The sequence below is a fragment of the Paragemmobacter straminiformis genome, from assembly GCF_014243445.1.
In the GTDB taxonomy this organism is placed as follows: domain Bacteria; phylum Pseudomonadota; class Alphaproteobacteria; order Rhodobacterales; family Rhodobacteraceae; genus Paragemmobacter; species Paragemmobacter straminiformis.
Genome location: NZ_JACLQD010000001.1, coordinates 1183029 through 1237151 on the forward strand (window position 1 = coordinate 1183029; position 54123 = coordinate 1237151).

A 54123-nucleotide genomic window follows, 5' to 3' on the forward strand; every position below is an offset into this window, starting at 1 on the left:
GATAGGCATAGACGCCGACATGGTGAAAGACCGGTGTCGGATCTTCGTCGGCATAGGTCTTGCCGGTGAAGGGGATCACCTCTTTCGAGAAATAGAGGCCGCGCCCGCCTGCGCCGAAAACGGCGGTCGTGCCGCCCACGCGTCCGGCGCGGCGGTCGGCCAGAAGGGCTGCGAGCATCTTGCCCTCGCAGCGCAGCACGGGCGTTGCGATTACCGCCGCAGGATCGGCCCGCAGGCCCGCGACAAGATCCTCGACGAACCACGCGGGGGTCAGGGGGGCATCGCCTTGCAAGTTCACGACGATGTCGTAACCCGTCAGCTTTGCCGCCACTTCGGCGCAGCGTTCGGTTCCGTTCTGGCAATCGACCGACGTCATCACCACCTCGGCCCCGAAGGCTTCGGCGTGTTCGCGGATGCGATCGTCATCGGTGGCGACGACGACGCGGTCGACGCCGCGCACGGCCATCGCGGCCTCCCAGCTGCGGCGGATCAGGGTCTTTTCGCCGTCTGGCCCCCGAAGCGAGACCAGCGGCTTGCCCGGGTAGCGGGTGCTTGCGTAGCGGGCGGGGATGGCGATCAGAACGCTCATTTCAGGTCGACTCCGGGTGCGTGGGCGATGAAGAAGGGATTGTCCCACCCCGATTTGCCATAGGCGAGGGGCGTTCCGTCATCCATGCGCACCACAACGCCGCCCGCGCCGCGCAGCACGGCATCGCCGGCCGCCGTGTCCCATTCCATCGTGCGGCCAAGGCGGGGGTAGATGTCCGCCTCGCCCGTGGCGACCAGACAGAACTTGAGGCTCGACCCCGCGCTGCGGCTGTCCTTGACGGCGTAGCGGGCGATGTATTCCTCGGTCGCGGCGTCGCGGTGCGATTTCGACGCGACCACCATGAGTGCCGCGTTGTCGGGCCTTGCCACGCGGATTTCGCGCTGTGCGCCCGCCACCTCTTCGACCGTGACCCCGTCGGGACGGGTGTAGAACAAGCGGCCCTGTGCGGGGGCATAGACCACCCCGCGCAGCGGCACGCCCTTTTCGACATAGGCGATATTGACCGTGAAATCGCCGCGGCGCTGGACGAATTCCTTGGTTCCATCAAGCGGATCGACGATCAGGAAGGTCTCGGCCCGCAAGGCGTGGCTGTCGGCCTGCTCTTCGGTGATGAGGATCACATCGGGAAACGCCGCCCGCAGGCCTGCCGAAATCAGCGCATCGGCGGCTTCGTCGGCCTCGGTCACGGGCGACTGGTCGCCTTTGACCTTTACCGCGAAATCGGGGCCGTCATAGACCTCCATGATCTTTGCACCCGCATCGAGCGCCAGTTGGCGGATAACGGGAATCAACCGCTCGAAGTCCATTGCACACCCCATGCAGGCGCATCGGCCCGCCCTGATTGAAAACCTGACTTTTCCGCCTTATCATGCGCCCTGCGACCAAGGGCAAGCGGCCCTGCGCCAGTGTGAGGGTTCGGGTTTGAAATTCTACGCCGAAGTCAAACAGACCCATGCCCGCACCGCCTGGTCTATCCTTGAACTCGTCTTTCACGGCGCGGTCCACAATGTCCGCAAAAGCCACACCAGCGCGGTGATCGGGCTTTTGCTGAATCTTGTGCAGGCGGTGATGATGATCGCAGGCTTTTACCTGATGTTCGCCTTTACCGGCACACGGCATATCGCGATCCGTGGCGATTACATCCTGTATCTGATGTCCGGCATCTTCATGTACATGACGCATGTAAAGGCCATGCAGACGGTGATGAAGGCCGATGGCCCGACAAGCGCCATGATGAAGCACGGCCCGATGAACACGCTGATCGCCGTGGGTGCCGCGGCGCTGGGTGCGCTTTATCTGCAGATCCTTTCGGCCATCGTCGTGCTGTTCATCTACCATGCCGTCATCTCGCCCATCACCATCGACCAGCCGATACAGACGCTGGGCATGATGGTTCTGGCCTGGGCGACGGGTGTCGCCATCGGCATGATCTTTCGCGCGGCGACGCCGTGGCAGCCGCGGTTCTTCGGCATCGTGGCGACGATCTATGCCCGTCTGAACATGATCGCGTCGGGCAAGATGTTCGTGGCCAACGCCATGCCGACCGTGGTTCTGGGCTGGTTCGACTGGAACCCGCTGTTCCACATCATCGACCAGGGGCGCGGTTTCATCTTCCTGAATTACGCGCCGCGCTACAGCAATGTGGAATACCCGCTGTATTTCCTGCTGGCCTGCCTGACGATCGGCCTGATGGGCGAGTTCTACACGATGAAGCGCGTGTCGCTGTCGTGGTCGATGGGCAAGTGACCGGGCCTTTGCCCGGACCCGCGCGACCCCGTCTTTCGGATTGGCTGCAAATTCCCGCAAGCCTGACGCTTGCAGGCCCAACGCCCCCAACTTATATACCCCACGAAGCCGGAAGGGGCGGGCCGCTCCTGCCGGACAGACTTGGGATCGGGGCCGGACGCCTTCCTATAGGGTCCAGCCCCACAACATCGCCGAAAGAAGGGTAGCATATCATGGCCAAAGTCATCGGGATCGACCTCGGGACCACCAACAGCTGCATCGCCATCATGGACGGTTCGCAGCCCCGCATCATCGAAAACTCGGAAGGCGCGCGCACCACGCCCTCTATCGTCGCCTTCACCGAAGGCGAGCGTCTGGTCGGCCAGCCTGCGAAACGTCAGGCCGTCACCAACGCATCCAACACCATCTTCGCGGTCAAGCGCCTGATTGGTCGTCGTTTTGACGATCCGGTCATTCTGAAAGACCAGAAGAACATGCCGTATAAAATCGTCAACGGCGGCAATGGCGACGCTTGGGTCGAAGTGCGCGGCGAGAAGTATTCGCCCAGCCAGGTTTCGGCCTTCATCCTTCAGAAAATGAAGGAAACCGCCGAATCCTACCTTGGCGAGTCGGTGACGCAGGCCGTCATCACCGTTCCGGCCTATTTCAACGACGCCCAGCGTCAGGCGACCAAGGACGCGGGCAAGATCGCCGGTCTTGAAGTGCTGCGGATCATCAACGAACCGACCGCTGCGGCGCTGGCCTACGGCCTCGACAAGAAAGAGGCGCGCACGATCGCGGTCTATGACCTTGGCGGCGGCACCTTCGACATCACCATCCTCGAAATCGACGATGGCCTGTTCGAGGTTAAATCGACCAACGGCGACACCTTCCTTGGCGGTGAAGACTTTGACATGCGGATCGTCAGCTATCTGGCCGACGAGTTCAAGAAAGAGCATGGCGTCGATCTCACGCTCGACAAGATGGCGCTCCAGCGCCTGAAGGAAGCTGCCGAAAAGGCCAAGATCGAGCTGTCGTCCAGCCAGCAGACCGAAATCAACCAGCCGTTCATCAGCATGGACAAGAACACCGGCCAGCCGCTGCACCTTGTGGTCAAGCTGACCCGTGCCAAGCTGGAATCGCTGGTCGACGATCTGATCAAGAAATCGATGAAGCCCTGTCAGGCAGCGCTGAAGGATGCAGGCCTGACGATGGCCGACATCGACGAAGTGGTGCTTGTCGGCGGTATGACCCGTATGCCGCGCGTGATCGAGGAAGTGACCAAGTTCTTCGGCAAGGAACCCCACAAGGGCGTGAACCCTGACGAAGTCGTGGCTGCCGGTGCCGCCATTCAGGCCGGCGTGCTGCAAGGCGATGTGAAAGACGTCGTCCTGCTTGACGTTACCCCGCTGTCGCTGGGCATCGAAACCCTGGGCGGCGTGTTCACCCGCCTGATCGACCGCAACACCACGATCCCGACGAAGAAGAGCCAGGTGTTCTCGACGGCCGAAGACAACCAGAACGCCGTGACGATCCGCGTGTTCCAGGGGGAACGCGAGATGGCTGCCGACAACAAGATGCTCGGCCAGTTCAACCTCGAACAGATCCCGCCGGCCCCGCGCGGCATGCCGCAGATCGAAGTCACCTTCGACATCGACGCCAACGGCATCGTCTCGGTCAAGGCCAAGGACAAGGGCACGAACAAAGAGCAGGCGATCACGATCCAAGCCTCGGGCGGCCTGTCCGACGAGGATATCGAGAAGATGGTGAAGGACGCCGAGGCCAATGCCGAGGCCGACCGCGAGCGCCGCGAGCTTGTCGAAGCCAAGAACCAGGGCGAAAGCCTGCTGCATTCGACCAAGAAATCCTTGGCCGAGCATGGCGACAAGGTTGACCCCTCGACCGTCGAGGCGATCGAACTTGCGATGGGCGCGCTTGAAGAGACTCTCAAGACCGAGGACGCCGGCAAGATCAAGGGCGGCATCCAGAACCTGACCGAGGCCGCGATGCGGCTGGGCGAAGCCATCTACAAGGCCAGCCAGTCGGAAAGCGAAGGCAAAGACCCCGACGCGCCGCGCGATGTCGATGACGACATCGTCGATGCCGATTTCGAAGACCTTGGCGAAAACAAGCGGAAGTGACACCGCGTGAAACGGGAAAGGGGGCGGTTCGGCAACGAACCGCCCCCACCCGGTTCAGATAGGGGGTTTTGCAGTGGCAAAACGTGACTACTACGACATCCTCGGCGCCCCGCGCGGGGCCTCGGCCGAAGAATTGAAAAAAGCCTATCGCACCAAAGCGAAAGAGCTTCACCCGGACCGCAACTCTGACAACCCGAACGCCGAAGCCCAGTTCAAGGAAGTGAACGAGGCTTACGAGGTGCTGAAGGACGCCGACAAGAAAGCCGCCTATGACCGCTACGGTCACGCGGCCTTTGAGGGCGGAATGGGCGGCGGCGGGCGTGGCGGCTATCCGGGCGGCGCGGGCAACGGCGATTTCGCCTCGGCCTTTTCGGATGTGTTCGAGGACCTGTTCGGCGATTTCATGGGTGGCGGCCGTGGCGGCGGCGGCGGACGGTCGCGCGCGCAACGCGGATCGGACCTGCGCTACAACCTGCGCGTCAACCTTGAAGAGGCCTTCAAGGGCGTGCAGAAAACCATCAACGTCCCCACCTCTATCGCCTGCGACACATGTCGCGGCACCGGGGCCGAAGGCGGCGCCGAACCCGTCACCTGCCCGACCTGTTCGGGCATGGGCAAGGTTCGGGCGCAGCAGGGCTTTTTCACCGTCGAGCGCACCTGCCCGACCTGCAACGGCATGGGCCAGATCATCAAGAATCCGTGCCGTGCCTGCGGTGGCGCGGGGCGCACCGAAAAGGAACGCGCCCTTTCCGTCAACATCCCCGCGGGGGTGGAAACCGGCACCCGCATCCGTCTTGCGGGCGAGGGCGAGGCCGGTCTGCGCGGCGGTCCGGCGGGTGACCTTTACATCTTTATCGAGGTCAAGGATCACCCGATTTTCCAGCGCGACGGGGTGCATCTGTTCTGCCGCATCCCCGTGAGCATCGGCACCGCCGCCTTGGGGGGCGAGGTCGAGGTTCCCACCATCGACGGCGGCAAGTCGCGTGTGAAGGTTCCGGCCGGCAGCCAGACCGGCAAGCAGATGCGCCTGCGCGGCAAGGGCATGCCCGCCCTGCGTGGCGGCGGCACCGGCGACATGGTTCTTGAACTGGCGGTCGAGACCCCCGTCAACCTGACCGCGCGGCAGCGCGAATTGCTGGAAGAGTTCGAGCGGCTTTCGGAAGAGAACAACCCCGAGGGGCAGAGCTTCTTTTCCAAGGTCAAAGGGTTCTGGGACGGCATGAAAAGCTGAACCGAAAGGCCGCCCCCGGGGCGGCCTTTTCGTTCCGGGTTGCTGACCGACGCGCATCGGGCCGGTCTGGACCGGCTGGCCGGCTGGCGCGACAGGCACGGCGGGTGCGACAAAAGTCGCGGATATGCCATGCATGTCGTTTTTATCTGCCAAGGGTCGGGTTGACTTGCCCGTTCCCCCGCGGTTCGGGCAGATAGGGGCGAACATCCTTTGCGACCGGAGTCGTCCCCATGAAAACCCATGTCAAAGCCCTTGTCGTCGGCGGCGGTGCTGTCGGCAACGGTATCGCCTATCACCTTGCCAAGGCCGGCTGGGATACGATGCTGGTCGAGCGGGACGAGTTGACCTCGGGGTCCACATGGCATGCGGCGGGCTTGTTGCCGCTGTTCAACATGTCCTTCGCAACGACGCATATCCACAAATACTCGGTCGATTTCTACAAGGGGCTTGAGGCAGAGACGGGTCTGAACCCCGGCTTCTACGTGGTCGGCAACCTGCGCATGGCGCAGACGCAGGACCGTATGGACGAATACATGCTCTATTCCTCGGTCGCGGAAACCGCCGGGGTCTATCACGAATTCATGACGCCGAAGCAGATTGCCGAGCGGTGGCCGCTGGTGCGGACCGATGACCTGAAAGGCGCGCTGTTCCATCCGCAGGACGGCTACATCAACCCCGCCGACGTGACGCAGGCCATGGCCAAGGGCGCGCGGATGCTGGGGGCCACGATCGAGCGGCGGATTCAGGTGGATGCCTATCGCTGGACGGGCAGCGAGTGGATCGTTTCGGTCACGCGCATGGTGGAACAGGGTGGCAACCTTGTGCCGTCCGACGAGAAATACGAAATCCATGCCGAGCATGTCGTGACCGCGACCGGCAACCACGCCCAGCGCACGGCGCGTCTGCTGGGGATCAAGATCCCCGCGATTCCGGTCGAACACCAGTATATCGTGACCGAGCCGGACCCCGCGCTTGTCGAATGGCGCAAGACCAACCCGCAGCATCCCGTTCTGCGCGATGCCGACGCCAAGTGGTATGTGCGCGAAGAGCGCGGCGGCTGGATTCTGGGGCCCTATGAGAAGGGCGCGCCTGCGCGGTTCCTTTATGACGTGCCGCAGTCGTTCCGCGCGGACCTTTTCCCGCTCGACCTTGAACGGATCGAGGCGGAATACATGTCGATGATCCATCGACTGCCCTCGTCGGAAACCGTGGGTCTGAAGGACGATTTCAACGGCCCGATCTGCTATACGCCCGATGGCAACCCGCTGGTCGGCCCCGCGCCGGGTCTGCGCAACATGTGGCTGGCCGAGGGCTTCAGCTTCGGGATCACCGCGGCGGGCGGCACCGGCTATTACCTTGCCCAGATGATGGTCGAGGGCGAGGCCGAGATCGACATGGCCTCGCTTGACCCCAAGCGCTACGGCAACTGGATGACGACCGAATATGCCGCGCGCAAGAACGAGGAGTGCTACGACCACGTCTTCGTGCTGCACCACCCCGATGAAGAGCGCGAGGCCTGCCGCCCGCTGCGCACCGCCCCCGTCTATGACCGCCAGAAGGCGCTTGGCGCGCAGTTCGGGCAGGTGAACGGCTGGGAACGCCCGATCTATTACGGCCCCAAGGACGCGCCCGAGGATTTCGACCACAATTCCCGCAGTTTCCGCCGTGGCGGCTGGTGGCAATATGCGGTCGACGAGGCGAAAGCGATCCGCGAGACGGCAGGGCTGATCGACGCGACAGCCTTTACCAAGCATATCGTGCGCGGACCGGGGGCTACGGCCTTCCTCGACTGGTTCACCTGCAACGCATTGCCCAAGGTGGGGCGGATCAACCTGACCTATGCGCTGACGCCGCATGGCACGACGCGGACGGAATACACCATCGTCCGCAATGGCGAGAACGACTACTACCTTGTCTCGGCCGGTGCCTGGACGGCCTATGATGCCGATTACCTGAAGAAATGTGCAGAAGACTTCATGGGCAAGGGCGGTGGTTACATCGACATCCATGACGTGACCACGCAGTGGGGCGTCTTTGCGCTGGCGGGGCCGAACAGCCGCGCCATCCTGAAGGAACTGGTCAAGGACGCCGATCCCGACACGGTGCTGTCGAACAAGCGTTTCCCCTGGCTGTCGGCCCGCAAGATCGAGCTTGGCATGTGCCCCGTGAACGCGATCCGCGTGGCCTATACGGGCGAGCTTGGCTGGGAACTTCACCACCCGATCGAGATGCAGCGCTACCTGTGGGACCAGTTGATGGCCGCAGGGGCGAAGCATGGCATGAAGCTGGTCGGCGCACGGGCGCAGAACTGGCTGCGGCAAGAGAAATCCTACCGCGCCTTTGGCAACGAGTTGGGCCGCGATGCGACCCCGCTCGAGGCGGCGCTGGACCGTTTCGTCGACTTGTCCAAGGATTTTCAGGGCAAGGACGCGATGCTGAAAACCGGCATCCGCAGCAAATGCGTGACCGTGCTGATCGACGGCCCTGCCGATACCGATCCCTGGGGCAAGGAAGCGCTGGTCGTGAATGGCGAGAAGATCGGGCGTCTGACCAGTGGCGGCTATTCGGTGGCCTTCGGCAAGCAGATCGGCATGGGCTATGTGCGCCCCGATCTTGCGGAAGTGGGCACCAAGATGCAGGTCCGCATCAACCGCGAGCTTTGGGATGCCGTGGTGGTCGAGGACAGCCCCTTCGATCCGACGAACGCCCGTATCCGTGTGGATGGCTGACAGGGCGGAGCGGGGGCCAGCCCCCGCACCACGCCGAAGCAGCGGGGGGCCAGCCCCCCGCGCCCCCCGGGATATTTGAGGCAAGAGGAAAGGGCGCGGCTTCGGCTGCGCCCTTTGCTTTAGCGCGTGTTGGCGGCCAGCCACGCGCTCCATTGTGTCGTGCTGCCGTTGAAGGTGTTCAGGTCCACCTCGCCCGGCACGCCGGGGACGGCTCCGGTGCTGGAGTATTGCCAGAAGGTCCAGGGGCGGCCGCCGTAAAGCTCATCCGGGTGGGCGGCGACCGAGCGGAGCCAGAAGTCGTAATTTCCGACGCGCCAGAGCTGGGTGTCGCGGTAGAAATCGACGCTGGTGTAGATCACGGGGCGTTGGCCGTAGTGGGATTCGAGAGCTTGCAGGAAGATGCGGGCTTCGGAGCGGATGACGGCACCGGACCGGCGGAGGGTGCAGGTGGGGGAGAAGGGCGTCCATTCGAGGTCGAGGACGGGGGGGAGGCTGCCCGCCTCGCGCGGGACGTGGCGGATGAACCAGCGCGCCTGCTCGGACGCGGGGCGGCAGTGGTAGAAGAAATGGTAGGCGCCGTGGGCCACGCCCGCGCGGCGCGCCGCGCGCCAGTTGTCGCGGAAGGCAGGGTCGATGATGTCGCCGCCCTCGGTCGCCTTGAGCCATGCGAAGGTGACGCCATTGGCGCGGGCGGTGTGCCAGTCGATTTCCGGCTGGTGGCGCGAGGCGTCGATGCCGTGGACGGGGTGGTCGCGCGGGGTGCGGAAGCCGAAGTCATGCGGCGCGCTGTCGGCAAAGTTGAGGCGCGGGGCGGGCTGGCCGTAAGAGGCCGGGGCTTGCGCGGTTGGCGCGGGGCCACCCCCGCATGCGGCGAGGGCGAGGCCGATGGACAGGGCGAGGGCTGCACGGATCATGCCCGTATGGTGCATGATCGGAACGCCGCTGTCACCAACCGCGTCGCAAATCGCGGCGGGCTGTGGGCGGCAAGCCGCCTAGCCGAAGCGGGCCGGATCGAGCGCGGCGACAAGGTCGGGCGAAAGCTCGGGTGCGGTGCCCGCCAAAAGATCGGCTGCGAGTTTGCTGGCCGCAGGCGCGGATTGGAAGCCGTAGCCGCCCTGCCCCGCGATCCAGAAGAAGGACGGGTCACGCTTGTCGCGCCCGATCACCAGCACGCGGTCGGGTGAAAAGGTGCGCAATCCTGCCCAGTTTGAAATCAGGCGGGTGACGGGTTCGGTGACCATTTCCTCGTATCGGGCCAAGCCTTCGGCAAGAACCATGTCGTCGGCCCATGCATCATGCGGGTCCATCGGGTGTTCCTCGGCCGGGCTGACGATCAGCGCGCCTGCGTCGGGTTTGGCGTACCAGGTTTCGCCCGCGCCGAAGATCATGGGCCAGCGCGAGATGTCATGCCCGCCGGGGGCGGGGATGCGGGCCATCGAGCGGCGGTTGGGCTGGAAGCCCAAGGGCTGGATGCCCGCCATGCCGGCTACCACGTCGACCCATGCGCCTGCGGCGTTGACAAGGGTAATGCCCGTGAACTCTTGCCCCCCTGCGGTGACGGCCCAGCCGGTGGAGGTGCGGGTGATGGCCGTGACGGGGGCGCCGGTAACGATGCGGGCACCCTGCGAACGCGCCGTGCGCGCGAAGCCCTGGATGAGAAGGTCGGTGTCAATGTCCCACGCATGGTCGGCATAGGCGGCGAAGGCGACCTGATCGTTCAGGATCGGCACCATCGCGCGGGCCTCGTCGGGGGTAATCGGGTCCATGTGCATGGTTTCGACATCGTGGCGGAAGGCGTCGCCCTCGTCCGACTTGGTAATGATCATCAGGCCGCGGGGGGTAAGGATGTTGTCCTGCGCGCGGAAGTGGTCGCCCGAGGCGAGCGAGAGTTCCACCACAGCAGGCGCGCCGTAGCGCGGTTCATAGAGCGCGGCAGAGCGGCCCGAGGCGTGATGCGCGAGCGCGGATTCCGTTTCGAGCAGCGATACCTGACCGAGGGCCGAAAGACGGGCGGCTGCCGAAACTCCGGCAATGCCGCCGCCGATGATGATGAAGTCGTTTTCCATGCGGGCGACCATGCCAAAAGGCGCGGGCGCGGGCAAGCCAAGCACGGCGGGTTTTGATCAAATGGCGACATCGCGCCATGCGTGATGTGACAGCGGCGCCGTTCTGGCCCAAGCAGGCTATCGGCCATATGCGGGGCAAAAACGAAAAGGCCCGCCACGGGGGCGGGCCTTTGGTTTGCCTTTCGGCGGCGATCAGGACGGAATGTCGCCCGTGACGCCTTCGACGTAGAACATCATGCCGGCAAGGGTGCCGTCGTCGGCCACTTCGCCCTCTTTCAGCCAGGCCGAACCGTCCTGCTTGTTCAGCGGGCCAGTGAAGGGGTGGTAGGCACCCGAAGCGATGGAATCGCGCACTGCCTCGGCCTTGGCCTTGACGTCGGCGGGGACGGCATCGGTGATGTCGCCGATCTTCACTTCGCCGCCGCCGATACCGGCCCAGGTGTCTTTCTGCGCATAGGTGCCGTCGAGCAGGGCCTGAACGCGTTCGGTGTAATAGGGCGCCCAGTTGTCGATGATGGCCGAGACACGCGGGCTCGGCTTGTATTCGGCCATGTCAGACGCCTGACCGAAGCCGATGACGCCGGGGGTCTTGGCCGCTTCGGCCAAGGGCGCGGTCGAGTCGGTGTGCTGCAGGATCACGTCGACGTCCTGTTCGATCAGCGCCTTGGCGGCATCGGCCTCTTTCGCCGGATCGAACCAGGTGTAGGCCCAGACGACCGAGATGGTCACATCGGGGTTCACCTTCTTGGCGTGGATGTAGGACGAGTTGATGCCCTGGATCACTTCGGGGATCGGGAAGGAACCGATGTAGCCGATCTTGTTCGACTTGGTCATCAGGCCGGCAATCGTGCCCATGACGGCGCGGCCTTCGTAGAAGCGGGCGTTGTAGGTGGACACGTTCGGCGTGTCGCGCTTGTAGCCCGTGGCGTGTTCGAACTTGATGTCGGGGAACTTGGCGGCGACGGCATTGGTCGCATCCATGTAGCCGAACGAGGTGGTGAAGATGATGTTGCACCCCGACAGCGCCATCTGCGTCAGGACGCGTTCGGCATCGGCACCTTCGGGAACGTTTTCCTGAAACACCGTCTCGACCTTGTCGCCCAGCGCTTCCATCATGGCAAGCCGGCCCTGGTCGTGCTGGAAGGTCCAGCCGCCGTCACCGATCGGGCCGACATAGACGAAGCCGGCTTTGACCTTTTCGAGGCCTTGGGCGAAGGCGAGCTTGCCGCCCATCATGGTGGCGAAACCAAGCGCGGCGCCGCCTTTCAGGATCGATCTTCTTTGCATTCCATTTCCCCTCAGTTCGGGCGACATGCCCGTCGTTGATGCCCCTTAGCGCGAGGCGTGAAAATTCTGTCCCAGCGCGGCAGGCGCGTTAAGCGAGGCGCGCCCCTTGCCCGATGACATCACCACCAGAACCAGAATGGTTATCAGATAGGGGGCCATCGACAAGTAATGCGCAGGTATAGCCGCTCCGGCTGCCTGTAGATTTAGCTGAAGCACGGTGATTCCGCCGAAAAGATAGGCGCCGAGCAGCACGCGCCAAGGCTTCCAGCTTGCGAAAACCACGATGGCAAGGGCGATCCAGCCTGCGCCTGCTGTAATTCCGTCGGTCCATTGCGGTACGCGGATCAGGCTGACATAGGCGCCGCCGATGCCCGCCATCGCGCCGCCGAACATGATGGCCAGAATGCGGATGCGAATGACCTTGTAGCCCAGCGCGTGTGCGGCATCGTGGCTTTCGCCCACGGCGCGCAGAATCAACCCGACGCGGGTGTATTTCAGCACGGCCCAGACGGCGGCGATCGAGGCGACCGAGAAGTAGACGACCCAGTCATGGTCGAACAGGATGCGGCCCAGGACCGGAATGTCGGCCAACGGGCCAAGCGGAACGGTTCCGGTCAGGGGCGGTTTGACGCCGTTGTAACCCTGCCCGATCAGGGACGAGAGACCTTGGCCGAACAGCGTCAGCGCAAGACCTGTCGCGACCTGGTTGGACAGCATGAATTGCGTCAGAAAGCCGAAGACCAGCGACAGGGCCGCTGCACCGACCGCACCGCCAAGAAAACCGAGGTAGGGGTTTCCCGTGGCCACCGCAGTCACGAAACCGCAGATCGCGCCCATGATCATCATGCCCTCGACCCCGAGGTTGAGGACGCCTGCCTTTTCCACGACCAGCTCGCCGATCGCCGCAAGAATGATCGGCACCGAGGCCACCATGAGCGAGGCGATCAGGACGGCGGGATTGATATCGCCAAGCATCAGATGGCCTCCTTCTTGCTGCCGAAGCGGATGCGGAAGTTGGTCAGAAGATCGACGGCGAGAAGGAAGAACAGCAACATCCCCTGAAACGCCTGGATCGCGGCGGAGGGCAGGCCGAGAATGAAGCTGGCAAGCTCTCCGCCGATATAGGTCAGCGCCATGAGCAGCCCCGCAAGCAGGATGCCAAGCGGGTTCAGACGGCCAAGGAAAGCCACGATGATGGCGGTAAAGCCGTAGCCCGTGTTGAAGTCGATGCTGATCTGGCCTGCGGGGCCGGTCACCTCGAACAGGCCGGCCGCTCCGGCAAGGCCGCCGGAAATGCCCATGCAAAGGATCACGAGGCGTTCGGGCGACACACCCGCAAAGCGGGCGGCGCGGGGGGCCTGACCGGCAAGCTTGATCTGGAAGCCCAGGATGTGGCGTTGCAGCAGGACATAGGCGGCGATGACCACGCCGATGGCCGCGACAACCCCCCAATGCAGGCCGGTGCCCGCGATCAGTTCGGGGTTCGCCATCGACGGGATTTGCGACAGGTTCCGGCTGCCGGGAAAACCGCCGCCTTCGGGATTGCGCATCGGGCCAAGTGCCATCGCGGCAAGGATGTATTGCGCGACATAGACAAGCAGCAGCGAGACGAGGATTTCATTGGTGCGGAAGCGGGTTTTCAGGATTGCCGGGATCATCGCCCAAAGCCAGCCGCCGAAGATGCCGGCAAGGATCATCAGCGGGAAAATCCAGCGTGTCTCGACCGGATAGAGCGCAAGGCCCACCCCGGCGCCGAAGACCGCGCCCATGATGTATTGCCCCTCGGCCCCGATGTTCCAGATGCCCGCGCGGAAACCGAGCGACAGGCCCGTTGCGATCAGGATCAGCGGGCCCGCCTTGACGAGGAGTTGGGGGCGCGAATAGGCGGCATATTGCGGATCGAAGAGCGGGTCCCAGAAGATGGTGCGGATCGCCTCGACCGGGTTCTTTCCCAGCAGCGCGAACATGATGCCACCCGCGATCATGGTCAGGATCACGGCAAGGATCGGGGTCGCGGCCTGCCAGAAGCGGCTGGGCGAGGGGCGTTTTTCAAGCCTCAGCATATCGAACCCTCATTCTTCACATTTTCTGTCCGCATGTATCCCCGGGATGGGTGCGGGAAGGGCAGACAGCCCGTTCCGGCCTTTGGCGAAGAACCCTGATCAATGGGCATGGTGCGCCACCTCCATGCCATGCGCGCCGCCCATCATCAGGCCGATCTCGTCGATGGTCAGGCCCGCAACGGGGCGCGGCGGGGTCAGGCGGCCTTCGTTCAGGGCGGCAAAGTTGTCTGCGATTTCAAGCAGTTCATCAAGGTCTTGGCTGATCACCACCACCGCCGCCCCTTGGGCCGCACGGTCAAGGATGGCTTGACGGATCGCGGCGGCGGCAGCGGCATCGACACCCCAGGTCGGCTGGTTGATGACAATGACCGTGGGCGCCTGCGACAGTTCGCGCCCGACTACGAACTTTTGCAGATTGCCGCCGGACAGCGCGCGGGCAGCGACATGGGTTCCGGGGGTGCGGACATCGAAATCCTTGACGATGCCTTCGGCAAAGCTGCGGGTGGCGGGCCAGTCGATAAAGCCATTCTTCACCAGCCCTTGCCGTGTCGCGCCCGAGAGAAGCGCGTTTTCCACAAGGCTCATATCCGGTGCGGCGGCGTGGCCGAGGCGTTCTTCGGGTGCGGCGACCAGCCCCGCGCGGCGGCGGTCGTTGGGGCCAAGTGCCGAGACGTCCTTGCCGTCGATGGAAAGGGTTCCTGCCGCCGTGCGGAGTTCGCCGGAAAGGGCGAGGAGAAGCTCGTCCTGCCCGTTGCCCGCAACGCCCGCGATGCCGAGGACTTCGCCCTTGGCAACCGAAAACCCGATGTTCTTGAGCGAGGTTCCAAAGGGAATGGGCGATGCGACGGAAAGGCCCGACACCTGAAGCGCGGTTTCCCCCTTGGCCTTTGCGCCACGTTCCGGCGGCGTCAGCGTGGCGCCCACCATCAATTCGGCCATTTCCCGCGCCGAGCGGTCGCGCGGGGTGCAGGTGGCCACCACCTTGCCACGGCGCAGGATCGTCGCCTCGTCGCAGAGGGCGCGGATCTCTTCGAGTTTGTGACTGATATACAGGATCGCGGTGCCTTCGGCCGAGAGCTGGCGAAGGGTCTTGAACAGGATCTCGACCTCTTGCGGAGTGAGGACCGAGGTCGGTTCGTCCATGATCAGCAGTTTCGGATCTTGCAGCAGGCAGCGAATGATCTCGACCCGCTGCCGTTCGCCTGCCGAAAGGTCGCCCACCATGCGGTCGGGGTCGAGGGGGAGGCCGTATTCTTCCGACACCTTGCGAATGCGCCCCGCCAGATCGCGCAGCTTGGGCGGGTTTTCCATGCCGAGGGCGACGTTTTCGGCCACGCTCAGCGCCTCGAACAGCGAGAAGTGCTGGAACACCATCGCCACGCCGCTGGAACGGGCCTGCCGCGGTTCGTTCGGGGCATAGGCGGCACCCGACAGGCGCATGGAGCCAGAGTCGGGTTTGACCAGACCGTAGATCATCTTGACCAGGGTCGATTTGCCCGCGCCGTTTTCGCCCAGAAGGGCGTGAACCTCGCCCTCTTTGATCGAGAAGGACACGTCGCTGTTGGCGACCACGCCGGGATAGGCTTTGGTTACCCCCGAGACGGCAAGCAGTTCGGGTCTGGTGGTTTGCCCTGTCATCCCGCGTTCTCCTGTCGTGACGCGTTGGTCTTCCGGTCTAGAAAGTCTGCCGCGACGCCGATGGCAATGGCTTGGGGATGTTTTCCCAAGGCAGGGTTGCCGATCGGGCAATCGATGCGCGCGATATGGGCGGGCGCGTGCCCGAGGGCGGCCAGCCGCGACCGGAAGCGCGCCCATTTGGTTGCCGAACCGATAAGGCCGCAGCGGGCGAAGCCGTGGGCCAGCAGGCGGTGGCAGAGGTCGAGGTCCAGCGCATGCGAGAAGGTGAGGATGAGATGCTCGGCCTCTTGCGGCGCTTGCGCGACCAGTGCGGCGGCGTCGGGTTCGGCGCGGCGCGTGACGCCTGCGGGGACCGCCTCGGGGAAGCGGTCGGCGGCGACATCGACCCAGGTGATATGCAGATCGGGCAGCGGGGAAAGCGTGGCAACGAGCGCGCGGCCGACATGCCCCGCACCCCAGACCCAGAGGTGGCGTGCAGGACGGGAAAGCGGTTCGACGAACCAGCCTTGGGTCAGCGTCGGCGCGGGGACAATGCCTTGGGCGCGGGCGCGATCGAGGATGCGCTTGGCGGCAAGCGGCATGGCGCGGCCATCGGCGCTGCGGGCGATCAGGCCCGCAGCGGGGGTGGGAAGGTTGGACGCGTCATAGATTTCGGTCAGCACCGTTACGGCACCGCCGCAGCATTGGCCAAGGTTCGGGCCAAGCGCCGTGCGGTCAAGCCGGCTGCCGCCACGGGCCAAAAGGGCGCGGCCGCGCAGCGTCGCCTCGTGTTCCAGCGCGCCGCCGCCGATGGTGCCGGACTGCCCGCCCTGCCAGACGAGCATCGCCGCCCCCGTTTCGCGCGGAGACGACCCGTCATGCGCGGCGATGACCACGCGGGCCACGCTGCCGTGGCGGTGGACAGCTTCGGCAAGCGCGGCAAGATCAAACATGGCCGCGCACCCTTTGCACCGCCGCAAGCACCCGTTCGGCCGTGGCTGGGGCGTCGAGGGCGGGGTAGGCCGACCCGTCACCGCAGGCGGCAATGGCATCGGACAGCGCGTAAAGCACCGAAATGCCAAGCATGAAGGGCGGCTCTCCCACGGCCTTGGACCGGCCCACGGTCTCTTCGCGGTTGCCCTTGCCCCAGAGCGAGACGTTGAAGATGCGCGGGCGGTCGGAACAGGCGGGAATCTTGTAGGTGCTGGGGGCGTGGGTGGACAGCCGCCCCTTGGCATCCCAGACCAGTTCCTCGGTCGTGAGCCAGCCTGCGCCCTGGACGTAAGCCCCCTCGATCTGCCCGATGTCGAGCGCGGGGTTCAGGCTGCTGCCCGTGTCATGCAGCAGATCGGCGCGGAGGATGCGGTTTTCGCCTGTCAGGGTGTCGATCACCACCTCGGTCACGGCGGCGCCATAGGCGAAATACAGGAAGGGGCGGCCTTGGCCCTTGATCCGGTCCCACGTGATCTTGGGCGTGGCGTAAAAGCCGGTCGAGGACAGCGACACCCGCGCCTGATAGGCCCATGCGGCGACGCGGGCGAAATCGTATTCCTCGCCCGCGACGCGGACCATGCCGTCCTTGAACCTGACGGACGCGGGTTTGACCTGATGCTTTTCGGCGATGAATGCGGCCATGCGGTCGCGGATCGTCACCGCCGCCGCCTGCGCCGCCATGCCGTTGAGGTCCGACCCGCTGGAGGCTGCGGTGGCCGAGGTGTTCGGCACCTTGGCCGTATCGGTCGCGGTGATCCTGACCGCGCCCGCATCGAGGCCGAAGACCGCCGCCGTCACCTGCGCGACCTTCTGGAACAGGCCCTGCCCCATCTCGGTCCCGCCGTGATTCAGGGCGATGGAGCCGTCCTGATAGACATGGACCAAGGCCCCCGCCTGATTGAGGTGGGTAAGGGTGAAGGAAATCCCGAATTTCACCGGCGTCAGCGCGATGCCGCGCTTCAGGATCGGGTTCGCGGCGTTCCATTCCGCAATCGCGGCGCGGCGGGCTTGGTAGTCGGAGGTCCGCTCCAACTCCGCCACCAGTTCATGCCCGATGAAATCCTCGACCGGCATCTGGTAGGGCGTGGTCTGCACCGCGCCATCGGGCGGCAGGGCGTGCGAGCCGACGGAGGCGGCGCGGCCCCGCGAGGTGAGGTCGGCCCCGGCTTCCACATTCACCTTTGCCGAAATACTCTCGGGGGGTGCGGGGGGCAGACGGCCCCCCGCCTTGTCCGCCATCGCGCGGTAGAAGTTGACGCGCCGCACGTCGAGCGGATCGCACTTCAGCGCATGGGCGATGTGGTCCATCACCCGTTCGATCCCGATCATGCCTTGCGGGCCGCCGAAGCCGCGAAAGGCGGTGGCGCTGGTGGTGTTCGTGCGCAAGCGGTGGCTTTCGATGCGCACGGCGGGCAGGACATAGGCGTTGTCGGCGTGCAACATGGCACGGTCGGCCACGGGCAGCGACAGGTCCATCGACCAGCCGCAGCGGAATAGATGGGTGAATTCCACCCCCGCGAGCTTGCCCGCATCGTCGAAGCCCGCGCGATAGAGGATGCGCAGGTCATGGCGCTTGCCCGTCACGACCATGTCGTCGTCACGGTCATAGCGCATCTTACAGGGCCGCCCCGTGGCGCGGGCGGCGACGGCGCAGGCGATGGCGAGCCAGTTGCCCTGGCTTTCCTTGCCCCCGAAGCCGCCGCCCATGCGCCGGACCTCGACGCGCACGGCGCTCATCGGCAGGTGGAGGGCGTGGGCGACCTTGTGCTGGATTTCGGTCGGGTGCTGGGTCGAGGAGTGGACGACCATATCCCCGCCATCTTGCGGCAGGCAGGCCGCGACCTGACCTTCAAGGTAGAAATGTTCCTGACCGCCAACCTCGAACGACCCTTCGACGCGGTGCGCGGCGCCCGCGATGGCATGCGCGGCATCGCCCTTGGTCCAGATGACGGGTCCGTTCTCGAAGCGGCTGCCCACGGCGAGGGCGTCGTCGATGGTCAGCAGGGCGGGAAGGGGTTTGTAGGTGATCTTGCCCAGTCGCGCGGCCTTGCGCGCGGCAAGGTGCGAGGTGGCGATCACAAGAAAGACGGGTTGGCCGACGAAATGCACCTTGCCCGTGGCGAGAAGCGGTTCGTCGCCAAGCGAGGGCGAGCAATCGGGAACCTCGTCGAAATCCTCGGCCGACATGACCGCGACCACGCCGGGGGCGGCGCGGACGGCGGAAAGGTCGATGGCGGCGATTTCGGCATGCGCCTCGGTCGATAGGCCAAAGGCGAGGTGCAGCGCATCGGCGGGAAGTGGCAGGTCGTCGACATAGCGGGCCTGACCCGTCACATGCAGGGGGGCGGCATCGTGGGGAAGGGATTTTCCGATGCTCATGCCTGAACCCCCAGCACGGAAACGGGCATGCCGTTCAGGTCGTGAAGATAGCGCAGCACCATGTTCTGCGCGGTGGTCAGACGATAGGCGGCGCTGGCGCGCATGTCGGAAAGCGGGGTGAAATCCTGCGCCATCGCGGCGGCGGCGGCGCGGGCGGTCGCTTCGGTGAAGGGCTGGCCCAGCAGGGCCGCTTCGGCATGGGCGGCGCGTTTCGGGATGCCCGCCATGCCGCCAAAGGCGATGCGGGCCTCGGTCACCTTGCCGTCCGTCACGGTCAGGTTGAAGCAGCCGCAGACAGCCGAAATGTCCTGATCGAAGCGTTTGGACAGTTTGTAGCAGCGCAGCGCGGGGGCGGAATCGGGGATCGAGAGACCGGCCACGAATTCGCCCGCCTGCCTGTCCTGCTTGCGGTAGTCGAGGAAGAAGGACTCGAGCGGGATCGACCGCATCTCGTCGCCGCGCCGCAGGTGGAGTTTCGCGCCCAGCGCGATGAGTGCGGGAGGGCCGTCGCCGATGGGCGAGCCGTTGGCGATGTTGCCGCCGATGGTCGCGGCATTGCGGATCTGCTCGGACGCATAGCGGCGCAGAAGCTCGGCAAAGCTGGGGTGATGCGGTTCGAGGAAAGCACGCAAGGCGGCGATGGTGACGCCCGCGCCGATGTGGAACATGCCGCCCTGCCGTTCGATCTGTTGCAGGTCGGTGACGCCGTTGAGGAAGGCCACGGGGGCAAGGTCGCGCAAGTGTTTCGTGACCCAGAGACCGACATCGGTCGCCCCCGCGATCAGGGTTGCGCCGGTGTTTTCCAGATACCAGTCTGCAAGGTCGTCGCTGTTCGTCGGGCGGAAGAAGGGGGGGCTGTCTGCCCCCCTCGCCGCCGATGGCGGCTCACCCCCCGAGGATGTTTGAGCGAGTATGAAAGCGCGATCCGTCTGCATCCAGTCCGGCACGGGCGCGGTTTCGGCGGCCTTGGCGGCGCGGATGATCGGGGCGTAGCCGGTGCAGCGGCAGAGGTTTCCGGCAAGCGTGTCGTCATGGTCGGTCTGGCCGTTGAGGTGGGCAGTCGCCATCGAGACGACGAACCCCGGCGTGCAGAAACCGCATTGCGCGCCGTGGTGGTCGACCATTGCCTGCTGGACGGGGTGAAGCCTGCCATCGGGGGCCGAGATGCCTTCGACGGTGCACACGGCCTTGCCGTGGAGTTGCGGCAGGAACAGGATGCAGCCGTTCAAGACGCGGCTTCCGCCCGCGTCCGTGACCATGACGGTGCAGGCGCCGCAGTCGCCTTCGTTGCAGCCTTCCTTTGTGCCTTTCAGGCCACGCTCCTCGCGCAGCCAGTCGAGCAAAGTCCTTGTCGGCGCGATACCCGACAGCTGGACCGGCGTTCCGTTGAGGAGAAACGCGATCTCGGACATGTTTCAACCCGCCGCCTTCTCCCCGTTCGAGGCGTCATGCGTGGCCGCCCGATGCGGCGTAAAGCGGGCCACGCGCCCCATGCCCGTTTTCGGGCTGTTGTTATCCTAACAGTGAAGCAAGCCCACCCGCCACATGGCAAGACATTCCTTTCGGCTTTTCTTGGAAGCAGTTTCGTCCAATGCCGAAAGAAGGGGCGGGGTTTCCTGTTCGTTGCCGCGCCTGTAGGCTGGCCGGCATGACGAACCCTTTGCGATTCATCCATCTGCGCGTGCATACGGAACACTCCCTTCTCGAGGGGGCTGTTCCGGTCAAGAAACTGGTCAAGCTGGTGGCAGGGGCGGGGATGCCTGCGGTCGCCGTGACCGATACGAACAACATGTTCGCCGCGCTGGAGTTTTCGGTCACCGCCAAGGATGCGGGCGTGCAGCCGATCGTCGGCTGCCAGGTTTCGGTCGCCCATGACCCGGCCGCGGCTGGCGAAAAGCTGCGCCTGCCCGCGCCAGTCGTTCTGCTGGCGCAGAACGAGGCGGGCTACATGAACCTGATGAAGCTGAACTCGTGCCTGTATATCGACAAGGGCGGGCAGCTCAATCAGGTCACGGTCGACGAGTTGGCGCGCCATTCCGAGGGGTTGATCTGCCTGACAGGCGGGTCCGATGGTCCTGTGGGGCGGTTCCTGCAAGCAGGGCAGGAGGCCAAGGCGCAGGCCCTGATGGAGCGTTTGGCGGCGATTTACGGCGACCGGCTTTATGTCGAGTTGCAGCGCCATCCGGGTGAAGGCGGTGCCTTGTCGGTTGCCGAAGCCGCGACCGAGCGCGGGTTCATCGAAATGGCCTATGCGATGCGTTTGCCGCTGGTCGCCACCAACGACGTCTACTTCCCGAAATCCGAGATGTTCGAGGCGCATGACGCGCTGATCTGCATTGCCGAAAAAGCCTATGTCGACCAGAGCCAGCCGCGCCGCCGCCTGACGCCGCAGCATTACCTCAAATCCGAGGCCGAGATGTGCGCGCTGTTCGCGGACCTGCCCGAGGCTTTGGAAAACACGGTCGAGATTGCGAGGCGCTGCGCCTTTGCCGCCTACAAGCGCAAGCCGATCTTGCCGAAATTCGCGGATGACGAGGTGCAGGAACTGCGCCGTCAGGCGAACGAGGGGTTGCAGGCGCGGCTTGCCGTCATTCCCCATGCGGCGTCGCCCGAGGAATATCAGGCGCGGCTCGATTTCGAGCTGGGGATCATCGAGAAGATGGGCTTCCCCGGTTACTTCCTGATCGTGTCGGATTTCATCAAATGGGCCAAGGACCACGGGATTCCGGTCGGACCGGGGCGGGGGTCGGGGGCGGGGTCGCTGGTTGCCTATGCCCTTACGATCACAGACCTTGACCCGCTGCGCTATGCGCTGCTGTTCGAACGCTTCCTGAACCCCGAGCGGGTGTCGATGCCCGACTTCGACATCGACTTCTGCATGGATCGCCGCGAGGAGGTGATCCAGTATGTGCAGGAGCGCTATGGCCGCGACAAGGTGGGGCAGATCATCACCTTCGGGGCGCTGTTGTCCAAGGCGGCGGTGCGCGATGTGGGGCGGGTGTTGCAGATGCCCTTCGGGCAGGTGGACCGCCTGTCCAAGATGATCCCGCTGGAAGGGGTGAAGCCCGTTTCCATCACCAAGGCGCTTGCCGACGAACCGCGCCTGCGCGAGGCGGCGAAGGAAGAGGTTGTCGGGCGGCTGCTGACCTATGCCGAGCAGATCGAGGGGCTTTACCGCAACGCCTCGACCCACGCGGCGGGGGTGGTGATCGGGGACAGGCCGCTGGACGAGCTGGTGCCGCTGTATCAGGACCCCGCGTCGGACATGCCCGCGACGCAGTTCAACATGAAATGGGTCGAAGCGGCGGGCTTGGTGAAGTTCGACTTTCTGGGGCTGAAAACCCTGACCGTCATCCAGAACGCGCTGGACCTTTTGGCGCTGCGGGGCGTGACGCTCGACATCAGCCTGATCCCGCTTGACGACAAGCCGACCTACGAGCTTTACGCCGCCGCCAAGACGGTCGCGGTGTTCCAGGTGGAATCCAGCGGCATGATGGATGCGCTGCGGCGCATGAAGCCCACCTGCATCGAGGATATCGTGGCGCTTGTGGCGCTATACCGTCCCGGCCCGATGGAGAACATTCCGGTCTATTGCGAGGTCAAGAATGGCCAGCGCGACCTTGAATCGATCCACCCCACGATCGACCATATCCTTGCCGAAACGCAGGGCATCATCGTCTATCAGGAACAGGTGATGCAGATCGCGCAGGTCATGGGGGGCTACAGCCTTGGCGGGGCCGACCTGCTGCGCCGCGCGATGGGCAAGAAGATCGCCGAGGAAATGGCCAAGGAGCGGCCCAAGTTCATCGACGGGGCCAAGGCGACGCACGGGATCGACGCCAAGAAGGCGGGCGAGGTGTTCGACCTGCTCGAGAAATTCGCCAACTACGGCTTCAACAAATCGCATGCCGCCGCCTATGCGGTGGTGTCCTACCAGACCGCCTATCTGAAGGCGAATTACCCCGTCGAGTTCATGGCCGCCGTCATGAACTGCGATATCCATCTGACCGACAAGCTTGCCGTCTACAAGCGCGAGGTGGACAAGCTGGGGATCAAGACGGTCGCCCCTTGTGTCAACCGGTCGCTGGCGACCTTTACCGTCGTTGACGGGCAGGTCGTCTATGCGCTTGGCGCGCTCAAGAACGTGGGTGTCGAGGCGATGCGGCTGATCGTCGAGGCCAGAAAGTCGGACGGCGGCGGGGAAAAGCCCTTTGCCACGCTGTTCGATTTCGCGCGACGGGTCGATCTGAAGCGCGTGGGCAAGCGCCCGCTGGAAATGCTGGCGCGGGCGGGGGCGTTCGATACGCTCGACCCGAATCGCGCGCGGGTGTTCGAGGCGCTTGACGGTCTGGTCACCTATTCCGCCGCGATCCACGAGGCAAAGGCCTCAAATCAGGTCTCGCTTTTCGGCGAGGCGGGGACGGACATTCCCGAACCGCGCCTTGCAGGGCGGGACGACTGGCTTCCCGTGGAACGGCTGGCACAGGAACATCAGGCCATCGGGTTCTACCTGTCGGGCCATCCGCTGGATGACTATATGGCTCCGCTGAAACGGCGCGGGGTGCTGACGCTGACGGAATTGACCGCAAAGGCCGAACGCGGGCCGCTTGTGGGCAAGCTGGCGGGGTCGGTGTCGAGCCGTCAGGAACGGAAGTCGGCCAAGGGCAACCGCTTCGCCTTTGTCCAATTGTCGGACCCGACGGGCCTGTATGAGGTGACGGTCTTTTCCGACACGCTGGAAGCCGCGCGTGACAATCTGGAGCCGGGCAAGAACGTGGTTCTGACGGTGGAAGCGAACCTCGAGGGGGACACGCTCAAACTGCTGTGCCGCGCCGCGCAGCCGATTGACCAGGTGGCCGCAGAGGGAGGGGCCTCGGCCCTGCGCATCCATTTGAACAAGGCCGAAGCGGCCGCCTCGGTCGCGGCGCTGTTTGCCAAGGTCGAAGGTCGCAACCGTGCGCAGATCACGATTTGCGTGCCCGACGAGACGGGGCGCGAGATCGACCTGACGCTGCCGCAGCCCTATCCCGTCACGCCGCAGATCAAGGGTGCGATCAAGGCGATGGCAGGCGTGGTGCTGGTCGAGGAAGTCTAGACACAAGAAGGGGCGATGCGCGGCAACCCTCCGCGCCCGTCTGCCGTTTTGCGCGCCTGTTCCGCGTTCAGAACAGGGCTTCGGCGATGGCCTTCAACTCTTGCCAAAGGTTCGACCCGATCAGGAAACCCCGCGCATTCGGACCGATGCGCAGGATGTCGAGCAGGACAAAGACAGCCAGCAAAACTCCGACCATCAATACAATCATCCCGAACATGCGGGACATGAACATCATCGTCCGCATCGCAACTCCCCCAAGTGGACGCTAAGACAGATGTTAACACAATTCAGGGTGTTTTGATACCGCGATCAGAACAACCAGCGCATGCCAAGCTTGGCCATCGTCACCGACAGGATGATGCGGGCGATGTGATGGAGCGTGACGAAGACAAGGCTCATTTGCAGGGAGAGCGCGATCAGGCTCATCTCGGCAAGCCCCCCCGGAGCGAAAGACAGGAACACCGCAGGGGCCGGTTCATCGACGATGGGCGAAAGGGTAAGGGCAAAGGCGAATGCGATCAGCAAGGCCGCGACAGCGTTGATCGCGGCAAGGCCGAAGGCGCGGGCCAGCATACGGCGATCAACCCCCGCGAAACGCGCGCCAAGTCCGCAGCCGATGACGATCTGGGTCACCCCGACCAACCATGCCGGCGGCACGCCGTGGACGATGCCCGCGGCATGGGCCGTCGCTGAAAACAGGATCGGTCCGGTCATGATGGCCGCAGGAAGATGCAGCGCGCGGGCCGTGGCAAAGCCCAGCACACCTGCCGCAAGCAGGATCGCCACCTCGGCAAGCGAAAGGGGCAGGGCCGCCGCTGGCAGGCTGATGCCGCTGGCCGATCCGACCATGCCGCCGGTCAGGACGGTAAAGATGAGCGGAACGAAGATGATGGTCAGGATAAGCCGCAGGAATTGCAGCACCGTCATCAAACGCACGTCGCCCCCCGCCTCTTCGCCAAGCTGCACGGTTTCGATCAGGCCGCCGGGGACCGCACCGAAGAAGCTTTCGACCCTTGGCAAACCGCCGCGCCGATAGATCGCGTAGCCCACGGCATGGCTGAGCGGCAGGAAAAGAAACAGCGCCAGCAGGCTGGGCCACCAGTCGGCGATGCCCGCCAGAACAGCGGGTGTAAAGGCCCCGCCGATGGAAACGCCGATCACCGGAACAAAGGCCAGACGCAGACGCATCGGCAAAAGGATGGATTTGCCGAAGGGACGCCAACCCGACGCCGCCGCCACTCCGGTGGTGACAAGCGACCCCAGAAGCAAGGCGATGGGCAGATGCAGAAGTTTTGCCGCCAAACCGCCCGCCGCCCCCAGTGCAAGGGTCAGGCCAAGGGCGACGGGGTCGATCCGGGTAAAAGGGTTCTTCATCTGCTTCGTTCGGAAAACGTCACCTGCCCCGTGCAACCCGCGCGACCTGCGCGCCGATCGGGCAAAGGGTTGGCAGCGGCCTGTTTCACCCTTGCTTAAATACTCATGTCGCAACTTTGGAAAGGCAGCGTGACAGGTGGCACCAGCCGCCAAGCCCACTGTCTATCAATGCGGCGGGCTACCAATGCGGCGGGGGCGCGTTGGCGGCGGGGGCTTCGCCCGCCATCTGCTCGCGCTCGGCCTCGCGTTCGCACAAAAGGTGGACAAGGCGGGTAAGGCGGTCGATCTCGCGCTGCTGGGCGGTGACGACATCCGAAAGGTCATCGACAGCGCGGATCAGGTGCGAGAGGCGTTCCTCCATCGTGTCGTGACGGTCCATGCTGGCCCCTTTTTCCTTTGGCTGCGGTGCTTGCCGCGTCCTGCCCCTTCCGATACACGGGCGGCGAGAAAAAGCGAAGGTCCGACCGATGGCACAGGACAAATCCTCTGAGTCCAAGACACGCCGCCCCCGCGCCGAAACCCCGAAAGGGTTCCGCGACTATTTCGGTGCCGAAGTCACCGAGCGCAAGGCGATGCTCGACAAGGTGGCCGAGGTGTACCATCGCTACGGCTTCGACCCCCTCGAGACGAGCGCGGTCGAGACGGTCGAGGCATTGGGCAAGTTCCTGCCCGATGTGGACCGCCCGAACGAAGGGGTTTTCGCATGGCAGGACGAGGACGCCGATTGGCTGGCGCTGCGCTATGACCTGACCGCCCCCTTGGCCCGCGTTGCGGCGCAGTATCGCAACGACCTGCCCTCACCCTATCGGCGCTATGCGATGGGTCCGGTGTGGCGGAACGAAAAGCCCGGTCCGGGGCGGTTCCGGCAGTTCTACCAGTGCGATGCCGATACGGTCGGCGCGCCAAGCGTGGCGGCCGATGCCGAGATTTGCGCCATGCTGTCGGATGCCTTGGAAACCGTGGGGATCCCGCGCGGCGACTATGTGGTGCGGGTGAACAACCGCAAGGTCCTGAACGGGGTAATGGAAGTGGCGGGGGTGCTTGACCCGTCCGATCCCACGCGGTTCGAGGCCGAGCGCGGCATCGTGCTGCGCGCCATCGACAAGATCGACCGTCTGGGCGAGGGCGGGGTGCGCGCGCTTCTTGGCGAAGGCCGCCGCGACGAGTCGGGCGATTTCACCAAGGGCGCGGGGCTGGGGGCCGAGCAGGCCGAGGTCGTCATGGCCTTCATGGCCGCGCGGCGTGACACGGGGGCGGCAACCGTGGCCGCGCTGCGCGGGCTGGTGGGCGCATCGGTCATCGGCGGCGAGGGCGTGGCCGAGCTTGAGACGATTGCCGAATTGCTGGACCGTCAGGGTTACGGGTCGGACCGCATCGTGATCGACCCCGGTGTCGTGCGCGGGCTTGGCTATTACACGGGGCCGGTGTTCGAGGCCGAGCTGACCTTTGAAATCCTTGATGAAAAGGGGCGCAAGCGGCAATTCGGGTCGGTTTCGGGCGGCGGGCGGTATGATGACCTCGTGAAGCGGTTCACGGGGCAGTCGGTGCCTGCGACGGGGGTATCCATCGGGGTGGACCGTCTGCTTGCGGCCTTGCGGGCCAAGGGGCGCGCGGGCGGCGAAGGCGCGGGGCCGGTGGTGGTGACGGTGATGGACCGTGACCGCATGGCCGATTACATGGGCATGGTCGCCGATCTGCGCAATGCCGGATTGCGGGCCGAAGTCTACCTTGGCAACCCGAAGAACTTTGGCAACCAGCTCAAATACGCCGACAAGCGGGGGTCGCCCGTGGCTGTCATTCAGGGCGGGAACGAGGCTGAAAAGGGTGTCGTCATCCTGAAAGACCTGATCCTTGGCGCGAAGATCGCCGAGAATGCCACGCTTGAGGAATGGAAGGACCGCCCCGCGCAGGTCGAGGTGCCGCGCAGCGAACTGGTCGCGGCGGTGCGGAAGATGCTGGGGCAATGACGACCAAGGCCGACATCCGCGCCGAGGCCGAGGCGCTCTTCGCGGCCTTTCGGGCGGCGGGGGCGGTGCCGGTCGAGGCCGATATCCTGCTGCCCGCCGAGACGCTGCTGGATCTGTATGGCGAGGATATCCGCGCCCGCGCCTATGTGACGAACGACCCGCTTCGCGGGGAAATGGTGCTGCGGCCCGATTTCACCGTGCCGGTGGTGCAGGCGCATATGGCGCACGGGGCGGACCCCGCGCGCTATTGCTATCTGGGCGAGGTGTTCCGCAAGCAGGACCATCGCGGCCCAAGGGCCAATGAATACATGCAGGTGGGGTTCGAACTCTTCGACCGCACAGCGCCCGAAGCGGCGGATGCCGAGGTGTTCGCGCTGTTCGCGGGGCTGCTTGCGCCGCTTGGCTTGCGGGCGGCGACGGGGGATATCGGGATCCTGATGGCCGCCGTGCGCGGGCTTTCGACGAGCGAACGGCGCAAAGCGGCGCTGTTGCGGCATGTCTGGCGGCCAAGGCGGTTCCGGCAATTACTGGACCGTTTCTCGGGCCGCGCACCTGTGCCGGACGCGCGGGCGAAACTGCTGGAGCGGCTGGCATCGGACTCGCCCGAGGCGCTGATCGAAGCGGCGGGAAGTTTTGTCGGCCTGCGTTCGCCCGAAGAGATCGCGGCGCGGGCTGCGGCGCTGATCGAGGATGCGGCGACCCCCGCCCTTGCAGCCCCCGAGGCGGCGCTGCTTTACGACCTGCTCTCGCTGCAGGCGCCTGCGCGGGCGGCGCTGGCGCATCTGCGGGGAATAACCCCGATGCTGCCCGCCATCGCCCCTGCGGTGGACCGTTTCGCAGCACGGCTCGACGCGCTTCACGCGCGGGGGATCGACACCGCCACCCTGCCCTTCGAGGCAAGCCACGGGCGCACCAGCCTCGAATATTACGACGGCTTCGTGTTCAGCTTCCACGCCTCCGATCCGGCGCTGCCTCCGGTAGCTTCGGGCGGGCGCTATGACGCGCTGACGGGGGTGCTGGGGCAAGGGCAATCCATCCCCGCCGTTGGCGGCGTGATCCGGCCCGGCCTTGTCGCCCGCCTGAAAGGGGGTGCCCAATGATCAAGATCGGTGTCCCGTCCAAGGGGCGGCTGATGGAAAAGACCTTTGACTGGTTCGGCGCACGCGGCTTGACCATGCGCCGCACCGGCAACGAGCGCGAGTATTCCGGCACGGTCGACGGGCATGACGGGGTGGAACTGGTGCTTCTGTCGGCGGGCGAGGTTCCGCGTGAACTGGCAGCGGGGCGCATCCATCTTGGCGTCACGGGCACCGACCTTGTGCGCGAGAAACTGGCCGACTGGCCCGAGATCGTGGCCGAGGTCGCGCCCTTGGGTTTTGGCCATGCCGATCTGATCATCGCCGTGCCGAACGCATGGGTGGATGTGGACACGCTTGACGACCTCGACGCCGCTGCGGCTGCGTTTCGTGCCGAACATGGCTTCCGGCTGCGGATTGCCACCAAATACCACCGTCTGGTGCGCGATTTCCTGACCGCGAACGGGGTGGCGGATTATCAGCTTGTGGACAGTCAGGGTGCCACCGAAGGCACGGTCAAGAACCTGACCGCCGAGGCGATTGCCGACATTACGTCAAGCGGCGAGACACTGCGGGCGAACCACCTGAAAATCCTGTCGGATGCGCTGATCCTGAAATCGGAAGCGATGCTGTTCCGGTCGAAACTCGCGGACGATCCGGCGCTTCCGGCATTGCTGAAAAAGCTCGGATTCTGATCGCTTTCATAGGCGCACAAATATCGCACGGGGTAGTCCGTCGGATTCGCCATCGGTTCGGGAAACCGATGGACCGGGGGTTGTGAAACCCCCGCTGCTGCCCGATCAGCCGCGCTTGCGGCTGACCATCGCCACCCCGAACCCCGCAAGCGCCATGCCCGCCCATGCCAGCGGGGGCATCGCCTCGCCCAGAATGGGCCATGCGAAAAGGGCCGAAAAGGCGGGGACAAGGTAGAAGAGCGCCGAGACGCGGCTCACCTCGCCCGCGCGGATCATGGCGAGGAGGAGCGACATGGCGAGGATGGAGTTGGCGAGGACGAGGTAGGCTAGGGCAAAGGCGAATTCGGCGTTCCATGTCACGTGCATATCCTCGGTCGCCCATGCCACGGGCAGGCAGAAGGCCGCGCCCACGGCATATTGGATCATGTTCGAGGTGACAGGGTGGTGGGTGACGCCGAAGCGTTTCTCGTAAAGCGTACCGCCGGTGATGCCGAAAAGGGCGAGGATGGTGCAGAGAAGTCCGAAGGTGCTTTCCGCCTGAACCGAGGAGCGTGCAAGGATCACCACGACAGCCCCCGCAAGGCCGAGCGCGAGGCCGAGCCATGCAAGGCGGTTGACGGTTTCCCCGACGAAGCGCGGCGCGACGAGGGCGACAAGGATCGGTTGCAGGCAAACGATGATCGCCACCCCGCCCGCCGAAACGCCGGACTTGAAGGCGATGTAGCACAGGCCAAAGTAGACGACCTGTATCAGGAAGCCGACGAGGCCCACATCAAACCACGCGCGGGCGGTTTTGGGCAGCGGCGGCCGCAGGATCAGGGCAAAGGGCGCAAGAACCGCCAAGACGCAAACATAGCGCAACGCCAGCAGCGTGATCGGTGCCGAATGCTGCAAGCCGAGTTTGGCGATGCCGAAACCCGCGGACCACAGGATCAGAAAGACGGAGGGCGCGGCGACAAGCCAGAGGGGGCGTTTGGACATGGGGCGAGATTGGCCCATAGGGCGCTGAGGTGGTTGTGCATTTGCGACCTTGGGGCCGCGCCCGACGATTTTTCTGCGAAAAATCAGGGCGGGCGTGGGGCGGATTTTTCGCAAGAAAAATCGTAGCCCACCAGCGCAGCCCGATTTAGGCCGACACCTGCGCACGGGCAGCAGAGGTTGGTTGTGCGATTGCGACAGTTCGCGACCATGCCGGCGCGTTTTCAACGTGAAGGAGTGCGTAGGTCGGTCTCTGGCGGGTCGGTGATGACTTTTACCGACTTGCCCAAGGCATCTTGCAAGGCCACAAGCAATCTTGCGTGGTCAGACTGTGCGTCAGCGACGATGGCGACGACTTCGGGAGCCTGGGAGGGCTCGGTGAACAGAGTAATGGCGGTTTCGCCGCCAAAGCCATACAGCACCAGTTCAAGGAAGTCGTCGTCTCCGACCCTGCCAAAAAGCTCGGCCTTGGTGCCTTCGGGAAGGCGGTTCAACAGACGGTATTTCAGGCGGGTGAAGCTGGAACGGAAATGTCCGATCTGCGTGCCACGCCCGCTCGGCCAAAGGTCGCGCGGCTGTTCGTCGGAGATCGCCAGTTTCGGTTTGCGTAGACGTTTCGCGGCGAGAGGCCTGCGCTTTGCCGAAGCTTGCACGACAAAATGTGCTACGGGTTTCGGCATCACAACACCTCAACAGGAATGAATACTGTCCCTTGCTGCCCGGGAAGATCCCGCACGCCTTCGCCCCCTTCGCACCAGATCGCGCCGCGTCCGGCGGGAAAGTTGCGTTCGCGGCTGGGCGGGATGTCGGTCACGAAGCTATAGCCTGTCGCGCCTTGTGGAAGCGGGCCGAGATAGGCCTTTACCGCGGGTTCCGCATTTCCCTGATTCATGCGTGGCGACCTTCCCCAAAGCTGGCCGGTGCGGAGGACCTCAGCCTTTTCCTGCGCCCCGACAAGGCGATGATAGACGGGGCGATGCGAGACAGGGCTGGGATCGGTCGGCGGCACAGGAACACTCGGAACACAACGGGACCGAGGTTACGCGACTGCGGCCGAAAGTCAAAGACTGGCTCAGCGCAGCCCGATATCGGCCAATGCCTGCGCGAGCGAGGGGGGAAGCGTCTCTTCCCGCGCGCGGCCCTTGGGCAGGTCGCGCGGGCTTTCGGCGGGGTCGAGGTAGCGCCAGCCCTGAAAGGGGCGGCGGGTGGCGGGTTCGGTGCGGATGACTTCGGCGTCTAGAACAAGCGCGCAGCGCAGGATGCCGTCGCTGCCTTCGACCCGTTCCAGCGCGAGGATACGTTGGCGGGCAAGGATCACGCCCTTGATAACCCAGTAGAGCGACCCGCCGCCCGTCACCTCGGACTCGCGCTTGGGCCACATGCGGGTGACGTGGATGGCGCGGCCCTTGGGCCAGAGATGGGCATGGCTTTTCTGCCAGTCGGTCAGGTCTTCGACCGAATCCGAACCGACGCATAGCTTCAGGATGTTGACGAATTCGGCCATGATCTTCCCCGTTCAGGGCGTTCATCCTAGACCGTTGGTTAACGGCGGCAAGGCCATCTGTCGGCATTAACGGGCTTTGACCTTCGCCGCCTGTGGGCCTATCTTGTGTCCTTCGCCGTGACTCCCCCAATACAAGGACTTTTCCATGTCTCGATTCGCTGCCCCCATTGCCGAGCAAATCTGGGATATGAAGTATCGGCTCAAGGCGGCGGATGGCACGGCGATCGACGGTTCGGTCGAGGATACCTGGCGCCGCATCGCGCGGTCCTTGGCCGAGGTCGAGAAGAACCCCGCCGAATGGGAAGAGAAATTCTACGGCGCGCTTGAGGGATTCAAATACCTGCCTGCGGGCCGCATCACGGCGGGTGCCGGCACGGGGCGGGCGGTCACGCTGTTCAACTGCTTTGTCATGGGCACCGTGCCCGACAACATGGGCGGCATCTTCGACGGGCTGAAGGAAGCCGCGCTGACCATGCAGCAGGGCGGCGGGATCGGATACGACTTTTCCACCATCCGCCCGCGCGGGGCCGAGGTGAAGGGGGTTGCGGCCGATGCATCCGGCCCGCTGTCCTTTATGGATGTCTGGGATGCGATGTGCCGCACCATCATGTCGGCCGGATCGCGGCGCGGCGCGATGATGGCGACGATGCGCTGCGACCACCCCGATATCGAAGCCTTCATCGAAGCGAAGAAAGACCCCGCCCGCCTGCGGATGTTCAACCTTTCGGTGCTGGTCACCGACCCGTTCATGGCGGCGGTCAAGGCCGATGGCCCGTGGGAGCTGGTCTTTGACGGCAAGGTCTACAAGACGGTTCAGGCGCTCGATCTGTGGAACAAGATCATGCGCAACACCTTTGATTTCGCGGAACCGGGGGTGATTTTCATCGACCGCATCAACGCGATGAACAACCTTGCCTATTGCGAGACGATTGCCGCGACGAACCCCTGCGGTGAGCAGCCCTTGCCGCCCTATGGGGCTTGCCTGCTGGGTTCCATCAACATGGCGACGCTGGTGGCCGATGCCTTCACGCCGAAAGCGCGGGTCGATCTGGCAGCGCTGGATGGTCTGGTGCGGCTGGCCGTGCGGATGATGGACAACGTGGTCGATGCAAGCCGCTTCCCGCTGCCCCAGCAAGAGGCCGAAGCCCGCAACAAGCGCCGCATCGGCCTTGGCGTGACGGGGCTTGCCGACGCGCTGCTGATGGTCGGCCTGCGCTATGGCTCGGCCGAGGCGGCAGAGGCTACGGAAGCGTGGATGAAGGCGATTGCGCGGGCCTCATACCTCGCATCCGTCGATCTGGCCAAGGAGAAGGGTGCCTTCCCGCTGTTCGATGCCGAGAAGTATCTCGCCTCGGGTTCGCTGCGGCATATGGATCAGGATGTGAAGGATGCGATTGCCAAGCATGGCATCCGCAACGCGCTGCTGACCTCGATCGCGCCGACGGGGACGATCAGCCTTTATGCGGGCAACGTATCGTCGGGGATCGAACCCGTGTTCGCCTATGCCTATACGCGCAAGGTGTTGCAGAAAGACGGGTCGCGGACCGAGGAAGAGGTCGTCGATTACGCCGTGCGGCTGTGGCGGGAAAAGAACGGTGACGGGCCGCTGCCCGATTACTTCGTGAACGCCCAGACCCTGCCCCCGCTTGACCACGTGCGGATGCAGGCGGCGGCGCAGAAATGGATCGACAGTTCGATTTCCAAGACGATCAACTGCCCCGAGGATATCAGCTTTGACGATTTCAAAGAGGTCTATATGGCCGCTTGGGACCAAGGCTGCAAAGGCTGCACCACCTATCGGCCCAATGATGTGACGGGCTCGGTCCTGTCGGTGTCCGAGGCATCGGACAAGACCCCGTCGGAAGCGCCCGCGCAGGTGAAGCAAGCGGCCGAAGGGGGCGAGGTGGTTTACCTGTCGGAACCTCTCGACCGTCCGGCGGCGCTGGAAGGGGCGACCTACAAGCTGAAATGGCCGGGGTCGGAACACGCGCTTTACATCACGGTGAATGACGTGGTGATCGCGGGCCACCGGCGGCCGTTCGAGGTGTTCATCAATTCGAAGAACATGGAGCATTTCGCCTGGACCGTGGCGCTGACGCGGATGATTTCGGCGGTGTTCCGGCGCGGGGGGGATATCTCGTTCGTGGTGGAAGAGCTGAAAGCCGTGTTCGACCCGCGCGGCGGGGCGTGGATGGAGGGGCGTTACATCCCCTCGATCCTTGCGGCCATCGGCGGGGTGATCGAACGCCACCTGATCGCGATCGGCTTTATCGCGGGCGAGGGGCTGGGGCTGAAATCGGACCCGCAGGCCGAAGTGGTCGCCATCGGCGCGCCCAAGGGCAAGTCCTGTTCAAGCTGCGGCAGCTACGAGATGCGCATGGTCGAGGGCTGCATGACCTGTGCATCCTGCGGCTATTCGAAATGCGGGTAAGGCGGGCGAAGGGCGCCCGCCTTCAGCCGTGACGCACCAGCACCAGCGCATCGGCCACGCGGTCCAGTTCGGCAAGGCAAACCAGCTCTGTTTCGGGGTCGAGTGCTGCGAGGCTTTCGTCAAGCGCCACGACGGGGGCGTTCTGCAAAAGCGCGCGGGCAAGGAACATGCGGCTTCTTTCGCCTTGGCTTAGCTGCCAGCCGGTTTCTCCGAGTTGGGTGAACAGACCCGCAGGCATACGGTCGACAAGATCGCCAAGCCCAAGCTGGCGCGCGATGTTTTCGGCAGCCTCGAGATCGGCGGGCTTGGGTGGCCAGCGGCGCGAGAGCAGCAGGTTGAAGGCGAAAGAGCCGTCGAGCACGTGGTTGTCGTGGAACTGCGGCACCATCGCGACAGCGCGCGCGGCATGGCGCGGCGCCACCGGACCGGCGGCGGACAGGACATGGCCGCCACCTGTGGTATCGCCCTTGGCCAGCAGGCGCAGCAAGCTTGACTTGCCCGAGCCGGACGGGCCGGTCAGCCAAAGCCGCGCCTTTGGCGGCACGGGAAAGCGGAACGACAGGTGCAAGCCGCGCTCGGGCCGCACCAAGGGCAAGTCCTGCACGGCAAGACGCGGCGTTCCTGACTTTGGCAGGGGCGGAAAGCGCGCCTCGGGGGCGGCAGGGCGGGCACGCCACAGCGGCGCCATCTGGACAAGCCCGACACGAACGGCGGCATAGGCTGCCCATGTTCCGGACAGGCTGACCAAAGCGCGCGCCGAAAGCAGGATGCCACCCAAAGTGATCGCCATGTCAGCCCGCTGCGGGACGGCACCGGCCCCCGCCGCCACCAGCGCCAAGGCCGCGACGGCAAGAATGCTCCAGCCGTTCGGCAGGACCGCAAAGGCGCCAAGGCTGGCGTGATCCATCTTTTTTCCCGCTTCGGCATAGGCGGACAGCCCCGTCGCCTCGCTCGACAGGATCTCTTCGGGAGTGCCGAGAATGGACAGGCTGCGGTGGCCGATCATCCAGCTGACCATGCGGGTGGTCAATCGGCGGCTGGCCTGCATCCAGAGGGCGAAGCGATCGACGAAATGGCGAAAGAGCATCGCTTGCGCCACCAGTACCGCGCCAAGCAGCGGCACCAGACCGAAGGCGAGCGGGCCTTGCGCCAGAACCCAGACCGCCCAACCCAGTGCCGCAAGCGCCAAAGGTGCCGATGTGGCAAGCGCGGACAATGCCGTTTCGATCCCCTGCGCTTCCATGCCGCGCGACAACAGTCCTTCGGGGCCTTCGGCGCGCAATTCCATGTCGGGCAGGCACAGCGCGCCGGCCAAGAGCCGCCGCCGCACAAGCCCAGCGATCCGGCGTGACAAGGCATCGGTCGTCAGGCTTTGCGAAAGCTGCAAGACCGGAGCCAAGGCCAGAAGCAAGACCAGCCACGCCCCAGCCGGCGCTTGACCGGAAAGAGCCGCCGCCCCCAGCAAACCCCAAAGAAAGACTTCGGCCCCTTGTGCCGCAAAGGCCAAGGCCAGCGAGGCGAGGGCATAGCGCAAAAGCCCCTCGTGCCGGATGGCCCGACGCGTTGCGTGGGGCGCAGGACGCAGGCGCCAAAGGCCCGACACTTGCGCACCGGCCGCGTCTGCGGCGCAAAGCGCCTCGGCCAAGGCGGCCCCGCCGCCAACCAGCGCCGCGACCCGCCTGCCTTGGCGCAGAAGCGACGGGTGGGGTGGCGGGACCATCGCCTTGGCCAGTCTGTCCACCCCGATCCGATGGCGCGCGCCATCGGGTGCCAGAACCCGTCCGCGCCCGACCAGAAGCAGAAACCCGTCACCCGACGGATGCCAGACCAGCGCGGGAGCAGCAGCTTCAAGCGCGGCGGCCAGATCGGCCCGCAGCACGGGGCGCCGGTCAAGCCTGATGTCGAGCCGGTCGCAAGCCCATGCTGTCCAGCTTGACAGATCGGCTTCGTCATCGGCCGGCGTATCGGTGCTGACGGCGGCGTCGCTGCGACCGGCAAGCAGGGCCAAGGCGCGGCCCAGTGCGGCGCGCGGCCACCACGCAAGCGCATCGGCCGGATCAAACGCGGCGTGCAGCGCGGGATCAGGATGCAGGTTCGACACGAAAGTCCCCTATTGCCAAGGGCTGCCAGTCTTGTTCGAGACGGAGTGCAAGCTTGCGTTCCGCCGCCAGCAGCGAAGCGAAGGGGCCAGCCGCTTTTGCAAGCGCAGGGGGCGGGCCATCTTGGACAAGGCGGCCGTCACGCATCACAAGCACGCGCGAGAACCCCATCGCCTCGGTCGCGTCATGGGTCACCCAGATCAGGGTCTTGCCTGACCAATGCCCCTTTATGGTCGCCAGCAGCCCGCGGCGACGTTCGGCATCGAGGCCGCGCAGGGCCTCGTCGCAGAGGACGAGACCCGGATCGGTCTGGTTCGTCCCGCCCTGTCCAAATGCCCTTGCCAGCCGTAGCCTTTGCCCCTCGCCTGCGGAAAGCAGCGCGCCGCCCGCGCCGGTCGGGGTTTCAGGCGACAGGTCAAGACCGGCCTTTGCCAGCAGGTCGGGGCGTTGTGCGGCGTCAGAAAGCGTCGCCCCCCAAAGGCGCGACACGGGGTCGAGCCAGACCATCCGGCGCCGGAGTGCGGCGAGTTCGGCAAGTCCGATAGGCTCTCCGTTCACCTGCATGCTGCCTGACGCCAGATCGTGCCAACCCAGCAAAAGCCCGATCAGGCTGGATTTTCCCGAACCCGACGCCCCGACGATTGCCACATCTTCGCCTGCGGCGATGTTCAGCGAAAGATCGTGCAGGATCACATGCCCGCCCGCCGAGACCCTTGCCCCCTGCAAGGCAATGCCGAAGGACGCCGCCTGTGCGAACGATTTGCGCAACGGGGTAAAGGGGCGGTCCGGCGCGCGCAGGGGTTCTTCCAGCCGCGCCAGCATCGCCTGCTGTGCCGGAATGCCACGGAGCAGGGCCGAAAGGTCAAGAGCCGCCGAGGGAAGTTTCAGCAACCACCACAGGAACAGCAGATCCGTCGTGCGCGAAAGGGCCAATCCGGCCGTCAGCGCCAGTATCAGGGCCTGACCGATGGCCCCCGCCGTCGCGGCAAGGCGCATCCGGTCACGGGCCGACCGGTTCCAGTCGTCAAGCAATCCGTCCTGCCGCGCCACAAGCGCCGCCTGCGCGTGGTGCGCGATGACGGCAGCCTGTCCGCGCAGCGCGTCCATCAGAAGCGTGGCTTGCGCGGCCCCCAGACTGCGCAGGGTCATTTCCCGTTCGCGCAGCAGCGGGGCCGTCAGGGCAGGCCAGGCGATGGCAAGGGCGGCAAGTGCCAGTATGGCAAGGGCGTTCGCCGGAGCGAGCAGGATCAGACACAGGGTCAAGGCCAGCACTTCGGTCAAGGATTGCGCCAGATGCATCACCTGTCCCGGCAGCGTCCGCATGAGCGGAAGGCTACGGGCGCGCTCGGCCATATCGCCCAAGGGACGGCTGGCAAGCCAGCGGTCGGGCAGGCGCAACAGTTTGGACATGGTGGCCATGCGGTAATGCCGCTCGACCTGCCGGCCCAGCCGCATCAGGCCGACACCCAGCATCAGGCGCATTGCGAACAGCGCCACCAGAACGGTAAGCGTGACCCAAAGCGCCGTTTCAGGCCGGTCCGGCAGGATCGGCATGGACGGCTCAATCAGGTGGCGGAATGCAAGCGCCTCGAACAGGCTGCCAAGCACGGCAAGCACGGTTCCGGCAAGAAGCAGAAGCGGCAGACCTTTTCCGGTCGCGCGACAGGCTGCCACCAGCGAGGCGGGCTTAGCGGCAGGGCTTGCGAAACGGTGGCTTTCGGCAACCGTGCCGGGATCGGCGCGGCCGACCGACAGAAGCACCGCGCCCTGCAGCATCAGCCGTGGCTCCTCTCCCCGACGCAAGGTAGGGTCGGGCACCACGGGCCAGAAGCTGGCGGGCACGAGGCGGAAGATATCGTCCTCGGACTGGCGGGTTTCCTGCAACAGCGCCCGAACGATCCGCGCTTTGTCGCCAGCGGTCGGCAAACTTGCCGCAAGGGCAATGCAGGCTTCGAGGGAAGCCAGCGCGAACCAACCCGACTGTTCTGCGGCACGGTCCACCTCGTGGGGCGGCAGACCCAAAGACTGCGCCTTGGCGCGCAGGGCGGAAAGGTTCTCGTCTCCCTTGGCCCATGCGCACCAATCCGCCGCCGCGACGCGGTGGGTGTGGCAGAGCAGGCGCGCGCGAAATAGCGAAAGCCTTTGCCACGACCCGCCGCGCGCCGGATCCATGACCTGCACGAAGGGGCCGATCCGCCGCCAGACGACCACGAAATGCGGCGCGCCGTCCGGCAGTCTTACGACCACCAGCGCGGGCAAGTGATCGGCCAGCCGATCGGCGGGCACCATCCGCTGTTTCGCGGGCAGGCCGTGATCGGTCAGCACCTGTTCCATGATATCGATCGATGTGCCGTCCAGATCGGTCTGGCATGCCTCGCGCAGGCGGGACAGGTCGATGGGCCTGCCGGAACTGGCAAGCAGGCTGGCCACCGCCGCCGGACCGCAGTCCATCGCAGAGGTTTGAAGCACATCGACGGCAGTCAGGCGCATGGGTCAACTCGCTCGTGTCATCCAGAGCCTTTGCTTGCACGCCGTGCAAAGCCGGGGGCAAGCGCGCTTGCGGCCGCCCGCAGGACGTTTCGGGGTTTGCGGCGGCCAAGTGGGGGCGGTGGGGGAAATGCCCCGCCCCGGTGGGGCAGAAAAACGGTGAAACGGCGGTTTTGCCCCCAGTGGGTGCAGGGGACTAACCCTTGACCATCGAAACCGAATCACTTGCGAAAACAGGCCCGCTGCACAATGTCGATCCACCCCCATCTAGCCGCCGATACGGATGCCGAGGACATTGTCCACGTCACCTTGCCGCGGCGTGTGGTGCGGCAGGACCGGCAGGGTGTTCCCGTGATCTACTGGGGGGCCGAGGTCCTGCGCTTCGACGAGCCGGCGCTTGCGCCGCTGGCCGACGCGATCAGCGCGGGATTGCCCTTTTCGCCGATGCGGTCATGCCCGCTGGCCCCCGCCGACCGCCTTGCCGATGCGGTCGGGGCGCTGACGGGGCTGGGCATTCTGGGCGACCGTGCCGAAACCCCCGCACCGCGCAGCTTCACCGCGCCCGATCTTCCCGCAACGCTGCTGCATCTGGACTGGCGCGACCCTGCTGCCGTGGGCGGGGCGCTGCTGTCCTCTCCGATCGCGCCGGCGCATCTTGAACTTGTGGTTCCGGTGTTCCGCATCGCGCATCTGGCGACCGATGCCGATGGCCGTCAGGTCGGCGAGGCGAATGTCTTTCCGCGCGCCCTGCGCCGGAATGTCGAAACCGACTGGCAGACCTGCACCTATGCAGGCACCCGCCATCGTGATGACAAGCCGATGAACCTGACCGCGCTGAAGGCGATGCGCGCCCATTGGCCCGAGATGATGGCAACGCTGGCGGCCATACGCGACCGCTACATGACGCGGGCCGCGCTTGCGGGGCCGATGACGCTGGGACAGATCGAACGTCTGTGCATCGCCGTGCTTTCCCTGCCGACATGGCATTCCTTCAAGGATGCCCCCCTGCATCCGGTGCTGTCGTCGCTGTTCCGGGTGACCGATGGCCTTCGCATCGTCGTGCATCAGATGATGTTCGTGGGCGTGGCAGAACCGATGCTGCCGCCCGATGCGGTGATCTCGGCCGCAGAGCTGTTCGACTATGCCGAACGGTCGCTGTCCTTTCACTCGGACAGCGGGGTCTGCGCCGGACCCGAGCATTTCATCCGTGAATTCCTGTCGGTTCTGGTAGACGGCGCGGCACCCCGCTTCGGAGCCAATGGCACCATCGGTGCGGACGTGGCCGCCGCCATGACGGAACTTGATGTGGCGATGGACTACGGATTTACCGCTTTGGCTGCCCATGCCGCCTGTTTCGCGGTCTGGCCCGAGATGGCAGAAGCCTGGGCCGAGATCGTGGCGCTTGCCGAAGGCTGGCCATCCGGCCTTTCGAGCGGCGTCGATGCCTTCCGGCTTGAAGCGGCCGAAGCGGGGCGGCGGCTGATCCATGCCTCATACCTCGGGCAGGCCGACTGGCGCGAGATGCGCCGCAGGACCTATGCGGAAATCGAGGGTGCGGCCGTGGCGCTTTCGCGCCAACCCGCCCCCCGCCTCGCCGTGGCAGACCGCGTCGTGCCGACCACGGACGACCTGACACGCGCCCTTGCCGGATTGCCGGATGCCGCAAGGTTGCAAGCGGTGCTTGCCCGCTTTGCCGCAAGCGCGGGCGCACACCTGTCACGGGCGGCGGCGCTTCAGGCCAGGATCTCGGACATGTTCCAGCGCCCGCCTGCGGCCGGATTCACGTTGGCAGATATGACCCTGCACGCCCGGCTTGTGGACGACCCGCATCCGAGGCTGCAATTCCTGCCGGAAGTCCTTTTCCGCCTGTGCGGGCTGGAGCTGGACATCAAGACATTCCCTGCGGGCGATACCGCCTTTGCAGGGTCCGAAATCGACGTGTCGTCGATAAACCAGCGCGGGGATGAACCGCGTTACCAGTAAAAGGGAGACCACCATGAACGTCACCACCAACCTCCGTGCAGGCCGCCAGACCCAGAAGCAGGGCACCTCGACCGACAGCACCAGCACCTCGACCCCCGATCCGGTCGTTTACTACCCGCCGGTTACCCGCTGCCCGGGCGTCTGATCGCCCAGCAGTTCTGACCGGGGTCTTTTCCAGCGTGAAAAGGCCCCGGTTTACGTTTTGACGATTTGATCCAGCCATTTTGCCTTCACTTGTCCCGGCCGCGTCGAAATGGCTGTTCTCGCGCGCCACTCAGGATATGCTGAGGAAAGAAGATGTTCGCTGGCAGATCGGGACATGGTGCAGTACAGGCGGCCAGACAGGTGAGCGCGGTCGTCCTCATCGTCGAAGACGAGCCGATCCTCGGTCGCAACATGCGAACATTTCTGAATGCGCGCGGCTACCGCGCGGAACTGGCCGCAAGCCTCGGCGCGGCACGCGAGATGTGGGCCAATCTTCATCCGGACCTGATCTTTCTTGACCACAACCTGCCCGACGGGCTTGGCCTGTCGCTGATCCCCGAGGTCCGTGCGCTGGACCCCTGGACCAAGATCGTGATGCTGACCGCGCATGGCGGAGTCAATCTGGCGGTTTCGGCGATGAAGGCCGGAGCGGATGACTATCTGACCAAGCCTGCCAGCCTTGATGAAATCGGGCTGACGGCACAGCGGATGATGGATCAGGCCCGCAAGGAAGGCGCGGCGCGCTATATCAACCGGCTTGACCGCGAAGCCGCAGGGCTGGACCGTCTGGTCGGAACCTCGCCCGCGATGGGAGAATTGCGGCGGCGCATCCGCGCCCTGCACGCGGCCGAAGCCGCCGGTTCGCCGCCGCCGGTGCTGATTTTGGGCGACACCGGAACGGGCAAGGAACTGGTCGCGCGGGCCATCCACTATGGCGGTGCGCGTTCTGCCGAACCCTTCATCACCGTCAGTTGCGCCACGCTTTCGGACGCGATGGTGGACGACCAGCTTTTCGGCCACGAGCGGGGTGCCTTTCCGGGGGCCGAGGAGCGGCGGCTTGGACTGATCGAAGCCGCTCATGGCGGAACGCTGTTTCTGGACGAGGTCGCCGCTTTGGCTCCGGCCCATCAGGCGCGGTTGCTGAAAGCGCTCGAGGACGGGCGCATCCGGATGCTGGGTGCGGTCGAGGACCGGACCGTCGATGTCAGGGTGATTGCGGCCACGAACGCGCCGCTGCCCGAACTGGTGCGCGACGGGAAATTCCGCGCCGATCTTTATTATCGTCTGGCGCATGTGACGATCGAGGTGCCGGCACTGGCCAAGCGCGGGCAGGATGTCATCCAGATCGCCGAAACCATTCTGGCAGATCTGCAAACCCGTTTGGGTCGCCCCAAGCTGTGCCTGTCGAAGGATGCCGAAGCGGTGCTGTTGCGGCACCGCTGGCCCGGCAATGTGCGCGAGCTTCGCAACATGCTGGAACAGGCCGCCTTCCTTTCACCGCGCGATGCGATTTCGGCGGGCGACCTGCCGATACAGGGAATGGAGGTCGAGCCACCGTCCGATGACCCCGATGTGGAACCGGGACTTGAAGCGGTCGAACGCACGCTGATCATCACGGCCTTGCGGACGCACAAGGGCAATGTGACCAATGCCTCGGCCTCGCTTGGTATCTCGCGCGATACGCTGCGTTACAGGATGGAGAAATTCGGCCTGAAGCGCGATTTCTATACAGGGTAGGCGATGCAACGTCCCTTCAATCTGCGGCTTTGGGTCGTGACCGTCACGCTGGGGACGCTGCTTCTGGTGCATGCGGCGCTGGGTTTCGTGCTGACGCGCTATATCGGGCAGCAGATCATCTCGCGCGAGGGGGAGGAAACGCACGAATTCCTGAATTCGATCGTTCGCGCGGAAGGCACCGCCGATATCCTCATGACCCCTGCGGGCGAGGCCGCGCTGACCAGTTTCAGCCACCATTTGATGTCGACGCCGGGTTTTCTGCTGGCCAATATATACGGGTCCGACCGTGTCATCCGCTGGTCGACCGACCCCTCGCTTATCGGGACGATCCCGGAAGAGGCCGATGATCTGGACGAGGCACTGGCAGGCAAGGTCAGCACCTCGCTGAACGCCGAAATCGGAGATTCCAGTGCGGCCAAACAATCGGGTGAAGAGCGGGTCATCGAAGCCTATCTGCCCATAGAGAACGCATCGGGCGATGTCGTCGGGGTCGTGGAATACTACCGCGACGCCACCACGCTGCGCGTCATGCTCGACCATGTGGCCGAAATCGTCTGGCTTGGCGCGCTGGCGTCGAGCCTTGTCATCCTGATCGCGCTTTATGGTGCCGCCGCTCGGGCAACACGGCGCATCGCGGACCAGACCGCCGAATTGCAGCGGCTTTCGGTCATGGCATCGCTGGGACAGATGGCGGCCGCGGTCACCCATTCGCTGCGCAATCCGCTGGCTTCGATCAGGTCATCGGTCGATCTGTTGCAGATGTCGCATCCGGGCCTTGTCGACGAGGCCGTGGCCGATGTGAATTCCGAAGTGGACAGGATCGACAGACAGGTTCAGGACCTGCTGCAATTCGCCGGTTCAGGTGGTGGTCAGGCGGCGAATGTTCCGCTGTCCGGCCTTGTCCAGACGGCGGTGCAGCGCATCGTCGCGCGGGCCGAACGTGACGGCGTCCGGATAAGGACCGAAGAGATCGCGCCCGACCTGAATGTCCACGCAACGGGGCCTTTGGTCTTGCAGGTGATGGAGAACATCCTGACGAATGCGATCGAAGCGATGCCCGACGGCGGCGAGATCAGCATTTCGTCGTGGCTCGAGCGGGGATACGTGCGGCTGACGATCCGGGATCAGGGACCCGGCATTCCGAAGTCGCTGGTCGGCAAGTCTCCGACCCCGTTCCAGACGACGAAGCTGCGCGGATTGGGGCTTGGGCTTTCGATCTCGGACCAGTTGCTGTCGCGCTTTGGCGGCCGGCTGGAGCTTTCCAATGCCGAGGATGGAGGTGCTGCGGTCAGCCTCATCCTGCCGAATGCGCGACGGGGCTAACACCGTCGGATCGGGTGCCTTTGGCATCATGATCGGGGAAAGCCGGCGCGACCCTTACAGAAACCGCGCCCTGAACCGGGCGATTTCGCGCGGGGCCGGGCTGCGGCCCGTGTAGATTTCGACATAGCGCGGAATGCGTGACAGGCGCGTTTCAAGGGCTTCGTCGGCCTGCATCGAAATGTAGCCGATCTGCACAAGATAGATGGTGCGGGCGCGCGTATCGGCGTCGTCCTCGCTATGGCCCCAGCGGAGCAGCATGGTTGTCAGCGCGGACAATCGTTTGGCATCGGCCGAGGTGACGCGCGCAAGGATTGCAGGGTCTTTCAGGCCCCAGCCGCGCATCGCGAATTCCAGTTTCGCATCGAAGGTTTCGGGGCGGAGGAAACAGGCGATGACGTTCAGCATCGCCTCGGTTTCCGTTTCGGCATAGGCGGCGGCGGCGGCGCAAAGCGGCGTCGTCGTGCGGGCTTCCCACATGTCGGCAAGGGCCGAGAGCAATTCGCCGCGGCTTTTGAAGAACCAGTAGAAACTGGTCCGCGAGAGCTTCAGGCTTTCGGCCAAGGGCAGGATTTTGACCGCATCGATCCCCTCGCGGATAAGCGCGCCATAGGCTGCGTCAAGCCAGCCCTCGCGCGATCCGCGCCAACCTGTATCGGGGTCCGTGTCCTGTTTCATGACGCCAGAATATGGGGGAAGGGGGCTTGTCGCAAGGAAATGTTCAGATGTGTTGTCATACTTGACATAGGTGAACATTCTACGCGAGATTGGGCAAAACCGATCACCAGCCGAGGCGAAGCCATGTCCAACGATCCGCTGTTGCAGCCCTATCAGTTGAAGCACCTGACGCTTCGGAACCGGATCATGACGACAAGCCATGAACCCGCCTATCCCGAGGACGGGATGCCCAAGGACCGCTACAGGCTCTATCACCTCGAACGCGCCAAGGCGGGGGTGGCGCTGACGATGACGGCGGGATCGGCTGCGGTGTCAAAAGACAGCCCGCCCGTGTTCAACAACATCCTTGCCTACAAGGACGAGGTGGTGGGCTGGATGAAGAAACTGGCCGACGACTGCCACGAGGCAGGGGCGGCGGTGATGATCCAGTTGACGCATCTTGGCCGCCGGACACGCTGGGACAAGGGCGACTGGCTGCCCGTGGTGGCCGCCGGCCCCTCGCGCGAGCCGAGCCACCGTGCGTTCCCGAAGGTGATCGAGGATTGGGACATCGCCCGCATCATCGACGATTACGCCGATGCGGCAGAGCGGATGGCGGAAGCGGGGCTCGATGGGGTGGAGTTCGAGTGCTACGGGCATTTGATGGACCAGTTCATGTCGCCGCTGACGAACACGCTGGCGCATCCCTATGGCGGCAGCTTTGACAACCGCATCCGCTTTGCGATGGATGTGCTGGAGGCCTGTCGCAAGCGGGTGGGCGAGAAATTCCTTTTGGGCGTGCGCTATACGGCGGACGAGGATTACGAAGGCGGCATCACCCCCGACGAGGGCGTAGAGATGGCCAAGCGGTTCCGCGACTCGGGCCTTGTCGACTTTGTCAACATCATCAAGGGGCGCATCCACACCGACGCGCATATGACCGATGTGATCCCGATCCAGGGGATGCGTTCGGCGCCGCATCTGGATTTCGCCGGGCGGATCAGGGCCGAGGTGGGGCTGCCGACATTCCACGCGGCGCGGATTCCCGATGTGGCCACGGCACGGCATGCGGTGGCGTCGGGCCAGCTTGATATGGTCGGCATGACGCGGGCGCATATGGCGGACCCGCATATCGTGCGCAAGATCGAGGAAGGGCGGGAAGAGGATATCCGCCCCTGTGTCGGGGCGACCTATTGCCTTGACCGCATCTATCAGGGCGGCATGGCGCTTTGCCTGCACAACCCCGCGACGGGGCGCGAGGAGACGATGCCCCATACCATCGCCCCTGCGGCGGTGAAGAAGCGCGTTGTCATCGTGGGGGCCGGACCTGCGGGGCTAGAGGCGGCGCGGGTCGCGGCAGAGCGGGGGCATTCGGTCGTGGTGTTCGAGGCCGCGGATCAGGCAGGCGGGCAAGTGCGCTTGACGGCGCTGTCCAAGCGGCGGGCCGAGATGATCGGCATCATCGACTGGCGGATGGCGCAATGCGCGGCGCGGGGGGTGGAATTCCGCTTCAACACCTATGCCGAGGCCGCCGACATTCAGGCGGAAAAGCCGGATGTGGTGATCATCGCGACAGGCGGTCTGCCCGAAAAGGATATTCTGGACGGCGGCAACGAATTGACCGTGACGGCATGGGACATCCTGTCGGGGGATGTGAAACCGGGCACGAATGTGCTGCTTTATGACGATGCGGGCGACCACAGCGCGATGCAGGCGGCGCAGATGCTGGCCGAGGCGGGCGCCACGGTCGAGGTGATGACGCCGGACCGCAGCTTTGCGCCCGAAGTCATGGCGATGAACCTTGTGCCCTATATGCGGGCGATGCAGCAAAAGGCCGTCACCTTTACCGTGACTTACCGTTTGCTGTCGGCCGAAAAGGACGGGAACCGGATCAAGGCGGTGATCGGGTCCGACTATCTGAGGGGCGCGCTGCAAGAGCGGCATTTCGACCAGATCGTCGTGAACCACGGGACGCAGCCCTTGGCGGATGTCTACTTTGCCCTCAAGCCGCTTTCGGTGAACCTTGGCGAGGTGGATTACGACGCGCTTATCGCGGGCGAGCCGCAGGCGGTAAGGAAGGGGCCCGAGGGGTTCCAACTGTTCCGCATCGGCGATGCCGTGTCGTCGCGCAACACCCATGCGGCGATCTATGACGCGCTGCGGCTGGTCAAGGATATCTAAGGCGTATCGGGTTTGGTGGCTGGCCCCACCCCCGGACAGGGGGAGGGGGCGCTTTCGGTCTGGCCTTATTGCCGGTCGATCCAGTCGCGGAACCGGGCGACCACCTCGGGGTCGCTGTCGACCATGTATTGCGGGGCGGGGTAGCTGCCGGTGTGGACGTCGCTTGCAAAGGCGGACATGGCCTTGACGCGCATATCTTGCAGGCGGGCGTATTCGGCGGCGAAATCGGCGTAAACCTTGGCGTGGCGCGGGACGCGGCCCTTGGTCTGGCCAAGCACGTCGTCGGTGAACAGGTATTGCGCATGACCGCCCGGACCTGCGCCCATCGAGATCAGGAAAAGGTCGGTCTTTTCGGCGATGGCATCGGTGATGGAATGGGGGACCACCTCGATTTCCACGGCAAAGGCGCCGGCCTCTTGCAGCGCCTTGCACTGGTTGTAGACAAGCTTGGCTGTTTCCAGCGTCTTGCCCACGGCCTTGAACCCGCCGGTCCACGTGGCCTTGGAGGGGATCAGGCCGACATGGCCGCAGACCGGAAGGCCGTGGTCGGCCATTGCGCGCACGGTTTGCAGGCTGCCCGAGCAGTAGAAGCCATCGGCCCCCGCCTTATAAAGCGGAAAGGCCCATTTCAGGAAATCGGCGGTGTCGCCGATTTCGTAGAAATTGTCACCGGGGAAGGCAAAGGCGGTCGGCGCAGCCTCGCGGAAGCGGCGGTCGAACAGCATGGCGGGGGGGATGGAGAGAAGTTCCACCCCTGCCCGTTCGGCGGCTTCGGCCTCTTCCAGCGTTTCGACGCGGAGCATCGCGAACTGGTGCTTGCCGCGCTGGTCCAGCAGGTCGCGGACGGTCAGGCGTTTGGCCATCACGGCACCTCGATGAAGACGTCGTCGCCTTCGGTTTTGACGGGATAGGTTTTCAGGTTCACGCAGACGGGGGCGCGCTTTGCCTCTCCGGTGCGGTAATCGAACTGGCCGTTATGCTTGGGGCATTCGATCAGGTGGCCCATGACAAGACCGTCGCACAGGTGGACGTCTTCATGCGTGCATTTGCCTGCGGTGGCAAAGAACTGGCCATCGGGCGAGTGGTAGATGGCGTAGGTGGCCCCCGCATGGTCGAAGCGGATCAGATCCTCTTCGTCGATGTCGTCGGTGGCGCAGGCGCGGATCCATTGCGGCATTTCGGGTTCCTTATTCGGCGGGGATGGCTTCGCCCAAGGCGGCCTTGTGGAAATCTTCGCGGTAGGGTTTCGCGGTGGCGGGCAGGTCGCGGCGAAGGAAGAAATCCTCATAGGCGAGCTGGCGTTTCAGCGCGGGCCACATTTCGCGGAACGCCTCGGCAATCGAGCGGTTGGGCGCGGGCAGGTCGTGCTTGATGGTGTCGTGCAGGCGCGGCAGCGCGTGATAGGGGACCATCGGAAACATGTGGTGTTCCACGTGGTAGTTCATGTTCCAGTAGATGAAACGGCTGATCGGGTTCATGTAGACCGTGCGCGAATTCAGGCGGTGGTCGATCACGTTGTCGGCCAGACCGCCGTGCTGCAACAGGCCGGTCATGATGTGGTGCCATGCGCCATACATGCGCGGCAGGCCGATGACCATGAGCGGCAGGATGGACTGCATGGCGAACGCCAGCACGAGGGTGGCGGCGTAGATGGCCGTGTAGATGATCGCCACGCGCTGCACCTTGCCCCATTCGGATTGCGGGACAAAGGTTCTCTCTTCGGCCGTGGGGCCGGACAGGGCGTTGGTGACCATGCGCGGGAAAAAGGCGATGACGTCGGGGATGCCGAAGAAGGCGAGGATCAGCTTGGCGAAAGCGGGGGGCCGCATGATCGCGATTTCGGGGTCGCGGCCGACGATATAGGTGTCGGTATGGTGGCGGGCATGGCTCCACCGCCAGGTGGCCGAGTTGCGCATGATCATGAAGGACGCGATTTCGTAGACCGCATTGTTCATCCACGGGGTCTTGAAGGCGGTGCCGTGGCCGCATTCGTGCCAGCGCGAATCCGAGGCCGAGCCATAAAGGACACCGTAGGCAAGCCAGAAGGGCACCGACCACCATGATGGCCAAAGTGCTACTCCGATGGCGGCAAAGGCGACCATGCAGCCGTAAAGGATGACGGTGTCACGGATGGCGGGGGCATCGCTGCGGGCCATCAACTCTTTCATGACCTTGCGCGGCACGTCGGTATGATACCATTCAGCGGCGGCAAGTCCGGTTTCGACGGCGCGCGCTCCGTCAGGGCCAAGAAGGCTGTAGTCGCGTTTCGACATGGTCGGCGGTTCCCGTGCAGTTTGGGCTGTCATTCCTGTGGTAGAACAATCGTTCCAATTCACGCAATCCCGCCCTTGGCTTTTTCGTCAAAAATCGTCACATTCATACGAGAGGTTTGATGAAAAATCGTCAAGGATGTTATGGCACGCAAAGTGGGCATGGCGGCGCTTGCCGCTGCGGCAGGGGTTTCCGTCGCGACGGTGGACAGGGCGCTGAACGGGCGCGAGCAGGTTACGGCGGCGACGCGGGCGCGGATCGCCGAAGCGGCGGCACGAATCGGACATCCGGCGGCGGCGCGGCTTTCGGGCGGCGACAGCGACCGCCCGCGTCTGCGGCTTGGGGTTCTGCTTCACAAGGCGGGGCAAGAATTCTACCAGAACATGGCGCGCGAGATGCATCTTGCGGCAGCCGCGGCGACCGAAGCCAATATCGACCTTGTGCTTGAATTCGCGGCCTCGCAGGCGCCCAGCGAGGTTGCGGCACTGTTGCGGACGATGGGGCAAAGATGCGACGCCATCGCGGCCACGGCCGTCAACCACCCCGAGATCACCGGAGCGGTCGAGGAGCTGCGGGCCAAAGGCGTTCCGGTCTATTCGCTGCTGTCCGATTTCGCCCAAGGTGCGCGCGCCGGCTATATCGGCTTGAACAATCTCAAGGTCGGTCGGGTCGCGGGCTGGATGGTCGGACTGGCGACTCGGCAGGCGGGGAAGGTCGCGATTTTCGTCGGCGGCGCGCGCTGGCACGGGCACGAACTGCGCGAGGCGGGGTTCCGGTCCTACCTGCGCGAGGCAAGGCCGGACCTTGAGGTGATGGAGGCGCTGGTCAACCTCGAGACGCGGCAATTGACCTATGAGGCGACGGTGAACCTGTTGGCGCGGCAGCCCGAGTTGCGGGCGATCTATGTCGCGGGCGGCGGCATGGAGGGCGCGATCGCCGCCGTGCGCGAGGCACGAAAACCGGGCGAGGTGGTGCTGGTCGTCAACGAGCTGACAACCGAATCACGCGCCGCATTGGCGGCGGGCTGGGTGACGTTGATCGATGCGACACCCCTGCCGCTGCTATGCCGCGAAGTGATGATGCTTCTGGTGCGGGCAAGCCTGCGGGGTGTCGGCGATACGGGCGCGCAGCACTTTCTCAACTTTGAAATGCATGTTGCAGAAGGGCTTTAGCCGCGAAACGCATCTGACGATTTTTCATCAAAACGACCTGACGAGTTTGCGAAGCGCGTGGCGTGGAATCTTTCAGTTGATTCCCCCGAAAAATGGAATATCAATTCCACCAGCGCCGTAATGGCGATGGACGCTCAAGGAATTCGATATGCTGCCCTTTGCCCTGAACCATATGACCGCCCCCCGCATGGGATGGGAGGCGTTTCTCGACCTGTCCAAGGCGCTTGGCTGTGTGGGCGTGGAATTCCGCAACGACCTGAATGGCCCGCTGTTCGGCGGGGCCGATCCGGCAGCGGTGGGCGCTGCGGTCAAGGCCCGTGGCCTGCGGTTTCTGGCACTGGCCGAAGTGAAGATGTTCAACGACTGGTCCGAAGCGAAACGCGCCGAGGCCGAGGCGCTGATGAAAATTGCCGTGGCGGCAGGAGCCGAGGCGATCAGCCTTATCCCGCGCAACGACAATGTGGCGACCGACCGCGCGGAAAGCCGCAAGGTAACGGAAACCGCACTGCGCGAATTGCTGCCGATGCTCAAGGCGCACGGGCTGAAGGCGATGGTCGAACCCTTGGGCTTTGCCGTCTGCTCCTTGCGCTACAAAGACATTCTGGCCGAGGCGATCCATGCCGCGGGCGGGGTCGGCACCTATTACATGGTGCATGACACGTTCCACCACGCGCTGGCTGGGTTCGGCGCGATCTATCCCGAACTGACGGGGATCGTCCATGTGTCGGGCGTCAAGGACATGATCCCGCTTGATGACATGCGCGACCCGCATCGGGTGCTGGTCGATGCCGACGACATTCTGGGCAATGTCGCGCAAATCCGTGCGCTGCGGGCTGCGGGATATGCGGGACCGATCAGCTACGAGCCTTTTGCACCGTCGGTGCATGACATGGCCGATCCGACGGCGGCGCTTGCCGCTTCGATGGAATTCATCCGCAAGGGCGTGGAGGCCTGAGCGGAAGATGCGGGTGGTTTTTGAAATTATTCGCCTATTGCAATAATCGTTGCAATAGGCGGCATTTCAGATATGCCCGTTGAGGAACCGTTCACCAGAACGGTCCGGCAGGGAGAGACGGTGTGCCGGACACCGACATGTGGAGGAGAAAACCATGAAAAAGACCCTTATCGCTGCGGGTATGCTGGCCCTGATGGGTTCGACCGCGATGGCTGACGGCATCGGCGTCTCGATGGCCAAGTTCGACGACAACTTCCTGACCGTTCTGCGCAACGGCATTCAGGCGCAGGCCGATGCCGCCGGCCTGTCGGTCCAGATCGAAGATGCGGGCAACGACGTTGCCAAGCAGCTTGACCAGATCAACAACTTCATCGCTTCGGGCGTGACCGCGATCATCGTGAACCCGGTCGACACCTCGGCCACGCAGGCGATGTCGGATGCTGCCGCTGCCGCAAATGTCCCGCTGGTTTACGTGAACCGCCAGCCGATCAACGTCGACACCCTGCCCGACAACCAGGCTTTCGTGGCGTCGAACGAGGCCGATTCCGGCACGCTGGAAACCATCGCGCTGTGCGACAACTGGGCTGCCGAAGGCAAAACCGAAGTCAACGTTTACGTCATGCAGGGCGAACTGTCGAACCAGGCCGCCGTCCAGCGCACGCAGGACATCTACGATGTGATCGAAGCCGGCAAGTGCAAGGTCAAGATCAACGTGATCGACCAGCAGACCGCCAACTGGTCGCGCGACGAAGCCACCAACCTGATGACCAACTGGCTCTCCTCGGGCGCGGCGTTCGATGGCGTGATTGCCAACAACGACGAGATGGCTCTGGGCGCGATTCAGGCGATGAAGGCCGCCGGTATCGACATGGCGACCGTTCAGGTCGGCGGCGTGGATGCCACGCAAGACGCGCTGGCTGCGATGCAGGCGGGCGACCTCGACGTGACCGTGTTCCAGGATGCGGCGGGTCAGGGCGGCGGTGCGCTGGATGCGGCGACCAAGCTGGCTGCGGGCGAAGCGGTCGAGCAGAAAGTCTACATCCCCTTCCAGCTCGTGACTCCGGCGAACGTGGCCGACTATCTGGCCAAGAACTGATCCCCGACAGGGGACAAGGAGGGGCGGCGCACAGGTGCCGCCCCTCTTTCATCTTGCCGCGCGGGGCAGCGCGGGCGGATGCTGCACTTATCAGTCGAAAAACGGAGGAGAAGCCGTGTCTCAATCGACGCATGGCCTTGGTGGCCTAAAATACGACCCGGCCAAGCGGTCCCGGCCGCAAGAGTTGAACGTTTTCATCGCGTTGATCGTGATCGTCGCGGCCTTCGAGATTCTGGGCCGCCTGCTGATGGGCGACAGCTTTCTTCTGAACACCCGCGACAATGTCGACACGTTCTTCAACGAGCAGCGGCTTCAGATCATCATCCTTCAGGTTTCGATTGTCGGGATCATCGGCCTTGGCGTGACGCAAGTCATCATCTCGGGCGGGATCGACCTGTCCTCGGGGTCGATCGTCGGTGCGACGGCGATGATCGCGATGAGCTTCGCGCAGGTCGCCACAGTGAATGGAAACCCCAACCCCAAGGCGATTTTCGGCGACTGGGCGATGGATCTTCCGGTGATCGTGCCGGTGGTCGTGGGCCTGTCCTGCGGGCTTTTCGCGGGTCTGATCAACGGCGCGCTGATCGCATATACGCGCATCCCGCCGTTTATCGCCACGCTGGGCATGATGGTGACAGCACGCGGGTTGTCGAAGTGGTGGTCGAAGGGCAACCCCATCTCGTTCCCGACAGACGGTTACGCCACCATCGGCAAGGGCATGATGCCCGTGGTGATCTTCATCGTGCTGGCGGTGCTTTTCCACTGCATCATGACCTACACGAAATACGGCAAGCACTGCTACGCCATCGGCTCGAACGAGGCTGCGGCGCGGATGTCCGGGATCAACACCGAGCATCACAAGATCCTTGTCTACACGATCGCGGGGGGCCTTGCCTCGCTTGCCGCCGTGGTCCTTTCGTCCAAGAACCTGACCGCGCAAGCGGGCATGGGGGTGATGTACGAACTCGACGCGATTGCGATGGCCGTCATCGGGGGCGTCAGCTTGCAGGGCGGGCGCGGGTCGATCCTTGGCACCGTGCTGGGGGCGCTGATCTTCGGGGTGATCATCTCGGGTTTCACCTTCCTCAAGCTCGACGCCTACTATCAAGAGATGGTCAAGGGCATCATCATCGTCGCTGCCGTGGTGCTGGACCAATGGCGGCAAAAAGGCCGGTCACGGGGATAATGGGCATGGAAGACATCGTTCTGGAAACACGCGGCCTGACCAAACGCTATGGCGGGGTTCACGCACTGGAAGACGCCAATTTCATCCTGCGCAAGGGCGAGCATGTGGCGGTCGTGGGCGACAACGGGGCGGGGAAATCCACCTTCGTCCGGCAAGTCACGGCCGTCGAACAGAAGTCGGCAGGCCAGATCTTCTTCGACGGCAAGGAAGTGAATTTCGAAGGCCCGTTGCAGGCGCGCGAGGCGGGGATCGAGACCGTGTTCCAGACGCTGGCACTGGCCGATGACCTCGACGTACCCTCGAACCTGTTTCTGGGGCGCGAGATGTTCAAGTTCCGTCTCGGTCCGTTCAGCATCCTCGACCGCAAGGCGATGCGCGAACGCACGCTCGAGGCGCTGAAAACGACGGCGGTCAAAATCCCCAACGTCGACAACCCGATCCGCAACATGTCGGGCGGGCAGCGGCAATGCGTGTCGATCGCACGCACGGCGGCTTTCGCCTCGAAACTGGTGATCATGGACGAACCGACCGCCGCCTTGGGCGTTCAGGAAACGGCACAGGTGGAAAACATCATCCGCGGCCTGAAAGATCGCGGCGTGCCGCTGATCCTGATCTCGCACAACCTTCGGCAGGTGTTCGATCTGGTCGACCGGATCGTGGTGTTCCGTCGCGGCCGCATCGTCGCCTCGCTGCGCAAGGATGAAACCGACGGCAACGACATCGTCAGCTACATCACGGGCGTCAAGGGCACGGACGCGGCCTTCGCCTGACAGTCAGCCACCACGCGGGTTTAAAAAAAGGCGGGCCATTCCGGCCCGCCTTTTCCATTTGTCCGGGGGGACGCGGCCTTATTCGGCCGCGTCGATGGTCTTCGTGCCATCCAGCAGATATTGCCGGGCAAGTTTCGCCTCTCTCGCGGTAAGGCTTCTGCGTGCGGCGGGTCCGTAGGCTTGGAAGTTTGCGTCTGCGAGCATGGGGAAGAGGGTCAGGATTTCGTCTTTTGCCTCTTCGGCGAGGGCGCCCCAGCCTTGCTGTCCGGGGTGGAAGGATTCCGACGGTGCGCCTTCGGCATAGACGATCTCGTGCGTGTCGA

At 64.5% G+C, this 54123-nt stretch carries 43 protein-coding genes and 1 pseudogene (1 of these 44 cut by a window edge); 19 read left to right on the top strand and 25 right to left on the bottom strand.

The window, feature by feature from the left end; genetic code table 11:
• Together H7F16_RS05665 and cysQ are read right to left on the bottom strand one after the other, a co-directional pair.
• Positions 1-589: the 5' portion of a 3-deoxy-manno-octulosonate cytidylyltransferase family protein gene (locus H7F16_RS05665; protein ID WP_185796543.1), read on the bottom strand. It extends 200 nt beyond the left edge of the window; only the first 589 of its 789 coding nucleotides appear in the window; it begins with the start codon at positions 587-589; the stop codon falls past the left edge of the window.
• Positions 586-1356 carry a 3'(2'),5'-bisphosphate nucleotidase CysQ gene (gene cysQ, locus H7F16_RS05670; protein WP_185796544.1) on the bottom strand — a complete coding sequence of 257 codons (771 nt, stop codon included), beginning with the start codon at positions 1354-1356 and terminating at the stop codon, positions 586-588. Before cysQ ends, H7F16_RS05665 begins: the two co-directional genes overlap by 4 nt.
• A gap of 115 nt (positions 1357-1471) precedes the next feature.
• Between cysQ and H7F16_RS05675 the strand changes: the two genes are divergently transcribed.
• The 4 genes from H7F16_RS05675 (at position 1472) to H7F16_RS05690 (ending at position 8376) form a co-directional block, all read left to right on the top strand.
• Positions 1472-2296, top strand: coding sequence for an ABC transporter permease (locus tag H7F16_RS05675; protein WP_185796545.1), 825 nt, complete (start codon positions 1472-1474; stop codon positions 2294-2296).
• Between the two features lie 212 nt (positions 2297-2508).
• A complete protein-coding gene (dnaK, locus tag H7F16_RS05680) occupies positions 2509-4416 on the top strand; it encodes a molecular chaperone DnaK (RefSeq protein WP_185796546.1) in 1908 nt (635 codons plus the stop codon).
• 73 nt (positions 4417-4489) lie between these two features.
• Complete coding sequence (gene dnaJ, locus H7F16_RS05685; protein WP_185796547.1) at positions 4490-5647, top strand: molecular chaperone DnaJ; 1158 nt, start codon at positions 4490-4492, stop codon at positions 5645-5647.
• Positions 5648-5877: 230 nt separating this feature from the next.
• Complete coding sequence (locus H7F16_RS05690; protein ID WP_185796548.1) at positions 5878-8376, top strand: GcvT family protein; 2499 nt, start codon at positions 5878-5880, stop codon at positions 8374-8376.
• A 119-nt stretch (positions 8377-8495) separates the two neighbouring features.
• Here H7F16_RS05690 and H7F16_RS05695 read toward each other — a convergent pair whose 3' ends face one another.
• From H7F16_RS05695 to xdhA, 9 genes are all read right to left on the bottom strand, one after another.
• The gene (locus H7F16_RS05695; RefSeq protein WP_185796658.1) at positions 8496-9290 is read right to left on the bottom strand and encodes a glycoside hydrolase family 25 protein; all 795 of its coding nucleotides are present in this window, start codon (positions 9288-9290) and stop codon (positions 8496-8498) included.
• 78 nt (positions 9291-9368) lie between these two features.
• A complete protein-coding gene (locus H7F16_RS05700) occupies positions 9369-10442 on the bottom strand; it encodes an NAD(P)/FAD-dependent oxidoreductase (protein ID WP_185796549.1) in 1074 nt (357 codons plus the stop codon).
• Positions 10443-10634: 192 nt separating this feature from the next.
• Positions 10635-11729: a BMP family ABC transporter substrate-binding protein gene (locus H7F16_RS05705; RefSeq protein ID WP_185796550.1), complete on the bottom strand. Its 1095-nt coding sequence runs from the start codon at positions 11727-11729 to the stop codon at positions 10635-10637.
• A gap of 45 nt (positions 11730-11774) precedes the next feature.
• Positions 11775-12707, bottom strand: a complete 933-nt coding sequence (locus H7F16_RS05710) for an ABC transporter permease (RefSeq protein ID WP_185796659.1) — start codon at positions 12705-12707, stop codon at positions 11775-11777.
• Positions 12704-13792: an ABC transporter permease gene (locus H7F16_RS05715; RefSeq protein WP_185796551.1), complete on the bottom strand. Its 1089-nt coding sequence runs from the start codon at positions 13790-13792 to the stop codon at positions 12704-12706. Before H7F16_RS05715 ends, H7F16_RS05710 begins: the two co-directional genes overlap by 4 nt.
• A gap of 99 nt (positions 13793-13891) precedes the next feature.
• A complete protein-coding gene (locus H7F16_RS05720; RefSeq protein WP_185796552.1) occupies positions 13892-15430 on the bottom strand; it encodes an ABC transporter ATP-binding protein in 1539 nt (512 codons plus the stop codon).
• Positions 15427-16362 (bottom strand): xanthine dehydrogenase accessory protein XdhC, encoded by a 936-nt coding sequence (xdhC, locus tag H7F16_RS05725; protein WP_185796553.1) that lies wholly within the window; start codon positions 16360-16362, stop codon positions 15427-15429. The genes H7F16_RS05720 and xdhC overlap by 4 nt, the downstream gene beginning before the upstream one ends.
• Positions 16355-18781, bottom strand: coding sequence for a xanthine dehydrogenase molybdopterin binding subunit (xdhB, locus tag H7F16_RS05730; RefSeq protein WP_185796554.1), 2427 nt, complete (start codon positions 18779-18781; stop codon positions 16355-16357). The genes xdhC and xdhB overlap by 8 nt, the downstream gene beginning before the upstream one ends.
• The gene (gene xdhA, locus H7F16_RS05735; protein WP_185796555.1) at positions 18778-20193 is read right to left on the bottom strand and encodes a xanthine dehydrogenase small subunit; all 1416 of its coding nucleotides are present in this window, start codon (positions 20191-20193) and stop codon (positions 18778-18780) included. The genes xdhB and xdhA overlap by 4 nt, the downstream gene beginning before the upstream one ends.
• Before the next feature lie 236 nt (positions 20194-20429).
• Here xdhA and dnaE point away from each other — a divergent pair, with 236 nt between their 5' ends.
• On the top strand, positions 20430-23876 hold the full coding sequence (gene dnaE, locus H7F16_RS05740; protein ID WP_185796556.1) for a DNA polymerase III subunit alpha: 3447 nt from the start codon (positions 20430-20432) through the stop codon (positions 23874-23876).
• 67 nt (positions 23877-23943) lie between these two features.
• Here the strand turns inward: dnaE and H7F16_RS05745 are convergent, their stop codons facing one another.
• The 3 genes from H7F16_RS05745 to H7F16_RS05755 form a co-directional block, all read right to left on the bottom strand.
• Entirely contained in the window at positions 23944-24120 is a 177-nt protein-coding gene (locus H7F16_RS05745; protein ID WP_185796557.1) for a hypothetical protein, read from the bottom strand.
• Between the two features lie 65 nt (positions 24121-24185).
• A complete protein-coding gene (locus tag H7F16_RS05750) occupies positions 24186-25250 on the bottom strand; it encodes an AbrB family transcriptional regulator (protein ID WP_185796558.1) in 1065 nt (354 codons plus the stop codon).
• A 178-nt stretch (positions 25251-25428) separates the two neighbouring features.
• Positions 25429-25629: a SlyX family protein gene (locus tag H7F16_RS05755; protein ID WP_185796559.1), complete on the bottom strand. Its 201-nt coding sequence runs from the start codon at positions 25627-25629 to the stop codon at positions 25429-25431.
• Between the two features lie 88 nt (positions 25630-25717).
• Between H7F16_RS05755 and hisS the strand changes: the two genes are divergently transcribed.
• From hisS to hisG, 3 genes are read left to right on the top strand one after another with little or no spacing between them, the layout of a single operon-like run.
• Complete coding sequence (gene hisS, locus H7F16_RS05760; protein ID WP_185796560.1) at positions 25718-27217, top strand: histidine--tRNA ligase; 1500 nt, start codon at positions 25718-25720, stop codon at positions 27215-27217.
• Complete coding sequence (locus H7F16_RS05765) at positions 27214-28317, top strand: ATP phosphoribosyltransferase regulatory subunit (protein ID WP_185796561.1); 1104 nt, start codon at positions 27214-27216, stop codon at positions 28315-28317. Before hisS ends, H7F16_RS05765 begins: the two co-directional genes overlap by 4 nt.
• Entirely contained in the window at positions 28314-28988 is a 675-nt protein-coding gene (gene hisG, locus H7F16_RS05770) for an ATP phosphoribosyltransferase (RefSeq protein ID WP_185796562.1), read from the top strand. The genes H7F16_RS05765 and hisG overlap by 4 nt, the downstream gene beginning before the upstream one ends.
• A 105-nt stretch (positions 28989-29093) precedes the next feature.
• Here hisG and H7F16_RS05775 read toward each other — a convergent pair whose 3' ends face one another.
• The 4 genes from H7F16_RS05775 to H7F16_RS05790 form a co-directional block, all read right to left on the bottom strand.
• A complete protein-coding gene (locus H7F16_RS05775) occupies positions 29094-29969 on the bottom strand; it encodes a DMT family transporter (RefSeq protein WP_185796563.1) in 876 nt (291 codons plus the stop codon).
• A 221-nt stretch (positions 29970-30190) separates the two neighbouring features.
• Entirely contained in the window at positions 30191-30646 is a 456-nt protein-coding gene (locus tag H7F16_RS05780; protein ID WP_185796564.1) for a hypothetical protein, read from the bottom strand.
• The gene (locus H7F16_RS05785; RefSeq protein ID WP_185796565.1) at positions 30646-30858 is read right to left on the bottom strand and encodes a hypothetical protein; all 213 of its coding nucleotides are present in this window, start codon (positions 30856-30858) and stop codon (positions 30646-30648) included. The genes H7F16_RS05780 and H7F16_RS05785 overlap by 1 nt, the downstream gene beginning before the upstream one ends.
• A gap of 180 nt (positions 30859-31038) precedes the next feature.
• Entirely contained in the window at positions 31039-31470 is a 432-nt protein-coding gene (locus tag H7F16_RS05790) for a DUF1489 family protein (protein WP_185796566.1), read from the bottom strand.
• 145 nt (positions 31471-31615) lie between these two features.
• On the opposite strand from H7F16_RS05790, the gene H7F16_RS05795 reads away from it, so the two are divergent.
• Complete coding sequence (locus tag H7F16_RS05795; protein WP_185796567.1) at positions 31616-33901, top strand: adenosylcobalamin-dependent ribonucleoside-diphosphate reductase; 2286 nt, start codon at positions 31616-31618, stop codon at positions 33899-33901.
• Between the two features lie 22 nt (positions 33902-33923).
• Here the strand turns inward: H7F16_RS05795 and H7F16_RS05800 are convergent, their stop codons facing one another.
• Positions 33924-36002, bottom strand: a complete 2079-nt coding sequence (locus H7F16_RS05800; protein WP_185796568.1) for an ATP-binding cassette domain-containing protein — start codon at positions 36000-36002, stop codon at positions 33924-33926.
• Complete coding sequence (locus H7F16_RS05805) at positions 35983-38490, bottom strand: ATP-binding cassette domain-containing protein (protein WP_185796569.1); 2508 nt, start codon at positions 38488-38490, stop codon at positions 35983-35985. Before H7F16_RS05805 ends, H7F16_RS05800 begins: the two co-directional genes overlap by 20 nt.
• A 246-nt stretch (positions 38491-38736) precedes the next feature.
• On the opposite strand from H7F16_RS05805, the gene H7F16_RS05810 reads away from it, so the two are divergent.
• From H7F16_RS05810 to H7F16_RS05820, 4 genes are all read left to right on the top strand, one after another.
• Complete coding sequence (locus H7F16_RS05810) at positions 38737-40470, top strand: hypothetical protein (protein ID WP_185796570.1); 1734 nt, start codon at positions 38737-38739, stop codon at positions 40468-40470.
• 13 nt (positions 40471-40483) lie between these two features.
• Complete coding sequence (locus tag H7F16_RS19840) at positions 40484-40615, top strand: hypothetical protein (protein WP_277818346.1); 132 nt, start codon at positions 40484-40486, stop codon at positions 40613-40615.
• Between the two features lie 200 nt (positions 40616-40815).
• Positions 40816-42192: a sigma 54-interacting transcriptional regulator gene (locus tag H7F16_RS05815; RefSeq protein WP_185796571.1), complete on the top strand. Its 1377-nt coding sequence runs from the start codon at positions 40816-40818 to the stop codon at positions 42190-42192.
• Positions 42193-42195: 3 nt separating this feature from the next.
• On the top strand, positions 42196-43515 hold the full coding sequence (locus H7F16_RS05820) for an ATP-binding protein (RefSeq protein ID WP_185796572.1): 1320 nt from the start codon (positions 42196-42198) through the stop codon (positions 43513-43515).
• Between the two features lie 54 nt (positions 43516-43569).
• Here the strand turns inward: H7F16_RS05820 and H7F16_RS05825 are convergent, their stop codons facing one another.
• Entirely contained in the window at positions 43570-44190 is a 621-nt protein-coding gene (locus H7F16_RS05825) for a TetR/AcrR family transcriptional regulator (RefSeq protein WP_185796573.1), read from the bottom strand.
• 123 nt (positions 44191-44313) lie between these two features.
• On the opposite strand from H7F16_RS05825, the gene H7F16_RS05830 reads away from it, so the two are divergent.
• A complete protein-coding gene (locus H7F16_RS05830; RefSeq protein WP_185796574.1) occupies positions 44314-46350 on the top strand; it encodes an NADH:flavin oxidoreductase in 2037 nt (678 codons plus the stop codon).
• A 65-nt stretch (positions 46351-46415) separates the two neighbouring features.
• Here H7F16_RS05830 and H7F16_RS05835 read toward each other — a convergent pair whose 3' ends face one another.
• From H7F16_RS05835 to H7F16_RS05845, 3 genes are read right to left on the bottom strand one after another with little or no spacing between them, the layout of a single operon-like run.
• Complete coding sequence (locus H7F16_RS05835) at positions 46416-47213, bottom strand: 3-methyl-2-oxobutanoate hydroxymethyltransferase (protein ID WP_194308405.1); 798 nt, start codon at positions 47211-47213, stop codon at positions 46416-46418.
• On the bottom strand, positions 47213-47527 hold the full coding sequence (locus tag H7F16_RS05840; protein ID WP_185796576.1) for a MocE family 2Fe-2S type ferredoxin: 315 nt from the start codon (positions 47525-47527) through the stop codon (positions 47213-47215). The genes H7F16_RS05835 and H7F16_RS05840 overlap by 1 nt, the downstream gene beginning before the upstream one ends.
• A 10-nt stretch (positions 47528-47537) precedes the next feature.
• A complete protein-coding gene (locus tag H7F16_RS05845; protein WP_241741185.1) occupies positions 47538-48656 on the bottom strand; it encodes a fatty acid desaturase family protein in 1119 nt (372 codons plus the stop codon).
• A 108-nt stretch (positions 48657-48764) separates the two neighbouring features.
• Between H7F16_RS05845 and H7F16_RS05850 the strand changes: the two genes are divergently transcribed.
• The 5 genes from H7F16_RS05850 to H7F16_RS05870 all read left to right on the top strand — a co-directional run bounded on the left by H7F16_RS05850 (position 48765) and on the right by H7F16_RS05870 (position 53800).
• Complete coding sequence (locus H7F16_RS05850) at positions 48765-49793, top strand: substrate-binding domain-containing protein (RefSeq protein WP_185796577.1); 1029 nt, start codon at positions 48765-48767, stop codon at positions 49791-49793.
• Between the two features lie 148 nt (positions 49794-49941).
• The gene (locus tag H7F16_RS05855; RefSeq protein WP_185796578.1) at positions 49942-50748 is read left to right on the top strand and encodes a TIM barrel protein; all 807 of its coding nucleotides are present in this window, start codon (positions 49942-49944) and stop codon (positions 50746-50748) included.
• Positions 50749-50902: 154 nt separating this feature from the next.
• Positions 50903-51844 carry a substrate-binding domain-containing protein gene (locus H7F16_RS05860; RefSeq protein WP_185796579.1) on the top strand — a complete coding sequence of 314 codons (942 nt, stop codon included), beginning with the start codon at positions 50903-50905 and terminating at the stop codon, positions 51842-51844.
• A gap of 115 nt (positions 51845-51959) precedes the next feature.
• Entirely contained in the window at positions 51960-53030 is a 1071-nt protein-coding gene (locus H7F16_RS05865) for an ABC transporter permease (RefSeq protein WP_185796580.1), read from the top strand.
• A gap of 5 nt (positions 53031-53035) precedes the next feature.
• A complete protein-coding gene (locus H7F16_RS05870; protein WP_185796581.1) occupies positions 53036-53800 on the top strand; it encodes an ATP-binding cassette domain-containing protein in 765 nt (254 codons plus the stop codon).
• A 78-nt stretch (positions 53801-53878) separates the two neighbouring features.
• Here the strand turns inward: H7F16_RS05870 and H7F16_RS05875 are convergent.
• Positions 53879-54123, bottom strand: a pseudogene (locus tag H7F16_RS05875) (Hint domain-containing protein); the annotation flags it as partial.

What these genes read in the sequence shown, in the direction of transcription:
- H7F16_RS05705 (WP_185796550.1), bottom strand. Translation starts at nt 11,729, where the DNA reads ATGCAAAGAAGATCGATCCTGAAAGGCGGCGCCGCGCTTGGTTTCGCC.
- H7F16_RS05805 (WP_185796569.1), bottom strand. Translation starts at nt 38,490, where the DNA reads ATGCGCCTGACTGCCGTCGATGTGCTTCAAACCTCTGCGATGGACTGC.
- H7F16_RS05790 (WP_185796566.1), bottom strand. Translation starts at nt 31,470, where the DNA reads ATGGCCGAATTCGTCAACATCCTGAAGCTATGCGTCGGTTCGGATTCG.
- H7F16_RS05825 (WP_185796573.1), bottom strand. Translation starts at nt 44,190, where the DNA reads ATGAAACAGGACACGGACCCCGATACAGGTTGGCGCGGATCGCGCGAG.
- H7F16_RS05700 (WP_185796549.1), bottom strand. Translation starts at nt 10,442, where the DNA reads ATGGAAAACGACTTCATCATCATCGGCGGCGGCATTGCCGGAGTTTCG.
- H7F16_RS05720 (WP_185796552.1), bottom strand. Translation starts at nt 15,430, where the DNA reads ATGACAGGGCAAACCACCAGACCCGAACTGCTTGCCGTCTCGGGGGTA.
- H7F16_RS05755 (WP_185796559.1), bottom strand. Translation starts at nt 25,629, where the DNA reads ATGGACCGTCACGACACGATGGAGGAACGCCTCTCGCACCTGATCCGC.
- dnaE (WP_185796556.1), top strand. Translation starts at nt 20,430, where the DNA reads ATGACGAACCCTTTGCGATTCATCCATCTGCGCGTGCATACGGAACAC.
- H7F16_RS05695 (WP_185796658.1), bottom strand. Translation starts at nt 9,290, where the DNA reads ATGATCCGTGCAGCCCTCGCCCTGTCCATCGGCCTCGCCCTCGCCGCA.
- H7F16_RS05775 (WP_185796563.1), bottom strand. Translation starts at nt 29,969, where the DNA reads ATGTCCAAACGCCCCCTCTGGCTTGTCGCCGCGCCCTCCGTCTTTCTG.
- xdhC (WP_185796553.1), bottom strand. Translation starts at nt 16,362, where the DNA reads ATGTTTGATCTTGCCGCGCTTGCCGAAGCTGTCCACCGCCACGGCAGC.
- H7F16_RS05860 (WP_185796579.1), top strand. Translation starts at nt 50,903, where the DNA reads ATGAAAAAGACCCTTATCGCTGCGGGTATGCTGGCCCTGATGGGTTCG.
- hisS (WP_185796560.1), top strand. Translation starts at nt 25,718, where the DNA reads ATGGCACAGGACAAATCCTCTGAGTCCAAGACACGCCGCCCCCGCGCC.
- dnaK (WP_185796546.1), top strand. Translation starts at nt 2,509, where the DNA reads ATGGCCAAAGTCATCGGGATCGACCTCGGGACCACCAACAGCTGCATC.
- H7F16_RS05850 (WP_185796577.1), top strand. Translation starts at nt 48,765, where the DNA reads ATGGCACGCAAAGTGGGCATGGCGGCGCTTGCCGCTGCGGCAGGGGTT.
- H7F16_RS05820 (WP_185796572.1), top strand. Translation starts at nt 42,196, where the DNA reads ATGCAACGTCCCTTCAATCTGCGGCTTTGGGTCGTGACCGTCACGCTG.
- H7F16_RS05715 (WP_185796551.1), bottom strand. Translation starts at nt 13,792, where the DNA reads ATGCTGAGGCTTGAAAAACGCCCCTCGCCCAGCCGCTTCTGGCAGGCC.
- xdhB (WP_185796554.1), bottom strand. Translation starts at nt 18,781, where the DNA reads ATGAGCATCGGAAAATCCCTTCCCCACGATGCCGCCCCCCTGCATGTG.
- H7F16_RS05845 (WP_241741185.1), bottom strand. Translation starts at nt 48,656, where the DNA reads ATGACAGCCCAAACTGCACGGGAACCGCCGACCATGTCGAAACGCGAC.
- H7F16_RS05745 (WP_185796557.1), bottom strand. Translation starts at nt 24,120, where the DNA reads ATGCGGACGATGATGTTCATGTCCCGCATGTTCGGGATGATTGTATTG.
- hisG (WP_185796562.1), top strand. Translation starts at nt 28,314, where the DNA reads ATGATCAAGATCGGTGTCCCGTCCAAGGGGCGGCTGATGGAAAAGACC.
- H7F16_RS05765 (WP_185796561.1), top strand. Translation starts at nt 27,214, where the DNA reads ATGACGACCAAGGCCGACATCCGCGCCGAGGCCGAGGCGCTCTTCGCG.
- H7F16_RS05690 (WP_185796548.1), top strand. Translation starts at nt 5,878, where the DNA reads ATGAAAACCCATGTCAAAGCCCTTGTCGTCGGCGGCGGTGCTGTCGGC.
- H7F16_RS05810 (WP_185796570.1), top strand. Translation starts at nt 38,737, where the DNA reads ATGTCGATCCACCCCCATCTAGCCGCCGATACGGATGCCGAGGACATT.
- H7F16_RS05870 (WP_185796581.1), top strand. Translation starts at nt 53,036, where the DNA reads ATGGAAGACATCGTTCTGGAAACACGCGGCCTGACCAAACGCTATGGC.
- H7F16_RS05795 (WP_185796567.1), top strand. Translation starts at nt 31,616, where the DNA reads ATGTCTCGATTCGCTGCCCCCATTGCCGAGCAAATCTGGGATATGAAG.
- H7F16_RS05840 (WP_185796576.1), bottom strand. Translation starts at nt 47,527, where the DNA reads ATGCCGCAATGGATCCGCGCCTGCGCCACCGACGACATCGACGAAGAG.
- H7F16_RS05835 (WP_194308405.1), bottom strand. Translation starts at nt 47,213, where the DNA reads ATGGCCAAACGCCTGACCGTCCGCGACCTGCTGGACCAGCGCGGCAAG.
- H7F16_RS05785 (WP_185796565.1), bottom strand. Translation starts at nt 30,858, where the DNA reads ATGAATCAGGGAAATGCGGAACCCGCGGTAAAGGCCTATCTCGGCCCG.
- H7F16_RS05830 (WP_185796574.1), top strand. Translation starts at nt 44,314, where the DNA reads ATGTCCAACGATCCGCTGTTGCAGCCCTATCAGTTGAAGCACCTGACG.
- cysQ (WP_185796544.1), bottom strand. Translation starts at nt 1,356, where the DNA reads ATGGACTTCGAGCGGTTGATTCCCGTTATCCGCCAACTGGCGCTCGAT.
- H7F16_RS19840 (WP_277818346.1), top strand. Translation starts at nt 40,484, where the DNA reads ATGAACGTCACCACCAACCTCCGTGCAGGCCGCCAGACCCAGAAGCAG.
- H7F16_RS05780 (WP_185796564.1), bottom strand. Translation starts at nt 30,646, where the DNA reads ATGCCGAAACCCGTAGCACATTTTGTCGTGCAAGCTTCGGCAAAGCGC.
- xdhA (WP_185796555.1), bottom strand. Translation starts at nt 20,193, where the DNA reads ATGTCCGAGATCGCGTTTCTCCTCAACGGAACGCCGGTCCAGCTGTCG.
- H7F16_RS05855 (WP_185796578.1), top strand. Translation starts at nt 49,942, where the DNA reads ATGCTGCCCTTTGCCCTGAACCATATGACCGCCCCCCGCATGGGATGG.
- H7F16_RS05750 (WP_185796558.1), bottom strand. Translation starts at nt 25,250, where the DNA reads ATGAAGAACCCTTTTACCCGGATCGACCCCGTCGCCCTTGGCCTGACC.